At 39.1% G+C, this 57,671-nt stretch carries 49 protein-coding genes (2 of these 49 running past the window's edge); 18 read left to right on the forward strand and 31 right to left on the reverse strand.

From position 1 onward, the window contains the following. From fliH to CW745_RS05875, 7 genes are all read right to left on the reverse strand, one after another. Nucleotides 1-537, reverse strand: the 5' portion of a protein-coding gene (gene fliH / locus CW745_RS05845; RefSeq protein ID WP_101107584.1) for a flagellar assembly protein FliH. The gene continues 399 nt to the left of window position 1, outside the view; only the first 537 of its 936 coding nucleotides appear in the window; its start codon is at nt 535-537; the stop codon falls past the left edge of the window. A 25-nt stretch (nt 538-562) separates the two neighbouring features. Beyond that, entirely contained in the window at nt 563-1,624 is a 1,062-nt protein-coding gene (gene fliG / locus CW745_RS05850; protein WP_101107586.1) for a flagellar motor switch protein FliG, read from the reverse strand. After that, entirely contained in the window at nt 1,614-3,332 is a 1,719-nt protein-coding gene (fliF, locus tag CW745_RS05855; protein WP_101107588.1) for a flagellar basal-body MS-ring/collar protein FliF, read from the reverse strand. Before fliF ends, fliG begins: the two co-directional genes overlap by 11 nt. A gap of 32 nt (nt 3,333-3,364) precedes the next feature. Next, nucleotides 3,365-3,688: a flagellar hook-basal body complex protein FliE gene (fliE, locus tag CW745_RS05860; protein ID WP_101107589.1), complete on the reverse strand. Its 324-nt coding sequence runs from the start codon at nt 3,686-3,688 to the stop codon at nt 3,365-3,367. A gap of 128 nt (nt 3,689-3,816) precedes the next feature. Further along, nucleotides 3,817-4,380 carry an LPP20 family lipoprotein gene (locus tag CW745_RS05865; RefSeq protein WP_101107591.1) on the reverse strand — a complete coding sequence of 188 codons (564 nt, stop codon included), beginning with the start codon at nt 4,378-4,380 and terminating at the stop codon, nt 3,817-3,819. A gap of 195 nt (nt 4,381-4,575) precedes the next feature. Then, nucleotides 4,576-5,793, reverse strand: a complete 1,218-nt coding sequence (locus CW745_RS05870; protein ID WP_101107593.1) for an ammonium transporter — start codon at nt 5,791-5,793, stop codon at nt 4,576-4,578. Between the two features lie 37 nt (nt 5,794-5,830). Further along, entirely contained in the window at nt 5,831-6,169 is a 339-nt protein-coding gene (locus CW745_RS05875; RefSeq protein WP_101107595.1) for a P-II family nitrogen regulator, read from the reverse strand. A 293-nt stretch (nt 6,170-6,462) separates the two neighbouring features. Between CW745_RS05875 and CW745_RS05880 the strand changes: the two genes are divergently transcribed. The 4 genes from CW745_RS05880 to lipA all read left to right on the forward strand — a co-directional run bounded on the left by CW745_RS05880 (nt 6,463) and on the right by lipA (nt 9,586). After that, nucleotides 6,463-7,620 (forward strand): D-alanyl-D-alanine carboxypeptidase family protein, encoded by a 1,158-nt coding sequence (locus tag CW745_RS05880; protein ID WP_101107597.1) that lies wholly within the window; start codon nt 6,463-6,465, stop codon nt 7,618-7,620. A gap of 76 nt (nt 7,621-7,696) precedes the next feature. Continuing rightward, on the forward strand, nt 7,697-7,966 hold the full coding sequence (ybeD, locus tag CW745_RS05885; protein WP_101107599.1) for a DUF493 family protein YbeD: 270 nt from the start codon (nt 7,697-7,699) through the stop codon (nt 7,964-7,966). Between the two features lie 8 nt (nt 7,967-7,974). After that, nucleotides 7,975-8,625 carry a lipoyl(octanoyl) transferase LipB gene (gene lipB / locus CW745_RS05890; protein WP_101107601.1) on the forward strand — a complete coding sequence of 217 codons (651 nt, stop codon included), beginning with the start codon at nt 7,975-7,977 and terminating at the stop codon, nt 8,623-8,625. After that, complete coding sequence (lipA, locus tag CW745_RS05895; RefSeq protein WP_101107603.1) at nt 8,618-9,586, forward strand: lipoyl synthase; 969 nt, start codon at nt 8,618-8,620, stop codon at nt 9,584-9,586. Before lipB ends, lipA begins: the two co-directional genes overlap by 8 nt. 120 nt (nt 9,587-9,706) lie before the next feature. Here lipA and CW745_RS05900 read toward each other — a convergent pair whose 3' ends face one another. The 10 genes from CW745_RS05900 to CW745_RS05945 are packed head-to-tail and all read right to left on the reverse strand — an operon-like array spanning nt 9,707 to nt 21,123. After that, entirely contained in the window at nt 9,707-11,959 is a 2,253-nt protein-coding gene (locus CW745_RS05900; protein WP_238596705.1) for a patatin-like phospholipase family protein, read from the reverse strand. Next, the gene (locus tag CW745_RS05905) at nt 11,952-13,172 is read right to left on the reverse strand and encodes a type II secretion system F family protein (protein ID WP_101107607.1); all 1,221 of its coding nucleotides are present in this window, start codon (nt 13,170-13,172) and stop codon (nt 11,952-11,954) included. Before CW745_RS05905 ends, CW745_RS05900 begins: the two co-directional genes overlap by 8 nt. Further along, on the reverse strand, nt 13,172-14,983 hold the full coding sequence (locus CW745_RS05910; protein WP_101107609.1) for a GspE/PulE family protein: 1,812 nt from the start codon (nt 14,981-14,983) through the stop codon (nt 13,172-13,174). Before CW745_RS05910 ends, CW745_RS05905 begins: the two co-directional genes overlap by 1 nt. Before the next feature lie 9 nt (nt 14,984-14,992). Next, nucleotides 14,993-16,078: a tetratricopeptide repeat protein gene (locus CW745_RS05915; protein ID WP_193755541.1), complete on the reverse strand. Its 1,086-nt coding sequence runs from the start codon at nt 16,076-16,078 to the stop codon at nt 14,993-14,995. After that, nucleotides 16,075-16,980 (reverse strand): AAA family ATPase, encoded by a 906-nt coding sequence (locus CW745_RS05920; RefSeq protein WP_101107613.1) that lies wholly within the window; start codon nt 16,978-16,980, stop codon nt 16,075-16,077. The genes CW745_RS05915 and CW745_RS05920 overlap by 4 nt, the downstream gene beginning before the upstream one ends. Further along, the gene (gene mshL, locus CW745_RS05925; protein WP_101107615.1) at nt 16,977-18,653 is read right to left on the reverse strand and encodes a pilus (MSHA type) biogenesis protein MshL; all 1,677 of its coding nucleotides are present in this window, start codon (nt 18,651-18,653) and stop codon (nt 16,977-16,979) included. The genes CW745_RS05920 and mshL overlap by 4 nt, the downstream gene beginning before the upstream one ends. A 27-nt stretch (nt 18,654-18,680) precedes the next feature. Then, nucleotides 18,681-19,004, reverse strand: a complete 324-nt coding sequence (locus tag CW745_RS05930; protein ID WP_101107617.1) for an MSHA biogenesis protein MshK — start codon at nt 19,002-19,004, stop codon at nt 18,681-18,683. After that, entirely contained in the window at nt 18,997-19,659 is a 663-nt protein-coding gene (locus CW745_RS05935) for a hypothetical protein (protein WP_101107619.1), read from the reverse strand. The genes CW745_RS05930 and CW745_RS05935 overlap by 8 nt, the downstream gene beginning before the upstream one ends. Beyond that, on the reverse strand, nt 19,652-20,251 hold the full coding sequence (locus CW745_RS05940; RefSeq protein WP_101107621.1) for a PilN domain-containing protein: 600 nt from the start codon (nt 20,249-20,251) through the stop codon (nt 19,652-19,654). The genes CW745_RS05935 and CW745_RS05940 overlap by 8 nt, the downstream gene beginning before the upstream one ends. Next, nucleotides 20,251-21,123, reverse strand: coding sequence for a hypothetical protein (locus CW745_RS05945; protein ID WP_101107623.1), 873 nt, complete (start codon nt 21,121-21,123; stop codon nt 20,251-20,253). The genes CW745_RS05940 and CW745_RS05945 overlap by 1 nt, the downstream gene beginning before the upstream one ends. A 118-nt stretch (nt 21,124-21,241) precedes the next feature. On the opposite strand from CW745_RS05945, the gene CW745_RS05950 reads away from it, so the two are divergent. After that, on the forward strand, nt 21,242-22,207 hold the full coding sequence (locus CW745_RS05950) for a pyridoxal-phosphate dependent enzyme (protein WP_101107625.1): 966 nt from the start codon (nt 21,242-21,244) through the stop codon (nt 22,205-22,207). On the opposite strand, the gene CW745_RS05955 is transcribed toward CW745_RS05950, so the two are convergent. Further along, nucleotides 22,200-24,113, reverse strand: a complete 1,914-nt coding sequence (locus CW745_RS05955) for an EAL domain-containing protein (RefSeq protein ID WP_101107626.1) — start codon at nt 24,111-24,113, stop codon at nt 22,200-22,202. The two genes, CW745_RS05950 and CW745_RS05955, sit on opposite strands and share 8 nt — an antisense overlap. Before the next feature lie 103 nt (nt 24,114-24,216). On the opposite strand from CW745_RS05955, the gene rsmC reads away from it, so the two are divergent. From rsmC to CW745_RS05995, 8 genes are all read left to right on the forward strand, one after another. Then, the gene (gene rsmC / locus CW745_RS05960) at nt 24,217-25,263 is read left to right on the forward strand and encodes a 16S rRNA (guanine(1207)-N(2))-methyltransferase RsmC (RefSeq protein ID WP_101107628.1); all 1,047 of its coding nucleotides are present in this window, start codon (nt 24,217-24,219) and stop codon (nt 25,261-25,263) included. A gap of 134 nt (nt 25,264-25,397) precedes the next feature. Beyond that, on the forward strand, nt 25,398-26,621 hold the full coding sequence (gene glgC / locus CW745_RS05965) for a glucose-1-phosphate adenylyltransferase (protein ID WP_101107629.1): 1,224 nt from the start codon (nt 25,398-25,400) through the stop codon (nt 26,619-26,621). A 27-nt stretch (nt 26,622-26,648) separates the two neighbouring features. Then, complete coding sequence (gene glgC, locus CW745_RS05970; protein ID WP_101107631.1) at nt 26,649-27,872, forward strand: glucose-1-phosphate adenylyltransferase; 1,224 nt, start codon at nt 26,649-26,651, stop codon at nt 27,870-27,872. Nucleotides 27,873-28,008: 136 nt separating this feature from the next. Continuing rightward, nucleotides 28,009-29,481, forward strand: a complete 1,473-nt coding sequence (glgA, locus tag CW745_RS05975) for a glycogen synthase GlgA (protein WP_101107633.1) — start codon at nt 28,009-28,011, stop codon at nt 29,479-29,481. Nucleotides 29,482-29,655: 174 nt separating this feature from the next. Beyond that, nucleotides 29,656-31,722, forward strand: a complete 2,067-nt coding sequence (locus CW745_RS05980) for a methyl-accepting chemotaxis protein (protein ID WP_101107635.1) — start codon at nt 29,656-29,658, stop codon at nt 31,720-31,722. 26 nt (nt 31,723-31,748) lie between these two features. Beyond that, nucleotides 31,749-34,211: a transporter substrate-binding domain-containing protein gene (locus CW745_RS05985; RefSeq protein WP_101107637.1), complete on the forward strand. Its 2,463-nt coding sequence runs from the start codon at nt 31,749-31,751 to the stop codon at nt 34,209-34,211. Nucleotides 34,212-34,425: 214 nt separating this feature from the next. Further along, nucleotides 34,426-34,662: a hypothetical protein gene (locus CW745_RS05990; RefSeq protein ID WP_101107639.1), complete on the forward strand. Its 237-nt coding sequence runs from the start codon at nt 34,426-34,428 to the stop codon at nt 34,660-34,662. 439 nt (nt 34,663-35,101) lie between these two features. Beyond that, the gene (locus tag CW745_RS05995; protein ID WP_193755542.1) at nt 35,102-36,469 is read left to right on the forward strand and encodes a DUF4397 domain-containing protein; all 1,368 of its coding nucleotides are present in this window, start codon (nt 35,102-35,104) and stop codon (nt 36,467-36,469) included. A gap of 643 nt (nt 36,470-37,112) precedes the next feature. On the opposite strand, the gene fruA is transcribed toward CW745_RS05995, so the two are convergent. From fruA to fruB, 3 genes are read right to left on the reverse strand one after another with little or no spacing between them, the layout of a single operon-like run. Continuing rightward, nucleotides 37,113-38,864, reverse strand: coding sequence for a PTS fructose transporter subunit IIBC (fruA, locus tag CW745_RS06005; RefSeq protein ID WP_101107645.1), 1,752 nt, complete (start codon nt 38,862-38,864; stop codon nt 37,113-37,115). 31 nt (nt 38,865-38,895) lie between these two features. Further along, complete coding sequence (pfkB, locus tag CW745_RS06010; RefSeq protein ID WP_101107647.1) at nt 38,896-39,879, reverse strand: 1-phosphofructokinase; 984 nt, start codon at nt 39,877-39,879, stop codon at nt 38,896-38,898. A gap of 6 nt (nt 39,880-39,885) precedes the next feature. Then, nucleotides 39,886-41,022, reverse strand: coding sequence for a fused PTS fructose transporter subunit IIA/HPr protein (gene fruB / locus CW745_RS06015; protein ID WP_101107648.1), 1,137 nt, complete (start codon nt 41,020-41,022; stop codon nt 39,886-39,888). Nucleotides 41,023-41,289: 267 nt separating this feature from the next. On the opposite strand from fruB, the gene cra reads away from it, so the two are divergent. Further along, nucleotides 41,290-42,270 carry a catabolite repressor/activator gene (gene cra / locus CW745_RS06020; RefSeq protein WP_101107650.1) on the forward strand — a complete coding sequence of 327 codons (981 nt, stop codon included), beginning with the start codon at nt 41,290-41,292 and terminating at the stop codon, nt 42,268-42,270. Between the two features lie 46 nt (nt 42,271-42,316). On the opposite strand, the gene CW745_RS06025 is transcribed toward cra, so the two are convergent. Next, nucleotides 42,317-43,465, reverse strand: coding sequence for a 5-(carboxyamino)imidazole ribonucleotide synthase (locus tag CW745_RS06025; protein WP_101107652.1), 1,149 nt, complete (start codon nt 43,463-43,465; stop codon nt 42,317-42,319). A gap of 1 nt (nt 43,466) precedes the next feature. After that, entirely contained in the window at nt 43,467-43,949 is a 483-nt protein-coding gene (purE, locus tag CW745_RS06030; protein WP_101107653.1) for a 5-(carboxyamino)imidazole ribonucleotide mutase, read from the reverse strand. Between the two features lie 282 nt (nt 43,950-44,231). Between purE and CW745_RS06035 the strand changes: the two genes are divergently transcribed. Both CW745_RS06035 and CW745_RS06040 read left to right on the forward strand, forming a co-directional pair. Further along, nucleotides 44,232-45,320 carry a hypothetical protein gene (locus CW745_RS06035; protein WP_101107655.1) on the forward strand — a complete coding sequence of 363 codons (1,089 nt, stop codon included), beginning with the start codon at nt 44,232-44,234 and terminating at the stop codon, nt 45,318-45,320. Between the two features lie 316 nt (nt 45,321-45,636). After that, complete coding sequence (locus CW745_RS06040; RefSeq protein ID WP_101107657.1) at nt 45,637-46,602, forward strand: fibronectin type III domain-containing protein; 966 nt, start codon at nt 45,637-45,639, stop codon at nt 46,600-46,602. A gap of 605 nt (nt 46,603-47,207) precedes the next feature. Here the strand turns inward: CW745_RS06040 and CW745_RS06045 are convergent. Beyond that, the gene (locus CW745_RS06045; protein ID WP_101107659.1) at nt 47,208-48,029 is read right to left on the reverse strand and encodes a transporter substrate-binding domain-containing protein; all 822 of its coding nucleotides are present in this window, start codon (nt 48,027-48,029) and stop codon (nt 47,208-47,210) included. Between the two features lie 736 nt (nt 48,030-48,765). Here CW745_RS06045 and CW745_RS06055 point away from each other — a divergent pair. Further along, nucleotides 48,766-49,026, forward strand: a complete 261-nt coding sequence (locus CW745_RS06055; protein ID WP_101107663.1) for a DUF2999 family protein — start codon at nt 48,766-48,768, stop codon at nt 49,024-49,026. Nucleotides 49,027-49,143: 117 nt separating this feature from the next. Here the strand turns inward: CW745_RS06055 and CW745_RS06060 are convergent, their stop codons facing one another. From CW745_RS06060 to ald, 3 genes are all read right to left on the reverse strand, one after another. Beyond that, entirely contained in the window at nt 49,144-49,890 is a 747-nt protein-coding gene (locus CW745_RS06060) for a transporter substrate-binding domain-containing protein (RefSeq protein WP_101107665.1), read from the reverse strand. A 103-nt stretch (nt 49,891-49,993) separates the two neighbouring features. Then, the gene (locus tag CW745_RS06065; protein WP_101107667.1) at nt 49,994-50,794 is read right to left on the reverse strand and encodes an LEA type 2 family protein; all 801 of its coding nucleotides are present in this window, start codon (nt 50,792-50,794) and stop codon (nt 49,994-49,996) included. Between the two features lie 677 nt (nt 50,795-51,471). Then, nucleotides 51,472-52,593 (reverse strand): alanine dehydrogenase, encoded by a 1,122-nt coding sequence (gene ald, locus CW745_RS06070; RefSeq protein ID WP_101107669.1) that lies wholly within the window; start codon nt 52,591-52,593, stop codon nt 51,472-51,474. A 335-nt stretch (nt 52,594-52,928) separates the two neighbouring features. Between ald and lrp the strand changes: the two genes are divergently transcribed. After that, the gene (gene lrp / locus CW745_RS06075) at nt 52,929-53,396 is read left to right on the forward strand and encodes a leucine-responsive transcriptional regulator Lrp (protein ID WP_238596707.1); all 468 of its coding nucleotides are present in this window, start codon (nt 52,929-52,931) and stop codon (nt 53,394-53,396) included. A 67-nt stretch (nt 53,397-53,463) separates the two neighbouring features. Here the strand turns inward: lrp and CW745_RS06080 are convergent, their stop codons facing one another. The 4 genes from CW745_RS06080 to CW745_RS06095 all read right to left on the reverse strand — a co-directional run. Continuing rightward, entirely contained in the window at nt 53,464-53,661 is a 198-nt protein-coding gene (locus CW745_RS06080; RefSeq protein ID WP_202973158.1) for a hypothetical protein, read from the reverse strand. Between the two features lie 189 nt (nt 53,662-53,850). Continuing rightward, the gene (locus CW745_RS06085) at nt 53,851-55,584 is read right to left on the reverse strand and encodes a lysophospholipid acyltransferase family protein (RefSeq protein WP_101107673.1); all 1,734 of its coding nucleotides are present in this window, start codon (nt 55,582-55,584) and stop codon (nt 53,851-53,853) included. Nucleotides 55,585-55,851: 267 nt separating this feature from the next. Further along, the gene (locus tag CW745_RS06090) at nt 55,852-56,895 is read right to left on the reverse strand and encodes a GMP reductase (protein ID WP_101107675.1); all 1,044 of its coding nucleotides are present in this window, start codon (nt 56,893-56,895) and stop codon (nt 55,852-55,854) included. A 217-nt stretch (nt 56,896-57,112) separates the two neighbouring features. After that, nucleotides 57,113-57,671, reverse strand: partial view of an isochorismatase family protein gene (locus tag CW745_RS06095; protein WP_101107677.1) — the end only. 812 nt of this gene lie beyond the right edge of the window; the window shows 559 of its 1,371 coding nt (coding positions 813-1,371); its start codon lies beyond the right edge, outside the window; its stop codon occupies nt 57,113-57,115.

Below are 57,671 nucleotides of genomic sequence, written 5' to 3' on the forward strand. Positions count from 1 at the left end.
TAAGGCATCGATGGCTTGCTTTAACGCTTGTAGAATAATTTGTGGTGATGTTTTCACTTCACAACGAGTTATCTGCTCAGCTAATGAGGTTGCTAATCTAACCAACTGGTATTCAGCATTATCATCTAATTTTTCTAGCGGGTTATGCAAGCGTTCAATAAGAGACTGCCAAATAGCCAATTGTGCTGTAATTTGCTCTGCACCTTGAGCTAACCCTTGCTCAAGGCCTTGTGTTAACCCTTCTTGATGTCCAGCAGCTAAGCCCTCTAACTTACCAGTTTCTAGCCCCTCTAAATGCCCGGCTTGTTTACCTTCATTAAAGCCATCTTCATAGGCCGATTGTCGAATAGCTTCGATATCATCAAGTGTTAAAGGAGTTGGTTCCTCCTCCATTTCAACTTCTTCTGTTGGTTCTTTACGACTGTTATACCACGTTGCTGGTTTGCCAAAAATAGTATTATCTTTATCTACCGTAGCTTCATCTTCGGTTAACTTTGGAATCGACCAATTTTTAAAGTCATCTTTATTTTCTGTCATTAACCCTCAACCCTTCACGAAACGATTATAAGAACTCATCACCACCACCACCGCCAAGCATAATCTCACCAGCATCAGATAGACGACGTGCAATAGTTAGTATCTCTTTCTGGGCAGCTTCCACTTCACTAATACGGATTGGGCCCATCGCTTCTAAATCATCTTCTAGCATTTCTGCTGCACGTTTAGACATGTTTTTCAGTATTTTCTCTTTTAGCTGATCATCAGCACCTTTTAATGCACGCTGAAGTTGTTCACCTGGGACTTCTCGTAAGAGCGCTTGTGTACCACGATCATCAAGGTCAATAAGGTTATCAAAGACAAACATAAGGTCCTGAATTTGCTGGCTCATATCTTCATCTGTTTCACGTAAAGAATCCATTAATGGGCCTTCGATACCAGTATCCAAATAGTTCATAATATCAGCGGCTGCTTTAGTACCACCCATTTTAGCAGCTTGCGCACCAGCTTGACCGGCAAACTGTTTCTCCATGATCTCATTTAATTCTTGTAATGCGGCTGGTTGCACCTCTTCTAAGTCAGCAATACGCATCATTAAGTCTAGGCGTATTTTCTCTGGAAATTGAGTAATGATTTCAGCCGATTGTTCGGGCTCTAGATATGAAAGTACAATAGTTTGTATTTGTGGATGCTCATTTTGAATGATTGATGCAACCTGACGTGCATCCATCCATTTTAATGAATCAAGGCCTTTTGAGCCACTGCCGAGGATAATTTGATCCACCAGATTACCCGCTTTATCTTCACCTAATGCTTCGATTAAAGAAGCGCGTACAAAGTCTTCGCTGTCGAGACCGATGTTACTGTATTTTTGAATATCTTCAATAAAAGCACGATGTACACTAGACACTTTACTCTGTGATGAATCCTTTAACGCGGCCATCTCCATACCTAATTTTTGTACCTGCTTAGGCTCTAAATTACGGAATATTTGGGCAGCGTCTTCAGGTGTTAAACTAAGCATTAATAATGCACACTTTTCTACACCGGTCAGATCACTCACATTAAACTCTTTATCACCACCTGCCTCTTTTTTATCAGCAGATTCGTTTGCATTATCCTTCATCGACAGCTAACCACTCTTTAATTACTTGTGCAGATAAACCAGGCTCGTTGGCAACAAGTGCACGAACCGCTTTAAGAAGATCTTCATCTTTGTGTAAATCAGGGAGTTTAATCACGCCATTACTCATACCAAACTCTACACCCGCTTCTTCATCTTCATTTAATAGTTGTAAATTGTCGCCTCCCATTGAACCAATCGCGCCTCCAAGATCATAATCATCGGCCTGCTCAATGGTTTCAGGATAAAGCAGTTTTTTCATAATCGGACGTACAATTAACAGTAACGTTAACAATATGATGATCATACTGCCACCAAAACGTACGTAACCTTCAAACGCTTCGGTTTTCCAGAATTCCTCTTCTGGGATAGCTTCTAAATCTGGACGGTTAAACTTAACGGAAGCGATCTCTAAAATATCACCACGAGCAGTACTGATGCCTAAGCCCCCCATCAACAAACGACGGATGTTTTCTATCTCTTCATCACTGCGCGGTTCATAAGAAACCTCACCAGCTTCGTTAGTAACTGCTGCATAGTCAAGCGCCACCGAAACTGCTAAACGTTCAACTTTACCTACTTTATGTTTGGTGTGCTTAACGGTGGTATCTACTTCGTAATTTCGCGTTGACTCATTATGTGAATTACCATCACTGCCACCAGCAATGTTATTATTCTCTTGAAGCTCTTCAGGAACAGCACCATTAGCTGGCGGTTGATTAGTCAGGGCCCCAGGAACATTACCAATAGTAGAGCTAGAAGATTTTGTTTCCACTAACATTTCACTTCGTACAGCTTGATTGGCAGGGTTATAACTTTTTGTTGTTTCTTCAACGACTGTGAAGTCCATCGCGAGATCGACCTCTGATGTGTAATTAGCTAACCCCAATACTGGGATTAAAATAGCATCTACTTTAGATTTATATTCCTCTTCCCGCTCTTGTTCTAAGGCAAACTCTTTGCTCGATTGTGCCGATAAACCACTTTTACTACCAGAATGTAATAGGCGACCACGTTGGTCGCTGACAGTCACACTAGTAGGAGATAAGCCTTGCACGGCTGATGCAACAATATCAACAATTGAATCAATTTCTTGTGGAGATAAACTGTATGATCGTGATGATGTAACGACAACAGTTGCACTGGCTTGGCGTTCTTTACGTGCAAAAACGCTCTGTTTAGGGATAGCGAGTAAAACCTGTGCTTTGGTTACATTTTGCATCGCTTGAATAGCGAGGGAGAGTTGACGTTCGCGACTTAACTTTAAACGTTCCTGCTCAACACGCTGACTTACACCAAAGCCCATATCTTGCAGTAAAATATCATCACCATTTTCGGTATTATCATTATCAAGACCGGCACGCGTCATCAATAATTTTATTTTTTGATACTCAGTGGTAACAACAAGAATTGAGTTACCTTCTATTTTATATTGGATTTTTTGTTTATCGAGAAAATCTAGTGTGCTAATCAACTCATCCGTTTTATAGCTACCTAACGGTCGATAATCAGCCTCTTTACCCCAAGACCATAAAATGACCACTATCGCAAGCACAATCAATAAACCAATGATCATGCTAATTTGACGCAATACATCAACATTTGAAAAGAATGAGGCAATTGCACCTTTTTCTGGCTCAGCGCTCGACTCCTCGCCACCAGCAATGCCATTATCTTCAAGTAACATATCTGGATTATTTGATTCAGCCACTATTTCTTCCCTAATTCATCATTACGTATAACCTAAACAGGCATACTCATCACTTCTTTGTACGCTTCAACCATTTTGTTACGTACTTGTACTGTTGCTTCAAAAGCAAGGCTCGATTTATTAGCCGCAATCATCACTTCGCCAAGGCTCACCTGCTCATCGCCCATCTCAAAACGATTACGAAGCTCACCAGTTTCTTTCTGTAAACCATTGACGTTATCAATCGCTTGTTTAAGCATTTGCGAGAAGTCTGGTGCACTAGAGCTGACTGATTGGCCTGTTACTTCACTTAAGCCTTTACTTTGTAAGCCCTGTAAGGGTAGATCATTAAATAAAGCTGATGTATTAAGATTCATAATATTTATCTCTTTTTTGACACATATATTGTAATAAGCATTTTTTATGCCAAAAAAAGCGCCAACTAAGTGGCGCTTTTTTATTTTTTCCAATCTAGAGCTAAAGATAGCGTTTTAATACAAGCCGTTTATTGTAATTTTTCTAGCTCTTTATCTAGCTGCTCTTCAGCACGTTGCGCTTTAAACTCCGCATACAATACATCTTTTTGATCAGCATTCATTGGACGCTCAGCTTGGTCAACTAAAGCGTCAAAAATATCTTTTGTCCCCTGTTGCCCTATTGCGACTAATACACAGAGATTATCTTTGCCTGCGATTTTGGCAATATCTGTTTTAATTGGATTAGTACCGACAAGTGTTTGCTGCGTCACCTGCTTAGAAACACTAGAGAATGTAGAGCCCGACTCAACGCCTGATGCTACTTCCACTTTATCTCGGTAGCTTTTATCCATTGCACTCACACGGGTTTCGATACGCTGTGCAAGTGAAGTGCGCGCATTAGCTAGCGCTTGCTGTTTATCGATGGACATATTACCCGAGAATAAAACACACTCCGAGACTGCGATACCATCTTCAACCTGTGGGTTTAAGATCCAGCTTGGAATATCGCCAACGGATGTTGTTTCAACCGGAGTGGATGAACAAGCGGCAAGAAAAACAACACTTGATAAACTTAATAATTTTAACGACATAACATTCCCTTTCACCTTTACATTATTGAAAATACAGATCATGATTTCTTTTCACATATTATAGCAACCAATAAAGTGATAATAGCAACGATTGCCTTTAAAAGAATAAAAGCTGAGTGATAGAAAAGAAAAAAGGCTCTATCAAATAATTTGATAGAGCCTTTTAAGTACGGGGTTCTTTAAGATTAATCGATATTAATCTTTAAATTCTGGATAAGCTTCGATACCACAGTCATGTAAATCCATTCCTGTTTCTTCTTCTTCAGCAGTAACACGAATACCCATTGTTACTTTGATTATGCTCCAAACAATCCAAGATGTTGCAAACACAAAGCCAAAGATAACTGCTGCACCATATAGCTGCGCACCAATCGTAGCGCCTTCATTTGAAAGAGGAACAACTATCAAACCAAATAAACCACATACACCGTGTACCGATAATGCACCTACTGGATCATCAAGCTTTAATTTATCGAAAGTGATAATACTATAAACAACAATTACACCTGCAACTGCACCAATACCAGCAGCAAATAGCGGTGAAGGAGAAAGAGGATCAGCAGTAATCGCAACTAAACCAGCTAATGCTCCATTTAAAATCATAGTTAAATCAGCTTTACCCCATTTAAGTTTGCTCACAAGTAGTGCTGCAATTGCACCTGTTGCAGCTGAGGCATTTGTATTTACAAAGATAAGAGCAACCGCACTTGCATTTTCTGCGTCAGAGATAAGAAGTTGAGATCCACCGTTAAAGCCAAACCATCCCATCCACAAAATAAATGTACCTAATGTTGCAAGTGGCATGTTTGAACCTGGAATAGGATGCACGCTTCCATCTTTACCATATTTACCTTTACGTGCCCCAAGTAACATAACAGCAGCCAGTGCCGCAGCTGCACCTGCCATATGAACAATACCTGAGCCAGCAAAATCAGAGAAACCAGCTTCACTTAAGAAACCACCGCCCCATGACCAGTAACCTTGCATTGGATAGATAAATGCAGTTAGGAACACAGTGAAGATTAGGAAAGACCATAACTTCATACGTTCAGCAACCGCACCCGATACAATTGACATTGCCGTCGCAACAAATACCACTTGGAAGAAGAAATCTGATTCTAATGCATGATCAGCTCCTGCTGCCTGTGTGCCGATTAATGCACCAAAGCTCGGTAGCCAGCCACCAGCAACATTATCAACATACATAATGTTATAACCAACCCATAAAAACATCGTACAAGCGATAGCATATAGGACGATATTTTTCGTTAAAATTTCAGTGGTATTTTTAGAGCGAACAAGTCCAGCTTCTAGCATCGCAAAACCTGCAGCCATCCACATAACGAGGACACCTGACATTAAAAAGTAGAAGGTATCTAGGGCGAACCTTAATTCTGTTACTGTGTTTTCCATAATATATTCCTTTTTTAAAATTTCTTACTGAAGAGGACTAAAGCGCTTCTTCGTCTAGTTCACCAGTACGGATACGTACTACTTGCTCAAGTGGCTGAATGAAAATTTTACCGTCACCTACTTTGCCCGTGTTTGCAGCTTGCGTGATCGCTTCTACCAAACGATCAACGTCTTCTTCTTTTACTGCAATCTCAAGTTTTACTTTTGGTAAAAAGTCAACTTGATACTCTGCACCACGATAAAGTTCAGTGTGACCCTTTTGACGACCAAAGCCTTTCACTTCAGAAGCAGTGACACCAGCGATGCCTGCATCCATGATTGCTTCACGCACTTCATCTAATTTGAATGGTTTAATTATTGCGGTTAACATTTTCATTAAAACGTCCTTCTTTTATATATTGGGTTGTTATGTAAGCCTTGTAGTAGATATATAACAAGTAGCGTGCCAAAAAAATAAGATCAATTAAAACAACTAGTTAAACTATTCCTTTGTTTTGAAAAACAAAAACAGCACCATATTGGTGCAATTAATAGCAATAAGGTGCACACAAATAGAGCTTAATGAACTTTTATTACTAAGAAGTGACTAAAGAATTTAATTTCCATCGCGCGCCTAGCACGTTATAGTGCGTACTGTTTTTTTATTTCATTAATACAAAGGTAATATAGATGAAAAAAATAGGCCTATTGCTTATCACTTTCGCACTCAGCTTTAACGTTTTCGCAACGCCACGCGTTATCCCTAATGCACCATCAATCGCAGCCAAAGGTTACCTACTTGTTGACTTTGATTCTGGCAAAGTACTTTCAGAAAATAACAGTGAGAAAATGCTTGCACCGGCGAGTCTCACGAAGATGATGACCAGCTATATCATTGGTCAAGAGATCAAACAGGGAAACCTAAACCTTGAAGATAAAGTAAAAATTTCTGAGAAGGCGTGGTCCAAAAACTTCCCTGATTCTTCGAAAATGTTTATTGAAGTGGGTAAAGAGGTGACTGTAGCGGATCTAAATCGTGGCATTATCATTCAATCGGGAAATGATGCCTGTGTTGCGATGGCAGAGCATATCGCAGGCAGTGAAAGCGCCTTTGCAGACTTAATGAATTCATGGGCAGTACAATTAGGTATGAACAATACCCATTTTGTTAATAGCCACGGTTTACACTCTGAAGAACATTATACAACACCAACAGATATGGCAATTTTAGCGAAAGCATTAATTGCAGACGTGCCTGAAGAGTATCGCATTTACAGTGAAAAATCGTTCAAATTTAACGGTATCGTTCAATATAACCGTAATGGCTTATTATGGGATAAAAGCCTAAATGTAGATGGCATTAAAACCGGTCACACAAGTGCTGCCGGCTTTAGCTTAGTATCTTCAGCGACAAAAGATGGTATGCGCTTGATCAGTGTTGTAATGGGCACTAAATCTGATTCTGCACGTAAAGTTGAGAGTAAAAAATTACTTAACTGGGGCTTCCGTTTCTTTGAAACAATGACACCCTATAAAGCAGGTGAGCAGCTAGCCACTGAGCGAATTTGGATGGGCTCTCAAGAGATGATTCGTTTAGGTGTCGCTGTTGATACCCCAATTACTTTACCGCGTGGTCAAGCTAAAAACTTACAAGCGGATTTTGTTATTAACGAAGAGCTACGTGCGCCAATTCAAAAGGGTGATGTTGTTGGTCAAGTGAATTACTCTTTTGCAGATGAAAGCATTGCAAGTTACGATCTCATTGCGCTAGAAACAGTTGAAGAGGGAGGCTTATTTAGTCGTTTAATGGATTACATAAAATTACTGTTTATCGGTTGGTTTGGCTAAATTAATCCCCATATAGTCATAATTGCAAAATGAGGCTTTCGCCTCATTTTTATTTTTTTGTTGTTGGAGTTGCTAAATGGCACTGAATACTCATTTTGATGAACTATTAGAGTTCCCCTGTGTTTTTGCATTTAAAGTGATGGGAGTTGCTGGCCCTGAGTTAATGGCAGAGGTGATAGGTGTTATTCAAAAACACGCGCCAGGTGATTACGCACCTACCGTAAAACCAAGCTCAAAAGGAACCTATCACTCACTTAGTGTGCCGGTTACCGTCAAATCAAAAGCGCATATTGAGACGATTTATACAGAGCTTAATAAACTTGAATCAGTTCGTTATATTCTATAAGACGATCAATGACTGAATTATCCAAACAACTCACACTACGTTATTTAGGAAGCCAGCCCTACCTTGAAACGTGGCAAGCGATGAGTGACTTTACCAACCTTCGTGACGAGCTTAGTCGCGATGAAATATGGGTCGTTGAGCATCCTGCTGTATTTACCCAAGGAAGCGCAGGTAAAGCCGAACACCTATTGCAGCAAAGCGATATCCCCGTAGTCAAAAGTGATAGAGGTGGACAAATCACCTATCATGGCCCCGGACAATTAATTGTTTATCTATTAATTGATATCCGCCGTAAAGCCTTTAATGTGCGAAGCTTAGTAACGATGATTGAACAAAGTATTATTACCCTACTTAATGATCACCAAGTGCAAGCTATTGCAAAACCTGATGCGCCAGGTGTCTATGTTAATGGAAAAAAAATTGCTTCTTTGGGGTTGAAAATACGTCGAGGTTGCTCGTTCCATGGGTTAGCATTAAACGTTGATATGGATCTTTCTCCCTTTTTACAAATTAACCCCTGTGGCTATGCAGGTCTTGAAATGACACAATGCAAACAGGAAGGGATCACCTTAGGCGTCAGCGAGCTTGCCCCATTGTTAATAGAAAAAATGAATCAACAATTACAATATTCACAAATAGAGAGTGTTTTTCATGAGTAATAAACCGAGCCAGCTCACTGCAGGTAAAAAACTACGCGATGCCGATAAACTTTCTCACATCCCGATTAAAGTTATTCCATCCGATAAAAGCACTGTATTAAAAAAGCCAGCATGGATGAAAATAAAATTAAAGTCTGACAACACCCGTGTGACTGAAATTAAACAAGCATTACGAAAAAACAAACTACACTCAGTTTGTGAAGAAGCATCCTGTCCAAATTTAAATGAATGCTTTAACCATGGTACCGCGACATTTATGATTTTAGGCGAAATCTGTACACGCCGTTGCCCATTTTGCGATGTTGGACATGGTAAACCACTAGCGGTTGATACCGAAGAGCCAAAGAAGCTAGCTGAAACCATTAAAGATATGAAGCTTAAGTATGTGGTCATCACCTCGGTTGACAGGGATGATCTGCGCGATGGTGGAGCACAACATTTTGCTGATTGTATTCGTGAAATTAGACTATTAAGTCCGAATATAAAAATTGAAATATTAGTGCCAGATTTCAGAGGACGTATGGATAGAGCGCTAGCATGCTTTGAAAAAGATGTACCAGATGTATTTAACCATAACCTTGAAACGGCTCCTCACTTATACAAGCAAGTGCGTCCAGGTGCTGACTACAAATGGTCTTTACAACTGCTTAAAAAATTCAAAGAGCAACACCCAGAAGTACCGACTAAATCCGGTCTAATGATGGGGCTTGGTGAAACTAATGAACAAATTGAGCAAGTTTTAGTAGATTTACATGCTCATGGCGTAACAATGTTAACACTAGGTCAATATTTACAACCTAGCCTTAACCATTTAGCAGTAGAGCGTTACGTACCACCCGCAGAGTTTGATGAATTAGGACTAAAAGCAAGAGCATTAGGCTTTGAGCATGCGGCATGTGGGCCACTGGTACGCTCTTCATACCATGCCGACTTGCAAGCTTCTGGTAAGGAAGTGAAATAAAAAGTCGATCAGGCAGGAACAGCTATACTTTCCTGCCTTCCTTGTCAGCTTCAAGCATTCAAGCAAACATTACTTCTTTAGCGCCTTGTCTCTTTCTTCCTACCTTGTAGTGATAAATACTTACCAATTTTTACCCAATGAAAAAAACACGCTTATTTCATCTTCATCGTAATAACCAAAACTAGTGGCATAACCGACGCCAATAACTGCAGGGCCAAAGCTAGTATCTGTCCCTAAATAAAGACTAGCAGAGGTAACCACTTCATCTAAACTCACCGACTCTTCTAATTGCCACACATTACCCATTTCCAAGCTACTTCCAAGATAAAGCGGTAAGCCGGTATCTCCCGGAATTTCTCTGCCTAAGTCATACTGATAAACAATCGCACCGAATACTTTATGGGCGCCAAGTAGCGCATCTTTTTGATAGCCAGAGAGGTTTAAAAAACCACCTAATTCAGAAAAATGAATAGAAAACTCATTATCAGTCAAAACACTTGCAAGAGAAGCGATACCGACAAAGGTATGATGCCCAATCCCGAGAGCACCACGCCAATCAAGCTCAACTTGCAACGATAAATTTTCTGGATATGGGTATTGATTATGAAAGTAATCATCTTTACGGAAGTACAAGTCTAGGGTTACTTTATTTCCCTTCGTCGGAAAATTAATACTGTTTAACGTGTCATAACCTAATGTTAAATAAGCACCTAGAGAATCATAGTTCAGGTCATCGTAATCATCATGTTCAAAATGCATCGTACCAGCTTCAGCAACAAACCCGAGCTCAGCAACACCATAATCACTGAAATAAGCACCTAATCCTAATCGCAACTCTGCAAACCTATTACGCAATTCAGGCCTTAAAAACTCTTCATTAAAATTATTTTCTGCGAACTTTTCTTGCTTGAATTGTAATCGATTACGAGAAAAAAAGGTTTGCTGTTGGTTTAACGGTTGATAGAACTCAGTAGCAATTTCACTTTCCCAGCCAATTGAAAGTTCATTTTTCCATTGTCCTCCATTATCAGTAATATCAGTTAACAAGTAAGCTACGTCGATTGAAAACATAGAGATATTAGAAAAATCGCTCTGCCAATCAAAACCAAACTTCAAATAATTAGGCCCCCATGACTTAGCTTTAGTTGTCACGACAATGGTTCGCCCAGCTTGTGAGTCAATTAACTCAGCATTAACATATTCAAAACGATCTAATGCATAAATTCGATTTAGCGCTTCATCGAGAGCCTCTTTAGTGACCACATCACCAATTTTAATTGATAGATGTTTTTTAATGATCGCAAGATCAACTTTAGATTGATTATCAAATTCAATAGCAATAATCGGTTGAAATATAGGTTGAGTCCATTGACTATTTTTCTGTTTTATAGCAAAACGATATTGTTCAAACTCTTTGTCAGTGACAGCAAGTACCTTTAAACGACCAAGGCTTTCACGCGTTGCAATTTCACCTTTTTCTAACGCCACATCTAAAATCGAAAAGTCAGTGGTGCTGAGTTCCTTAATATCCGGACGAATTAAGATATCTTTTGGCTCAAGTAAGGTTTTTTGATTATTTGTCGTAGTGATGGTTAATATATTAGACAGCTGACTCAATACATCAACGGTGCTGTTTATTTGATTTTTATCGAGTAATGGAGAGCCAATATCGACGGCAATAATCACATCGGCGCCCATCGCTCTAGCGACATCAACTGGCATATTATTAACAATTCCGCCATCAACTAATAACTTGCCATCAATCTCAATCGGCTCTAGTGCACCTGGAACCGTTGATGAGGCTTTCATCGCTTGAGTAATACTACCTTTATCAAGTACGACTGCTTTAGAGCTACTAATATCTGTTGCAACAGCGCGGTAGGGAATAGCTAAATCATCAAAGCTTTCAAATAAGCCAACCGAATCTGTGGAAAGTTTTAACAGCTGTAGTGCAGACTGTCCAAGTAATAAACCTGAAGGCATTTTGAGGGTGTTATCGCTGTAGCCCAAACGAAGTGTAATATTATATTTATCGCGTAACTGTTTATCTTCATAGAGTAAGTTTTCACGAGGAATAAAGTCAGAATAGCCTTTATCCCAATTAGTATTGAACATAATAGTTTCAATTTGAGCAGGGCTATAACCTAATGCGTACCATCCACCTATATAGGATCCAATACTGGTTCCGACTATATAATCTATCGGTATATTGTTAGCCTCTAGCACTTTTAAAACGCCAATATGAGCCGCGCCTTTAGCTCCGCCTCCACTAAGTACCAAGCCAACTTTAGGCCTTGCTAAGGCGTTAATTGAAAAAAAGCAGGAAATAATAAAACAGGCCAGTACGGCGCTACGTACCATAATATTAGCCACCTTTCATTGCACCCATCATGTCCCACATCGGAGTAAAGATCCCCAATGCTAAAATAAGCACCATACCGGCAACAAAGGAGATCAAAATCGGTTCAATTTTGGCAGTCATATTCTTAAGCTCATAATCTACTTCACGCTCATAAAAGTCAGCAGCCTCATTAAGTAACTCATCGACTTGCCCCGTCTCTTCACCTACCGCAATCATCTGTAAAACTAACGGTGTAAATAAACCTGCAGCAGATGCAGTTCGTAACAAAGGCTCACCAGATTCAATACCACTTCTCATTGCTAAGATTTTGTTTTGTAAGTAGTTATTATCAACTGCATAGGCAATCAAGTAAAGCGCATTATTCAGCGGTACTCCGGCACTCAACATCATCGAAAAACTACGTGAAAAACGAGCAAGAAGAGATCGTTCGATAACACTCCCCACCACTGGAATTTTTAACTTCCATTTATCCCATAAATAGGCGCCTTTCGAACTGTTAAGCCAAAACTTAACGCCTACTATTGTCATCACTAAGCTACCTAGCATGAAGTGCCAATAATTAACAAAAAAGGAGGATGTCCCAAGTAAAACTTGCGTTGTCCAAGGGAGCTCTGCATGAAATTTAGCAAACATATTGGCAAAGGTTGGAATCACATAAATATTCAAAATGACCATTGCAATAGCGAGCGCTATCAGTACAAATGTTGGATAACGCATCGCGCTTTTCACACGTTTACGAGTTTCTATTTCTTGCTCTAAGTACTCGGCGAGCTGTAAGAAGATACGATCTAATTGCCCCGTATTTTCACCCACTTGTACCAAAGAAACGTATAACTGCGAGAATGCACGCGGGTGAGCAGCCATGGCTACAGAAAGTGAATACCCATTGCGCATCCTTGCTAACACATCCTGTAGAGATTCAGCTAAAAGCTTTGAATGGGTAGACTCTGCTAAGCCATTAATCGCCCTTAAAATGGGAATACCAGCTTTAGTTAAGGAGTATATTTGACGGGTAAATACAATTAAATCAGTCGGTTTAACTTTAGCTGCAAATACAGCGCTGAAATCGAGTCCTTCTCCTCCCGCTTTTTTCTCTTTGACTGAACTGGGCAAAATACCTTTTTGCATTATTTGATCCGCAGCGGTATCCATAGAGTTTGCCTCTATTTCACCTTTTACCGAGCTCCCCTGCGCATCACGCCCAACATATTTATAAATAGCCATTAGTTAGGGTAATCTTTTGTTTGGTCATCACGTGGGGCGAGGGTTAGTTCATTCTCAAAAGGTTCGTTTTTGGGATCATTAGATGCAGAAGAGGCTGAAGTGACTTTTTCGAAGCGATCTACTAGTTTAAACACTTCTTCCAACGACGTTATACCCTGCTTAGCATAATCAAGTGCAGCAATTGCTAAGGGTTGAAAATAGGTTGAGTTTTTAGCTGCAATGGAAAACGCTTCAGTATCATCTAAGCGTAACGCCGAGACCATTGCATTGTCTAATTCAAGTAACTCAAACACGCCGATACGTCCACGATAGCCAGTAAATTGGCATCGCTGACATCCAGGCGCTGAATAGAAAGGCGTTTGAGTTAGTGGTTCACCGGTTAATTGCTCTAATAAAACTTGTTGTTCAAAAGGCGGTTCATGGCTAGTTTTACAGTTTTCACAAAGACGCCTAATAAGGCGTTGTGCGACGACTGCACGTAATGCACTTGCCACTAAATAGCCAGGAGCCCCCATATCCAAGAGACGTAATGTACTACTAATCGCATCATTAGTATGTAAGGTTGATAACACTAAATGCCCAGTTAATGCGCCGCGTAGGCCTATCTCCATGGTTTCATTATCACGCATCTCACCAACTAATAATATATCTGGATCTTGTCGTAATGCAGTACGTAATACAGTCGAAAAATCTAACCCTATTTTACTATTTACTTGCACTTGATTCACACGCGGTAAGCGGTATTCGACAGGGTCTTCTACGGTAATAATTTTGCTACCTGGCGCATTTAGGATATTTAAAGCGGAATAAAGTGTCGTCGTTTTACCACTCCCCGTTGGGCCGGTAACCAAAATCAAGCCATTAGGGCGTTTTAGTTGTAACTCCAAACGCTCTTGTAAATTCTCAGGAATACCTATTTCATCAAAGGAGAGTACACCAGCAGACTGATCAAGCAGACGCATAACCACTGATTCGCCTTCTTGAATTGGCATGGTCGATACACGAATATCGATGCTTTTACCTTTAACATTAATGTTAAAGCGCCCATCTTGTGGCATCCTTTTTTCAGAAATATCTAACTGAGACATTAACTTTAAGCGCAATACTAAGGCACTCGCAATACCACTTTCGGGTAACAAAGTTTCTTGCAACACACCATCAACACGTTGTCGTATTCGTAATACTTTTTCATCAGGCTCTATATGAATATCAGACGCGCCCACTTGCACAGCATCTTCAAACAACGATTGTAATAATTTAACAACCGTTGCATCTGAGCCCTCTCCACCTAAATCTAACCCGCTGACATCAAAAGCAGAAGTTTCGCCATGTTCTTCGCTCAGTTTTACAGCAAAAGAAGCAATCTCTTTAGTACGGCGATAAACTCGATCAAAGGACTCGATTAACTGGTCTTCTCGCGCTAACATCAGCTCAAAAGTACGGCCTTTTAGAAGAGTAGACAGTACATCAAGGCTATGCAGATCAGCGGGATCAGATACCACCAGCGTCACTACTTCGCCATTATCATGAATGGCTAAGGCACGAAGACGTCGTGCATGGACCTCAGGAATCAGTTGTACTGCATTAGGATCAATTTTTACTTTGAGCAAGTCAACAATGTCAATATTAAGCTGGCGAGATAAAAAAGTGAGAATTTGATCTTCACTGATATAGCCTAAGTGAATCAAAGTCGCTCCGAGTTTCAACCCAAGATTTCGCTGCTCTTTTAATGCATTGCCAAGCTGTGCTTCAGTAACCAGTTGCTCCTCGACGAGCAGATCACCTAAGCGTTTTTTAAGTTGTGGCTTCATAGGCTTCCTTTACTGACTTGCTAAATAGGTTAAGCGCTGATTAATATATTGTTTAGCCTTACTAGAGAGATCAATCTGCAATAGTGCTTTTTGGTAATTAGCAATAGCAGCTGTTTGTTTGCCCTGCTTATCTTGCGCTATCGCTAAAGACATGATCCAGCGACCATTATTAGGTCGTTGACTTATAAGCCCTTTATACAAGGTTTCTGCTAGTTCATAATTTTTAAATTTTTGCGCTAAAATTGCATAGCTCACATGGTAATCAAGGTTACCTTGAACCTCAGGAGGCGATTGCTGCAGATACAAAAATGCTTTCTGTTGGTCGCCATTTTTTAGCGCAATTCGCGATAACATAAGGTTAAAATCTGCATGCTCAGGAAACTCGCGAGCGCCTCTTTTTAATAGATTTTTTGCTTGCTCTTGCTCGCCAATACCATAGTAGTAAAGAGCCAATGATTGACGTATATCGTGAAGATTAGGTTGAACATTTAAGGCTTTATGTTTTTCCTGAGCAGCTAATTGCGTATCCCCAACCGAGAGTGCCTTTTCTGCACTTTTTAAGTGGATATCTGCTAACTCTTCTGCTGTTAACTTTGATTTAGTGATTTTCAAGTGTGAACCTGTTTTTACAGAAACAGGGACAATTTCTTGTTGAGGCATTGTCGTGACGACGGGCGTCGGTTGTATTGGGATAGGAGTCGAAGTAACACTGACCTTACTGATTTTTTTAATTGGTATCGCCGTAGCAGTCACTTTAGGCAGAGATTGTTGCACAATGACAGGCTTCATTGCAGGTTGTACCGTAACTTCAATGACCGGTGTTGGGGAAAATGTGATTATAGCTGCGCTTGACGTTTCTGAAACAGCTTGAACATTTGACTCAAGTAACACATTTACTTTTTCTGAGGTTGCTTCAGGATGCTTACTTTTATCATAAACAAGATACGATAGCCCTATCGAAGATGCTAATAATAAGCTTATTAATACAAATAGCAGCACCCTTTTTTTCTGTTTTTTAGGTGGCATTGATAACAGCATGGGTGAAGTATCTTGGTTTTCTTTCAGCCCTTGATGCATTTTATTAATGATGCTCATAACAACCCTTTCCACCATAATAATAGCGCTACATTAAGCACAACAAATAGTCCGACTAAAGCCCACAATATAGTGCTTGATTGCAAAGCATATGCATCTTCTGTATCAGCCACTGCTTCTTTAACTAATTTATTGGTAATTTTATAATGTTGTTGACCATAGCTTAGGATTAAGACTTTATGGGCCAGCACATTAATCAAACGCGGAATCCCACGACTAGCTTGACTTATTTTACGGCAGACGCTGCGATTAAAAAGCCTTGCACCTCGATAACCTGCTTGTTGTAAACGAGTAGCAATATAATGCTCAATCTCATCTTCTGAAAGAGCACGTAACTGATATGAAAAGGTAATACGCTGACGTAACTGCCGTAGTTTGGTGTCTTCAAGGCGTATATCAAGCTCTGGCTGTCCAAATAATACAACCTGTAATAATTTATCACTGTCACTTTCAAGATTAGAAAATAAACGCAAGGCTTCTAAGGTCGCATCCGGTAAAGCTTGCGCTTCATCGACTAAGACCAAAACCTTTATCCCCTGCTCTCGCATCGATAACAATTGTGTTTTAATACGCTCGGTCAGTAGGAATTGTTCATCAGATTCAGATTTTTCAATACCAATTTTATTCGCAATGAGGCAACGTAACTCATGTGCACTTAAATACGCATTATCGATATTACAAATATGATATTCGTCTGCTAACTCCTGCTGTAGCTTATTACACAACAGTGTTTTCCCAGTGCCCACTTCACCCGTTATTTTAAGAATGCTTTCACCAAACGACAGCGCAGTGGTGATCACCTCTAATGCCTCTTTATGAGGAGTGAAATCAATATAAAAATGTGGATCTGCTGTTAATGAAAACGGTGCTTTTTCTAGCCCAAAATGCTGTAAATAGATCATTTAGATGGATACCATTTTTCAATAAGATCCGAAGACTTCTGTATCTCTTGCTTCCAAGTATTTTTCTTAACCACCTGTGGCTTAACCAGAATGACCAATTCTGTTTTGTTATTCACTTTTTGCCTGTTAGTAAAAAACTCGCCTAACCATGGAATATCACCAATAAAGGGCACTTTAGAAACTAAATCTTTTTCAATCGTTTTCATCAATCCACCAATTACGATCACTTCACCCGAGTTCGCTTTCACTACGGTATCAGATTCTCTAACATCGCTTTTAGCAACAGGAATAACAAGATCAGCACTTGCATCAGCTCCAAAACTGATGGTTTTTGTCTGCTCTTCAATATCAATAATGGCAGGGTGAATATGTAATAACACACTATCATCATCATTAATTTTAGGGGTTACATCAACCGATATACCGGAGAAGAAAGGGGTGAGCTCGACACTTGGGTTAACTGAGTCGATACCACTGACCGTCGTAGTAGAAATATCCGTCACAAAGTACTCATCACCGCCGACTTTAATAATTGCTTTTTGATTATTCATTGCCGTTATGCGTGGTTTCGAAAGAACATTGACATCCCCTTGCGTTGATAGCAATGAAACCACTGCACTGAATGAACCATTAGAAATGGTTAATGCTCCACCGCCACCAATGGTATTTTTAATCACATTATCAGCAACTTTAGCTACACTATCAAAAAGTACATCGGTCGTCCCGATCGTATCCCCTGCGTTAGTCCAGCTGACACCCTGTTGATACTCATCACTTAAAACGACTTCAATAAGTTGCATCTCTAAAATAACTTGGCGTGTTAAATGGTCAGTTTCTTTTTCTAAAAAGTCACGCACCGAACGAATTTCATTTGGATATGCACGAATTGTGATCACCCCAGACATAGGGCTAACGATTACATCTCGTCCTTCCTTATTTTCTAATAACGAGTTAATTTTATACTCTAAATAAGCCCAGTAATTGGTACTGGTTATCGTTGTAATTTTAGTTCCGTCTTGAAGGCCGTTAGATGAAAATTGTCCACTAAACTCGTTATCTTTGGCATCATCTGCACGATTGCTACTATTCGAATTGCTTGAGTTGCTTGAACTTGAGCCACTTGAACTATCGTCATCATCGTCATCATCGTCATCATCGTCACTCAAATTACCCGCTAACACCGTGGTGCGGGAGCCCCCCATACGATTCATAAAAAGGTAATCTAAGGTAAAACTCGCAATTCGCATACCTGCAGGATAGATATGGTACACACGCCCTCTGAGTTTAATTTCATAACCATACATATCTTCAATTACACGGATAGCTTCCGCTAACGTTACTTGTTTTAACACCAGCGTGATTTCACCCGTCACATCTGGGTGAATAGCAACACTATAATCTGAGTCATTAATTAGCGAAGCGAAAAAGATGCGTGCATCTGCATCACGAGCAGAGATATCAATACGACGCTCTTCAGGTGCAATTCGTTGCGTTTGCTCATCAAGGTCAGCATAAAGCTCATCTTCAATTTCAGAGGGTAAAATTAGCTCCGATATAAGTTGCTCATCCGGAGTTTGTAGCACCTCTTTTTGTGCTGCAGCATCATTTTTTTTGGTAATTTGACACGCTGTTAACAGTAAAATACAACAGCTAATAGATATAATTTTTTTCATTTTTTATTTTCCATAATGCATCGCGCTTTAATGAGTAAATTGTTCATTAAATGAATATAACGTTAATTTATATGACTTATTTTGGTATTCAAGTAACACTTTTTCGGCATCGATAGCAATAATTTTATACCCTGCAACGTATTGCCCTTTCTGATATAACTTATTATTCATTATTGCTTGTGGGTGTCCCGATTTCACAACTAAGCTTTGTAAACGCGGTAAAGGAGCACGGTAAGCTTTGGTGACTTTCTTTGCTTGAAAGTTCAAAGGTGCAGTCGGATCGACTAAGAGCGCACTTTGCGCAAATAGGTTTGAACTGATTAAAAGACTAAGAAATATAATTTTATCCACTGACTAAGTCCTGTTGGTCGCTTAATGTATAAATTTTAAGTGTCACCTCTGCAAGTGGGTAGTTACTTACTTTATAATTTAGAGAATGCCAATAAAATTTTTCAGGTATAGATTCCACATTCAATAAATATTGATAAATAGCATTGTAGTCACCCTGTAAGGTTATCTGTAATGTATGCTGGTAAAATGGACTTTTATTAACCTCTTCAGTTGCGCCTTTATCTGCATTAAAGACTTTAACAGGTAAAGAGGTTAACGCACTTATCCTGACCCCGGGCGACTTGCTTAACACCTTAGTTAATGCAATTGGCATTTTTTGAGCATGAATAAATTTAACTAATTTCTCGTCAAGCTGTTTGTCAAGCTGTACTAATGTTGCCTGGCTAAAAGCAATCTTATTATTAATCTCTTTAAGCGGATCTTCCTGCAACCGTTTATTAATCATTTCAATTTCATTGTTAATCACTTTCTCAGCTTGCACGCTTTTTTGTAACGTTCTTTGCAATTTAGCCTGTTGTATTGTTGCCGGATCAATGATCCAAAAGTAAGCAATCAAAAAAGTACAGATAATAAGTGCGCTGAACATGGTAAAGCGCTCTCTTAGCGTCATCTGATTAAATAACTTCTCCAGCTTGCTATAACTAAATTTATTCACCTTTTCTTCCTTTTAAATCACTATTACTTAACTGAAAAGAAAAGAATCCTCTGTTCTCTTTTATTGTGATTGCTTTAAAAGCAACACCAGAAAGATCTTTAGTAACTTGCATGTTAGACAGCCAAAGAGGGACAGAGTCACTGTGCTTAGCATCCCCTGAAATATTTAATACTCCTTCAACCATAGAAAACTGATTAATACTTAAATCCGGCATATTGGCATCTGATAACCCACGCATTAAAGCAGAAAAACTGACAATGTCTTCAACATCAATATCAGATAAGGTCGCTAATAAACGCTGCTTAGCAGCCACTTCATTTTGTAATGTACTAAATAGACGTAACTTTTCGTCGGGTGCTCTGCGCTTTTGTAGCTCTATAACTAAGTCAGACAAAACTAATTGCTGATCAGCGATTTTCGATTGCTGTATAACCAGAGAATCATTGAGCGATTTAGTTTGATAAGTACTCATAAAGTAACTGAAGACAGAAAGAGAGACACAGACAATGAAGACAATGACAAATTGTGTAAACGTTGCTTTTTCACGTTTCGGGTAACAGCTTGCCTGATAAAGATTAACCTGTTTTTTCATTATTTTTCGCCCCATGTTAAACCGCCATAGGCGATAATAGAGAGAAAATCATATTGCCCATCTTCACCATAGGGTTGCACATTACGCGCCAAGTAAGCGCCAAGCTTTTCCGAAAGTAGCGCAATATCAGGACAAACCAATGCAAGATAAAGCACACCAATATTATTAATACGTAATTGCGAGCTAATGTAATCTAATACACGCTGAATCTCTAAGCTCAATCCATCTAATAATGCATTTTCAACATCCGCAAGTGGCAGTGCGATTAAGTCATTAAAGCCACGCAAGCGATGAGTGAAATAAAGCTGCCCCTCTTTAACGACGGTTAATACTAATTCGTTATTTTGCTGTGAAAGCAAGATGTTTGCCTCTTCATGGTCACCAAGTAAACGCGTTAAAGCGAGATCTTCAATAGTAATAACGTTGAGCTGACACCCAGTAGCAATGATCATGTCTCGAATCATTAACACGCGTACTTTCGGCACACAAATAACCGTTATTTGCTCTCCTTTACGCTGTTGAAAAGGCATATCAAAGTAATCAACAATCAAATCAAACACACTTTCCGAAACCAGGTCTTTAATACTAAACGGCAAAGAAGCCATTAACTCTGATGCTTCTACTTTCGGTTTTTCGATATCAAAGGTTTGATAAAAATCACGCCCTAATACAACTGAAACAGTACAATCGGACAAATTATGTTCTGTAAATAACGCTGAAACGGCCTCTAACCACTGACCTTCAGAGTTCACTGCTTTTTTGGCGAGCAAAGTAGGCCGACCTTTAAATAGGTGACAAATTGCAATCTGCTTATCACCTAAGTACAGGCTAATCTCTTTTGTTGTTTTTTTACTTAACAATTTTTTAAGCATAATAGCAGTTAAATTCTCTTTGTTTTATTGGTACTTAGTCACAAATAATAGAAGAATAATAAAGGATAAGACGATAAAATCTTATTTTATTTTTTAAATTCATATAGCAACTCTAAAAATGCAACCTAAATCACTTTCGTCTTTGCATGAGCAGTTACAAGCTCTTATCTCTGAATCACCACTTCAGCGAGTCAGTCATCCTCTATTAAGCGCTAGAAATATAAGCTTGAGCATTAAAAGAGATGATCTTTTACACACGCATATTTCAGGCAATAAGTGGCGAAAATTAAAATTTAATTTAATTGAAGCGAGATCACGTGGAGTAAACCATATTCTAAGCTTTGGTGGCGCTTATTCCAACCATATTCATGCACTTGCAGCGGCTGGCTTTCATTTTGGCTTTAAAACAAGCGCAATTATTCGTGGCGAGTCTCATTACGCAAATAATCCGACATTACAACAAGCCCAAAAATGGGGAATGCAATTACATTTTGTCACTCGTAAAGAGTACCAACTTCGAAATGAAGCAGATTACTTAATGCAGCTGCAAAAACGTTTTTCTGATGCGTTTATTCTACCGGAGGGGGGAAGCAATGCATTTGCAATTCCGGGTATTGCCGAAGCTTGCACAGAAATTAACCAGCAGTCAGATAACAGTGTCGACCATATCATTACTGCGACAGGAAGTGGGGGCACATTAGCAGGACTCGTCGCAGGTTGTTCAGCAACTAAAAATAAAATTAAGGTAACCGGCATTGCAGTACTGAAACAGGGTGAATATTTAAATCAACAAATACAGGAATTGTTAAAGCAAACTGAGCACTGCTATGACACACAATGGCAATTACAAACTCAATTTCATGGCGGTGGATATGCGAAGGTTTCACCCGTACTAAAAACTTTTTGCCGCACCTTTGAACAGCAATATGATATTCCCATTGAGCCTATCTACACCGGTAAAATGTTTTATGCGCTTTTTGAACTACTGAAAGAAGGGTATTTTAATGAAGGTGATCATATTGTTGCCCTGCATACTGGTGGTTTGCAAGGGCGACAAGGTTTTCAGCAAAATAAGCTTATATAGGCATCGGCTGTGCCGTTGAAAACAATGTTCCTTGCCCTGCATAGATGCCTAGTTTAAGTAAGCATTTCCACTCTTCATTACTTTCAATGCCCACTGCAATTACCTTGGTTGGGCTATTGATACAACTTGCCATTAAACTCTGCAAAGCCATTTGATTAGTTTTACGTAGGTTGATATCTCGTACTAACCCAGTGTGTAGCTTTAAGTAATCGATAGAAAAGTCGAGAATGTACCCCGTATTAACGATCGACTTTCCAACATTATCAATGGCAATTTTACACCCCACTTTTTGTAATGATATTAATGCATTACGCAGTGGATAATAGCTATCAACTAACAGGTGCTCTGAAACCTCAACAACAAGATTACGTCTAATAGGTTTTGATAGTTGCATTAACTCAAAGATAAACCATTTCATGCGTTCCCTATCCATGAGTATGCCACTGCTAAGGTTAATCGCGATTGGTTTACTCATTTCGCCACGCATCACGAGTAATGCCAGTATTTTTTCTAGCATTAATAGGTCAAAACGCTGTTGTAAGCCACACTTTTCAGCCATTGGTAAAAAGACACCCGCATCGATTACTTCTTCATCATATCCGATAATCCTCGGCCACAGTTCAGAATACAATTCGCTCATGCTATCACGTAGCATCAACTGCTGTCGGTAGAGTAACAAACTGTCTTTTTCTAAGACTCGCTCTAGTAGTGATCGCCACCTCACAGTGCCTTTTATTAAACTAGAGTGCTTAACCTCTTGTTCAGCTAAATACCACCCACTCATAACCTGGTGCTTAGCGACTAATGAAGCACGGTTAAGATCTTCCATAATAACAAGAGGCTTGTCACCATAACTAAAATTAACTACGCCAATATAGAAAAAATCATCAATAGAAAAATCTTCAGGGAGCTGTAATTGCAGTAATAATTTAGTCAGTTGCTTAGCCGCTACCTCTGTTTCTTCATAGGACATTTGCGGCAGTATCAATGCAAACTCTGACTTATCAATACGTCCGTAAAAAGGATCAGTGTAGCGACTCGAAAATTCAATCAACAGTTCCGTTATCTGCAATAACAATGCATTACGTTTATCTTTGCAGTAACTTTCTTCAATGGCATCCAATTCACTAAATTTAATCAACAACAGTGCGCTAGACAAAATAGCGACATCAAAAGAAGTGGCATCTAATTGGTTTTCAAAAGCAAGACGATTACCAATGCCAGTTGTTTCATCTAAAAAAGCTTGACCACGAATATGCGCATCAAAGTAACTTCGCTCTTTTTTACTTTCTTCTAATTTCTGATTAAGCATGTCTAAAGCTTTACTGGCTGACATCGGCCACTCTCCGGGCTCGGCAATACGTGCAGTAGGGTTATTTTGTAAAATATATTTTGCACGCTTTTCTAGTAACTCAGCGCCCCTGAATTGTTTTTTTATCCAACGAATAGCAAAGCCTAATAACAAAAGACTGATTAAAATGGCCGCGCTCACCCCCAATAAAGGTCCAGCGGAAAAGGTTAAGGAGTCATAGGGTCTGCGAGTATGGATAACAAGCGTAACGCTTGGATATCGCGCTAACTTATATTGATACTCTAATAATAAGTGATCAGGAAAAAAATCTCGGCTTTCATAATAATTTTGGAAAAGCACTAAATCATCACGCTGTATTTGTAAACGAACAATACCAGAGGCATCTAAAAGATCAGGTAACCATACATCGAACTGTTTTTTTTGTGCATGCTTATCTAATTGTGCTTCAATTACTTGAACGACACCATCTATTCTATTTTCATGAAATTTAAGGGACAACGATCGAAGGCTAAAAAAGCCCCCAATTAAAACCAGCGCAATACAACTCAATACAACCGTCGTGGTGATAAAGGTAAATTTGTCCGTAAATTTCATTAATCCCTGAGCGCCCTAATAATATAATGCTGAATTTGTAAATAACATTGATGAAAAGTGTACAATATCACGAACTAGAAGAAGTCAAAAACAGGAACAGCGAATGTCAGTCACAAATACAACATATTCAAATCCAAGTCAGCTATTACAGCGTAATGAAGCCCTTTTTGAGGGTAAAAATATTTTAGTTGCCGGTAATATCGATGATAATTACCCGTTGCATTTGCAGTCATTGGCGAGTTCAAGCACTTTTTGTTTTAGTGATTATCGCCATTTTAGCGCGATTGAAGCACAATTAACGCAATCAGAGCGAGTATTTACCGATAATTATCAAAGCAATAGTAAGTTTAATCTACTACTTATCTATATGCCTAAAGCAAAGCAAGAGGTGCAATACTTATTAGCAAACCTATGCCCATATTTAACCCCAAACGCAGCCATTATTTTAGTTGGTGAGAAAAAATGTGGTATTAAAAGCGCAGCGAGCTTACTCAAGCCCTATGCCGATAATATTAATATGCTCGATTCTGCTCGACACTGTTCAATTTTATACTGTGAATTATCACACCCCGTCGCAACTTTTAAACAAAGTGACTGGATTAAAACTTATCCAATTAGCGTCAACGATATTAACCTTGAAGTTTGTTCTTTACCTGGTGTTTTCAGCCATGGAGAGCTCGATAAAGGCAGTGAATTATTACTTCAAAACTTACCTAAAAAACTAACGGGAAATTTGCTTGATTTTGGCTGTGGTGCAGGAGTACTTGGATGTTACCTGCTCAAAAACCACCCAGAACTAGAAATAGATATGGTTGATATAAATGCTTACGCTTTAGCCAGCGCAAAATTAACCATGATAAAAAATAAACTTAATGCTAACATTTTCCCTTCAAATGTATTTTCTGATATTGATAAAAAATACAACACCTTGCTATCTAACCCACCTTTCCATTCTGGGAAGGAAACCAATTATGTTGCCGCAGAAACTTTTATCAATCAATCATCTAAACACCTAAAAACTGCAGGTGCGCTGATCATCGTGGCAAATAAATTTCTGCGTTACGAACCTCTACTATCAACAAGTTACAAAAAAATGGATATTGTCGCCCAAAACAACAAGTTTAAAGTGTTGATGTGCCTCAACAAATAATCAAAAGCTGGCTTGGTGATGCTTTTAATTTTTTATCTTTTTTGTTACTGTTTCCAGACTTCAAGCAGATTAAGTTGAATACGCAATTTATTACAAATTTATGACACCTTTATCCCTTAAAACTGGAGACATTTATGTCTGGCATTCTTGCTATGATTCTTGCGGGTGGTGAAGGCTCACGCCTTTACCCGTTAACCTCCACAAGAACAAAACCTGCAGTACCCTTCGGTGGTAATTACCGACTTGTTGACTTTGCTTTAAACAATTTTGTTAATGCAGATTTAATGAAAATATACGTATTAACGCAGTTCAAATCCCAATCATTAAATATCCATCTCCGTAAAGCTTGGCGTTTATCAGGTTTCTCAAACCGATTCATCGAGGCGATTCCTGCTCAGCAACGTGTTAACAAAAACTGGTACAGTGGTACCGCGGATGCGATATACCAAAATGCACGTTTTATTGAAAAAAGCGAACCTGATCATGTCGCCATTTTCGGCAGTGATCACATCTATAAAATGGATGTGCAGCAAATGGTTGAGTTCCATAAGCAAAAGGAAGGCTCATTAACCGTTGCAGCTATACGCGTTCAAAAATCACAAGCCTATCACTTTGGCATTATCGAAGTGGATGAAGATGGCCGAATGATAGGCTTCGCAGAAAAGCCAAATGTTGAAGATGCCAAAACTATCCCTGGCGATCCAGACCATGTACTGGCATCAATGGGGAACTACATTTTCAAATCTGATGTATTGCTAAAAGAGCTATATATCGACGCTAAAGATGAAAATTCTAGCCATGATTTCGGTAAAGATATTATTGGTAAACTTTATCCTAAAGGTGATGTGTTTATCTATAAGCTAAGTGATAACTACATCGAAGGCGAGCCAGAAACGGCTTACTGGCGTGATGTGGGTACACTAGATTCATACTGGGATGCGCATATGGACTTACTCAGCGATAATGCCCCCTTCTCTTTATATAATAAACATTGGCCGTTACATACCTATCACCCACCGCTTCCTCCGGCGACATTCCGTGATACACAAGACAGTGTCAGCGATGTTTCAAAATCATTAATTGGTGCAGGATCTTATATTAATGGTGCAAAAATTGAGAACTCTGTACTCGGTTTTCGCAGTCATTTATGCAAAGGCGTTGTTATTAAAAACAGTGTCTTTTTGGGTAATGCAAAAATAGGGGCAGGTTGCCGTCTTAACAAAGTGATTCTGGATAAAGGTGTAGAGATAGCTCCCGGCACAGTGATTGGTGAAAACCTTGAAGAAGATCGCAAGCACTTTACTGTTTCTGACAATGGCGTTGTTGTTGTCGCTAAGGGCACTAAAGTTGGTTTCTAACTCCCCACTACGTATATAGGTTTTAATATGGCAAAAGTTTTATCTATGATTTTAGCGGGTGGCGAAGGCTCTCGACTTTATCCTTTAACACAATCACGCACAAAACCGTCTGTGCCCTTTGGTGGTAGTTACCGTTTAGTGGATTGTGTATTAAACAACTTCGTAAATTCGTCGTTACTACGTATTTATGTGTTAACTCAATTTAAGTCTCAATCACTGAACGAGCACCTTAACAAAGCTTGGGCATTAAACAGTATTACCGATACCTTTATTGATGCTATCCCCGCGCAGATGCGAACCGGTAAACATTGGTATAGTGGTACCGCAGATGCTATATACCAAAACTTGCAATTCATAGAATCAGATGAAGCTGATTTAGTGTGTATTTTTGGTAGCGACCATATCTACAAAATGGATATCCGCCAAAAAATTGCATTTCATCAGAAAAAAGAGGCAGTATTAACCGTTTCTGCTATTCGCCTACCTAAAGAGCAGGCATATCACTTCGGTATCATCGAAGTTGATGATGAAGGGCGTATGGTTGGCTTTGCTGAAAAGCCATCCGTTGAAGAGGCAAAAACAATTCCAGGCGATCCTGATCATGTTTTAGCATCTATGGGTAATTATGTATTTGACTCTAAAGAGCTACAAGCAGAGTTAATCCGTGATGCAAACACTGAAGGCTCAAGCCATGATTTTGGGAAAGATATTATTCCAAATCTATACCCGCAGGGTAAAGTATTTGTTTATGACTTCACCAGTAATACCATTGCAGGGGAAAGTGGAGATGCGTACTGGCGTGATGTAGGTACAATTGAGTCATATTGGGAAGCAAACATGGACTTAATTAAGTCTGAGCCTCCAATCTCACTTTATAATCGTAAGTGGCCAATGCATACGCATTATCCGGCACTACCACCAGCAAACTTTCGTGATAGTGAGCAATTTGTATGTACTATTCGTAAATCACTGATTTCAGATGGATGTCATATATCTGGCGCGACTATCAAAAAATCAGTATTAGGCTTCAACTGTTTTATTGGTACCAATACAAATATTTATGAATCGGTATTATTAGGCGATACCAAAGTAGGTAGTAACTGTATTCTGACTAAAGTGATTGTCGATAAAGATGTTAAAATTGCCGATAACATTCAAATTGGTGTCAATTTAGAAGAAGACAGAAAGCGCTTCACGGTTTCCGATGAAGGTATTGTTGTTATTCCTAAAGGCGCTAGAATAGGTTTTTAATTAAACCTATACTCGCTATACATTAAGCCACGGTTCGCTGTGGTTTTTTTATTTTATACCTACACGACATTAACGTTTGAGGCTAGCAAAGCACACATAACAGAGTGTCAACGTCAGGTACCATAAGGAGTTACCTTTGGATAATCGTAAATTAAAGATTCTTTTTGTTTCTTCGGAAGTGGAAGGCTTTTCAAAAACCGGCGGTCTTGCCGATGTAGCCAAAGCACTGCCTATTGAGTTACGAAATTTAGGCCATGAAGTTAAGATCATCACCCCCTTTTACCGCACAATAAATCATCGAGAACATGCACAGCATCGATTTAATTTAACCCTCAATACAGATTGTGCTCGCCCAGATATTCAGTTTCAAGTTCAACAGTTAGACCTTGATGGTATTCCTGTTTTAGCGCTCGATAATGCCCACTACTTTGACCGTGCAGGCCTCTATGGGGAAGACAATCATGCCTATCAAGATAACGGTGAACGTTTCGCATTTTTCTGTTTAGCCGCACTACAAGCCTGCGAAGCAGATGATTTTACACCAGATATTATTCATTGTAATGATTGGCATACAGGCCTTATTCCGTACCTTTTAAAAACACGTTATCACGATCATTACCGTTTTACTCATACCAAAACCGTACTAACGACCCATAATGCTTGTTATCAAGGTATCTTTGATAAATCTCAGCTTAACCTTATTCCAGAAGTAAGTGCTTGCATGGATGAGCGTGTCCTAGAGAACTATAACTATATCAATTATCTTAAAGTAGGCATTACCTACAGTGATAAAATTAATACCGTCAGCCCTAATTATGCCAGTGAGCTATTAACACCACTTGGCTCGCATGGAATGTCACATCACTTCTTATCGCGCATTCATGATTTTGAAGGAATATTAAATGGCTGTGATTATAACGATTGGAATCCAGAGACGGACCAATACATTCCAGCAAACTTTAGTGCAGATGATTTAAGTGGTAAAGCTACCTGTAAAAAAGCATTACAGCAAGAGGTTGGCTTGCCGGTCAATGATCACCCAGTTTTTGGCATGGTATGCCGTTTAACAGATCAAAAAGGTTTTGGCTTAATTATTCCAATGCTAGATAGGCTGTTAAAACATAACTTGCAGTTGGTCATTGTTGGCTCTGGCGATCCTGCCATCACCGGCCAACTCACCGCTATCATGAATCATTACCCAGATAAGTTTAAGTTTATTGATATTTACAGTAACAAGCTTTCACACATGGTTGAGGCTGGCTCTGACTTCTTCATGATGCCCTCTATCTTTGAACCATGTGGTTTAAATCAGCTATACAGTCTCGCTTATGGTACCTTACCTATTGTTCGTGCTGTTGGCGGTTTAAAAGATACCGTGATTGATTACGACCAAGATCCAGATCATGCTAATGGTTTCGTTTTTTATGAAACCAACCCAAATCAATTATTAAATTTACTGCGTCGTGTAGTGCTACTTTATATTGAGCATCCAGAGGAAATGTTGCGCCTAAAACAACAAGCTATGCGCTCACACTTTTACTGGTCTGATGCTGCAAAGCATTATGCTAACTTATATTACAACGCGTTATACCGACAACAAAAATGGTAATTTCCCCCTTTCATTAAAGTAAAAAGCCAATCAAAAATATTGATTGGCTTTTTTATGCGCGTAGTTCACATAATCATAATTTAGTCACCTAAATCCTCTGCAAAGTTCACCTACAAACAGTAAGTCATCCTAATATTTAACAGCACAATTAAATATATCTCGACAGGAGCTTTCATGCGAAATAATCAGCCAGTTACTAGTCAACAAAGAAAATTTAAAGAGGGCTCAAGCCTTATTTCAGTCACAGACTTAAATGGTACGATTGAGTATGTAAATAGCAATTTTATTGAGATAAGTGGCTTTACCGAAAAAGAGTTGATAGGACAAAGTCATAATATAGTGCGTCACCCGGATATGCCAGAAGCAGCCTTTGCTGATTTATGGAAAACAGTAAAGCAGGGGAGGGAGTGGCGAGGTATTGTAAAAAACCGATGTAAAGACGGCAGTTATTATTGGGTTGATGCTTATGTGGTTCCCGTGATGAAAGAGGGCAAAAAATGTGGCTATCAATCTATAAGAAGCGTTCCTTCACAACAGCAGATTACAGAAGCAGAAGCAATATACTCTAAAATGCGCAGTGATAAATCCCTTTCCCTACCTAAAAAGACACGCTGGTCAGATATTAATATGGCCAAAAAGACCACAATAGGCGTTACGGTAGTTGCCCTATTATTGGCTATTTTACTTGGCTTAGTGATCAACGAAGCACAACAAACAGATCATATTATCAATGCACAATTAACCCTTCTCAGTTCCTTACCAGAGCAACAAATACAACAGCAAGCTCTGCAGGTTTACCTCACTGAAATGCATTATGAAAACAACCTTATTTACACTCTGATCGCCAGTATTACTCTAGGCGTTTTTTTTCTTTGGTGGCTGGTCAACAGCACACTAATTATTCCAATGTCCAAGTTAAGAAAACAGTTAAGAAGAATATCAGGTGGAGACTTAACTCAATCTATTGAGGCAAATAGTAACGATGAATTCGGCCGAACGGCAATGGCCGTTAAATTATTACAGGCAAGGTTACGTACCATTTTCGATCAGTTTATCGGTACCACACAACAACTCGTTTCATCCGCTGACGGAGTCTCTAGCAGTAGCCATAATATGCAACATAGTATGCAACGTCAAAGTGATCAAACGAGTCTTATTGCCACGGCAATGAATGAAATGCTTGCATCAGTAGAAGAGGTTTCTAATAGCGCACTCACCGCTTCTCATGAAACAGCAACAGCCGATAGTAATGCCAACAACGGTGCAGAAGTCGTCAACACTGCGCATAATGCAATGACCCAACTCGTTGAAGAAGTACAACAAACAGCACAGGTTATCGACCAATTAGCAGAAGAAAGCACTAAAATTAGCACCATAACTGACACAATCAGCAGCATTGCAGAGCAAACTAATTTATTGGCGTTAAATGCAGCCATTGAAGCAGCCCGGGCAGGAGAGCAAGGTCGAGGCTTTGCAGTAGTTGCAGATGAAGTACGATCTCTTGCTTCGCGCACTCAAGAGGCGACCAATGAGATCCGCACCATGATCAATAATCTACACGGGGGGATTGGTGGCGCCGTGTCAGCAATGGAAGGTAATATACAACAAGTTAGCTTAGCCTTAGCAGAGGTGGAGACCTCAAAAGATAGCTTTAATAGTATTAGTGTTGCTATTAATAGAATTAATGAGATGAACCTTCATATCGCCAGCGCGACCGAACAACAACAACAAGTTTCCGAAGAGATGAATCAAAATATACTTTCTATTAGTGACCAATCACAACTTGCCAATAGTGAAGCAACAGGATTACAAAATAGTGCACTCAAGCTTAATGAGATGGCCCTTAATTTACAGAGCCAGCTAAATACTATCGACCTTGGCGCGACTGCCAGTGAATTCGATTTTGAAGGGGCCAAACAAGCCCATTTAGCCTGGAAGACCAGATTACGTACTTATTTAGATGGCGACCACTCAGTGTTAACCAAAGAGCAAGCCTGCTCACATCGAGACTGTAAACTCGGTTTATGGTATTACAGTGAGGGGCAAAAACGCTACGGAAATAATGCTTCTTTCAAACAGATAGAATCACCACACGAGAAGCTCCACAAGGTAATAAAAAATATTATGGATGTTAATGAAAGCGGTAATAAAACAGAAGCAGAAAATCTTTATAAAGAAATAGAACCACTTTCACAGCAAATTGTAGATTTAATAGATAAAACCAAACACTCCCTTAAATGAGTATAATGAAAGATAACCAACAATAAATGAATGCGTTACGATTAACCAACCTATTACTATTATTGCTGATTATCTTTGCAAGGCCAGCCTATGCCATTAACTCGATTGAATTAACGCTTAAAGAGCAACGGTTTATTGAAGATCATCCAACGATTACATTAGGCAGCGATATAGGCTGGGGCCCTTATGTTATTGAAAATAGTGACGGAATAATTGGCTATGATGCGGATGTACTCGCGAAAATAAATGAAATCAGTGGCGCTAATTTTGTGTTAAAGCTCGACACGTGGCAAAAGGTCACCGAGCAGCAACAAAAAAGAGAGATTGATGGTTTAAGTACAGCAGTCGCCCACCAACGATTTGCTAAACACTCACTATTTTCTACCCCCTATCTGTCCTTAGAAAAAATTATTTTTACACGCACTGACAACCCAAAATCTATCGAAAGTTTGGATGATTTAAAGGGCAAAAAATTTGGTATTTACAAAGCTAACGATATAGCGAGAGAAACTGCAAATCAGATCAAAGATATTCAAATTATTGAGTTTGATGACACACAAAAACTTATTGAGGGGATCACCACAGGAAAAGCTGACTTTATGCTTGGCAATGCGGCGATGTTCTATCTGCTCAATAAATCGGGTAACCCATTTTTAAAACCGGCACTCTTTTTACAAAATGATCCTCTAGATTTGGTTTTTGTTGTTCGTAATGATTTTCCTGAAGCAATCTCCATTATAAATAAGTCACTGCGTGCCCTCGGTGATGAGAAATTATTAGAAATAAAAAATAAATGGTTCTCTTTTTCCCCTCCAGTGCCCTCCTCACAAAAAGTTAAATTCTCAATGCAGGAGTTAGCTTATTTATCAGCAAAAAAACAGTTAAATGTGTGCGTTGACCCAGACTGGATGCCGTTAGAGAAAATAGAAAATGGCCTGCATATTGGTATGAGCGCTGATTACTTTAAACTTTTTCAGGCAAGTATTAATACCCCTTTTAAGTTAATCGAGACAAAGTCTTGGGATGAAACATTGCAATTTTCACAACAAAGAAAATGTGACATTATCTCGCTTGCGATGCCGACCAAAGAGAGAAAAAAATACCTTAATTTCACCACCCCCTTTATTAGAACGCCGGCAGTATTGGCTACAAAACCTCATATCACGTTTATCGATGAACTTAATATTATCAACACTAAAAAAGTGGGTATTATAAAAGGTTATGCTTTTAATGAAATTATTCGAGAGCAGTATCCCAATATAGAAGTGGTTGATGTTAATAGTGCGAAAGAGGGGTTACAGCAGGTTGTCGAGGGTGAGCTATTTGGGTATATCGACACCTTAGCAACCGTCGGGTATATGTTTCAAACACAGTTTGTTGGTGAACTAAAAATTTCTGGAAAATTTGATGACCAATGGAAGATGAGTGTCGCAACCCGCAACGATGAACCATTACTGAACTCGATTATGGATAAGTTAGTCACTCAGTTACCAGATGAAGAGCATCGTAAAATTTTTAATAAGTATATTGCAATTAATTTTAAACAAGGCTTCGATTACCAACTTTTTCAACAAATAATGATTGTATTACTTTTCATCTCTGCACTGTTTTTATTTCGTTATTACACTGTTGCTAGGTATAACCGTCGCATTGAAAGGCAGCTTTTCATTATTGACAATCATGTACTTACCATCACTTCAGATACAGAGGGATATATTATACGTGTCAGTAATGCCCTATGTAAATTAACAGGTTATTGCAAAGAAGAGTTAATTGGAAAGCATCACAGCATTTTTCGTCACCCTAAAACCGATATAGCAATTTATAAGGAGCTTTGGGCAACTATTACTGAAGGTAAAGTCTGGCAAGGTGAGTTGCTTAATTTAAATAAGAATGGTTCATCATATTGGTCACATGCCAAGATAACGCCTTCATATACACGAAAAGGTAAACTCATCGGTTATTCTTCGATATTCGATGATATCACTGACAAGAAAAGATTAGAAAAATTAGCGATCACTGACACCTTAACTCAACTTCCTAATCGCCTTTTTATCAATAATACCTTTGACCATGAATTTGAAAGAAGTAAACGCTACAAAGGACATTTTTCGCTCATCCTTATCGATGCAGATAACTTTAAAACAATAAACGATACCTTTGGGCATAAAATGGGTGATGATGTTCTAATTAATCTGGCGACTATTTTAAAGCAAAACATTAGGCAACTCGATATCGTTGCTCGTTGGGGTGGTGAAGAGTTTTTGATTATTTGTCCAGAAACGAATAAAGAAAAAGCCTTTATCGTTGCAGAAAAAATAAGGGGTATTATTGAACAATTTGAATTTTCTTCCGACTTTAAGTTAACTTGTAGTTTTGGTATCGCACAATCCGAGCCGAATGATCATAAAGAAGCGATATTTCAACGTGTTGATAGCGCACTATATCAAGCTAAAAATGCAGGCAGAAACTGTATACGTAGCAAATAATTTCATCATCTAGTTAATCCTACCTAGCTTAAAAAGGTTAATGAAAAATAAAATAAAATAAATAACTTTTAAAATCATAGACCTCCTTTAATTCGCATAAAATAGTTTAAATAAATATCATTTTTGGGTTGCTTCCCATGGCAGATTCACTATATTTTATTGAGTGAATTTTGACCAAATTTAATGTAGTTATTTAAACAAACTGGAGAAACAAATGAAATTAAGTTACCTATTGTTTACTACCCTGTTATGTCTAACACTTACTTTAGCGATATTCTCATTTGCACTTAATGATCCGTTTCACTTACTCAGCTGTAATGTGGGTTGTGTGTTATTGCTCGGTTTATTATTTGGCGCATCATTATTTGCTTTTGATGACTATTGTAGAGAGAAGCAAGGTAATTTATGTACTATGGCAGCCATGACACGTAAAATTCTCAATTACTTATAACCTAGGTTTTATTAGAATAAAATCGTAATAATCAGTAAAGCTAAAGATGTATAAGAGTGCAGACAAAAAGTGAATATCAAAACCCAACAACCATAGTGTTCACCATGTTATGCACTTTTATACAACAAGATAACAGTTATTTTATTAACCCACCCAAAAGCCCAAGCAAATATATTCCCTTAAACTGCTAAGTAACTTACTTAAGTCATCATTATAAAACCCAGAATTTATTTAATTTTTCAAATAAAAAAGTATTTTTTTAATTTAATTAAAACTCGCCTGTAAACCTCATTTCTATTAGCGTTAATAACTATTTGCAACAACTCAAAAAGCCCCAAAAAGCATTTTTTTTGATGGAATAAAATAAATAATTGATCCATTCATTTTATGCCTGCGTATCTTTCTCGACACTAACAAATGGAGAATGATAATGAGAAACATGAAAAAATTAGCCTTAGCTTCTGTAATTGCAGCAACATTAACAGCTTGTAATAGTAGTGATAATGACGATATGGATATGAGTCAAATTCGTGTATTCCATGCTTCGCCTGATGCCCCTAAAGTGGACGTTTGGCTAGATGGAGAAAAAGCATTATCGGGTGTTGACTACCAACAAACATCAGGACAAATTAGTGTCACATCGGGAACCCATACGGTTCAAATTGAGGCTATCTTACCTAATGGGGAGACGGTCACTGTACTTGATGAAACGACACTTGATTTAATGTCAGGCACCGAATATAACGTGATCGCAACGGGTAAAGCGGCTTTACTTGGTGAAGACAATGCAATGGCTTTTGGACCATTAATCGTAGCCAGAGATGACATCGCTCCTTCAGGCGCCCGTGTTCAAGCGGTTCATAGTGCCCCTGATGCCCCAACAGTTGATGTATTTATTACAGCACCAGGCGCAGACCTCAGTGATGTAACCCCCTTTGCGGACGATCTCGCTTATAAAGCAAGCTCAGATGCTGTAGAAGTACCTGCCGGTGATTACCAAATTCGCATTACCAGTGATACGGACAGTAGCGTAGTTTATTATGACTCTGGCTCAATCAATGTACCAGCGGGCTCTGATTGGGTTGCACTCGCAACAAATAATACAGCAGGTGGTGATGCTCCTGTTTCGTTAGTGGTTGATACAGGAAGTGACACCGTACTTGTCCACGACATGGACACAGGTAGTGATATTCGTGTTGCACACACTATTTCTGACGCTCCTGGTGTGGATGTATGGGTGAACTCAACGGCACCAGCAATGGATAGCCCACTGTATAACTTAACATATCCAAACCATACCGATTACTTAACAGTACCAGCAGGTGAATATACTTTTAATGTTGCTGTGAATGGCACATCACCAGCACAAGTTGTTGATGCACTCACTTTAATGCCAACTTTAGAGAACGCTAAAATTTATACCGCACTTGCGATTGGAAACCTAGGTGATAGCATCGAAAATGATGAATTATTTGTTGTTGCTGATGATAAACGCAGAGTTGCAACGGCAGCCAAACTACGTGCAATACACGCGTCAACACTAGCAGGAAATGTTGATATTTACGTAAGTGATGATGCCAGCCCAAGTGAAGATGATACCATTTTAAAAAATGTAGCTTACAAAGGTGACTCAACAATCCTCGATGTGATGCCAGGAGAAGCCTACATCATGATCACACCTACAGGCGATGCAAATAATATTGCTGTCGGCCCCGCTCTACTGCCACTTAAAGCAGGTACTTTAACTACCTTAGTTGCTGTTGATACTAAAGCAGGCGGTGTTGATGTGATTAGCTTAGACGATTAATCCATACGCTATAAAACAGCCCGTAAGGGCTGTTTATCTACAAGCATCACTTAAACCATTCCTTCCCTCTCTTTAATAACTGCAAAATTGGATTAAAACAGCTATTCACAATATAATTTTCAGTGCAGACTAAAATCTTTAGTATCAACAAAAGAGAGCACTCTTCGATGAGATTCAATGAACATGGTATTTTTGAAGTAAAAATAAAAGCAACTTGTTAATAATCGATGCAACGGGTCCTTTTAATGAAGAGTTAATTTTGCACTGCCAACACTCATTAATGGCATGTATCAAAGTACTTGAGGTTAAGCCGTGGAAACAAGTTGTGATACTACATAAAATGAGCCTATTTACACCAGAAGCCGAGTTAGCGCTGACTCGCAAGTTTAATTGAACAAAAATGACGCAGGTTATACAAATGTGCTGTCGTCACTGGCGATTTAGAGTGTAAAAAAGTCGTAACGAAACAAATGAACCGTTGCTATCAATCAGCTGGAGTCACCCATCAATACTTTAATACTTTAATACTCTTGAGCAAGCTAAACATTGGTTAGAGCTAACAACATAATTCATCCAATAAAAAATAGGGGCTAACAGCTCTCACTATTACCCCCTGTTTATTTAATCAAAATGATTAAGCGCTTTAAGCGGCTACCGCTAATTTCTCATCAGCTCTTTTTTTCAAGAACGCATAACCAAAGCCAGTCACTGCGGTACCGGCGGCAATCGCTAGCAAATACATCAACACAGGAGAAATCGCATTTGGAATCAGCAGAACAAATAGCCCACCATGAGGCGCTAATAATTCAGCACCAAATAGCATTGATAAACCGCCAGTTAGTGCGCCACCAGCCATACAAGCAGGGATAACACGCATTGGGTCTTTAGCTGCAAATGGAATCGCACCTTCAGAAATAAAGCACAAACCTAATACAAAAGAGGCTTTACCCGCTTCACGTTCACTCGCTTCAAACTTGTTTTTAGTAAGGAATGTCGCTAAGCCCATGCCTAATGCAGGCACCATACCAGCTGCCATAATAGCAGCCATCGGGCCGTAAGATTGAGAAGCTAATAGACCAACACCAAAGGTATAAGCAGCTTTATTTACCGGTCCACCTAAATCGAAACACATCATACAACCAAGTAAGATACCTAACATTACCGCATTCGCTGAGCCCATATTAGTTAAAAATTCAGTTAACCCAGTCATAATAGCAGCAACCGGGCCACCAACAACATAGATCATCACTAAGCCGGTAAATAAACTTGCCACAAAAGGAATAATCAAAATCGGTTTCAGTGCTTCCATCGATTGTGGTAAAGACACTTTATCAGCAATAAATTTCGCAGCGTAACCGGCAATAAAGCCAGCCACGATACCACCTAGGAAACCAGCGCCAAGTTGGCTTGCCAACATACCACCAATTAAACCAGGCGCTAAACCAGGGCGATCCGCAATCGAAAAGGCAATAAAGCCTGCCAATACAGGAATCATGAGTGCAAAAGCGGCACCACCACCAATATCCATCAACGTAGCGGCAATGCTACCTTCCTCTTTAAAGGCTTCGATACCAAAAACAAAAGATAGTGCAATCAATAAACCACCCGCAATAACTACAGGTAACATGTGCGAAACACCTGTCATCAAGTGTTTATAAACGCCTTTTTTCTCTTCTGTTTTAGCATTACTTGCATTACCTAATGCTTGAAAAATAGTTGCCTCAGCAAAGCCTTTATTCATTTCTTGTTCGGTTTTCTTAAGCGCCAAGCCGGTGCTCGTTTTATAGAGTCGCTTGCCATTGAAACGATCTAATGGCACTTCAATATCAGCGGCAATAATCACTAAATCGGCTTCACTAATATCTTCATCGGTTAACTGATTTTTTGCGCCAACCGAACCGCGTGTTTCAACCTTAATAATATGTCCTTGGCGTTTCGCTTCACCTTCTAGGGCTTCAGCCGCCATAAACGTATGTGCAACCCCTGTTGGACAAGCAGTAATGGCAACAATTTTCTTAATGCCTGCACTTTCAGTGTTAAGGATTGTTGCATCGGCAACGACGCCTAATGCTTGGGATTCGTTTAATGTTTGTGCACTTGCAAGTGCGTTTTCTAACCATGCTTGGGGATCAGAAGTACAAGCGGAAATTTCGCTTTGATATACTTTTTTACCAATAAATCGGGTTGTATCGATAACACAATTTGTGGCAATGATAATGGCATCAGCGGCATCAATATCTGAACTGTTTAGCAGTTCAACAGGCAAAACGCTTGATTGACACTCAATCGTTGCATTTAAGTTTAATGCCTCGCTTGCTTGCTTTAACAAGCCCGCTGCAATAATGCTGTTCGCTACGCCACTTGGGCAAGCTGTTACAATAGCTATATTTTTCATGTTCAGTCCTTAAGTTATATTTTGAACGCGATTAAGCGTGGCTAGAAATAGGATTATTAAAAGTAACTTGTTTTTGTAATTCAGTGACAGCTTCAATGTCTGTCACACCCACACCAACTTGTGATACAGCCAGAGCGGAAAGCGCAGTAGCAAATGATAAGGTTTGCTCTGCTTGCCATTGGTTGAGATGCCCCCAGCACATCCCTGCTACTAAGGTATCGCCAGCACCCACTGTGCTAACAACATTCATTTTCGGGGGTTGTGAATAACGCCATATTGGTTGATGCAACGTATCTTTACCTAACCACATCACCCCTTTTGAGCCCAATGAAACAACGATGTTTTCAATGCCTTTAGCGGCAAGATCTTGTGCTGCTTGTTGACACGCTTGAGGTGTTTGTAACGCACGACCCACAAATTCAGAAAGCTCTTCATCATTAGGCTTAATCAACCAAGGATGTGCATCTAACCCAGCGGCAAGCGCAGCACGGCTACTATCAAAGATCACTTTTTTACCCATTTGATGTAGTTTTTCAATCCAACCTGCGCACAACTCAGGCGAAATACCTTTTGGTAAACTCCCCGCCAATACAAAAAAATGATGGGTTTTAGCCAGATCAAATAAACACTGTTCAAATTCACTGATTGCTTGTGCTGAGATTTCACAGCCGGGGAAATTAATATCGCTAACTTGGCCATTTTTTTCGACTAATTTAACGTTAATGCGTGTTGCACCGTTAACACGAATAAATTCATCATTAGCATTCATTTGTTTAAACAATTGGCAAAAAGCTTGTTCGTTATCGCGACCTAAAAAACCTGTTACCGTCACTTCTGCGCCTAAATCAGCAAGCACTTTTGCAACGTTAACGCCTTTACCAGCAGCATGAAGTGAGCCTTGGTTCGCTAAGTTCACTGACCCTAGCGCAAGAGAATCTAAACTTCCGGTTAAATCTAATGCTGGATTTAAGGTGATAGTGACTACTTTTTTAGTCGCTAAATCGTTATTATTCATCTTTAATTACCCCTCGCTCAAGCCAGAACCAATCGCTTCACCAATGCCCGCTAACGCTTCTTTAGCATCAGGGCCGTCAGCGGTAAATTGCAATGTGTGACCATGTGATACGCCTAAACCAATCACTTTCATTAAACTTTTGGCATCCACCGATTTTCCATCGCCGTCGAGATTGATAACGCTCACATTTGATTGGTATTGCTTAACCGCAGCGACCAACATGGCACTTGGGCGAGCATGTAAGCCATGGGCATTGTTTATTTTGAATTGTGCAACATTATCCGCACTGACTTCAGCCTCAGGCGCTTGTTCAGCATTAGCAAAAAATTCAACAATTTGCTCTGCCGTTGCAGCCAGCAACAACGCCTGTTGTTGTTCAAAAACAACCCGAGTGATAGTAGATAAAAACGTGCAATGAGAAGCGTTGCAAGCAGCAATCGCAATCAAACCTTTAACAGGCAAGCCTTTAAACTGACATGATTCTGAAGTGGTTAATAATGACATTGCAGAACGTTTAACACCTTGATTGCTACTGATTAGCCATAACCCGCCCCCAAGGTGTGTCGGCTCTTTAGAAACCAACTCAGCAACAAATTTGCTTTCAACCTGACCATTATTCTTTAATAATCCGCCAGCCACTGCACTCATTTGCATCATCTCTGTTGCAGGGAAGTTTAATTGAATAAGCGCACTATTAAAGTCAGCCTCAAACTGCACATCACCATTGAGTAAAGCAATAATATCCTCTGCACTTTTAGCTTGTTTAAGTTTCTCTTCAACACCGTCATTTGAAAGCACTTTCGTTAATTGCTTGAGAATACCAAGGTGTTCATCGGATTTAGCCGCGATACCAATTGCAACATAAGCGATGTTGCCATCTCCCCAATTCACCCCTTCAGGAAAGTGATGCACGACCACGCCAGTTTTATTCACTAAATCACGGGTATCGGTCGTACCATGAGGAATGGCTATACCATTTCCTAAAAAGGTTGAGTTTTGTTGCTCACGATTAAGCATACCGTCCACATAGCCATTGGCGACCAGGCCACTCTCGGTCAACTGCTGTGCGATTGCCTTAATCGCCGTCAGCTTGTCGTCTGCTGCTCGTTGTAAAGTTATATCATTGTTGGTTAATTTCAGCATGGGTCATCGCCTCTCGCTTGGTTTATAAAATCGCTAATAAAAAATAGTTTACTGAACAAGGCTGAAACGATTCAGCAAATAAGTCAAAAAAATTCAGCAAATTGCTTTTTACTGTTTTAATAATAAAAATAGCATGAATTTCATACTTTTCAATTTTGCTGAAACCTTTCAGCTTTTATACTGAATCGATTCAGCGTATAATGCAAGTATTATATTATCAAGATCGAATTTTTTATGATCTTGTCGACAAAAATAAGGATCTTACCCATGACATTAGATCAAATTGCCAAACTTGCTGGCGTTTCAAAAACCACAGCCAGTTATGTCATTAATGGTAAAGCACAGAAGTACCGTATTAGTGAAAAAACCCAATTAAAGGTCATGGCGATCGTCAATGAACACAACTATCAGCCAGATCACGCAGCTTCTTCTTTGCGTGCCGGAAGTAGCCGATCTTTTGGTTTGATCATTCCCGATCTCGAAAACAGTAGTTATGCAAAATTAGCCAAGCTACTAGAGTCAAATTCGCGCAAAGCAGGCTATCAAATCTTAATCGCTTGTTCTGACGACGACCCAGAAATTGAAAAAAACGTGGTTCAAGCGTTATTAAGTCGTCGTGTTGATGCTCTATTTGTCGCTAGCGCACTGCCTAATGGCAGTGACTATTATTTAAAGATCCAACAACAAGGCACGCCGATCATCGCACTAGATCGAGCCTTAGATGATGAGTTCTTTGGTTGCGTTATCAGTGAAGATTTCGATGGTGCTTATGAATTGACTGAATCAGTGATCAGCCCACAGGTAAAATCAATCGGTCTTATTGGCGCGCTTGCTGAACTTAATATTTCGCGTCAGCGTCATGCGGGTTTTCAGGCACAAGCAAAACTAAAAGGGATAAAAACGATCAGTGGTTACGGAGATCATTTTAATAGCGAAGCAGGTAAAACTATTTTTCAACAATGGATAAAAAATGACTGCGTTCCCGATGCCATTATTACCACCTCCTATATTTTATTAGAAGGAGTACTAGATGTGATTATCGAACACCCTGAATTGATGTCAAAGGTCAAACTCGGCACCTTTGGTGATAATCGTTTACTAGACTTTTTACCCTTTAAAATTAATTCGTTATCACAACAGTTTGAACTGATTGCAGAGAGCGCCTTAGGCTTAGGCTTAAATGCATCCGCTAAGCGTTATCAAGCCGGCATAGAATTAATTCCTCGAAAACTTATTCTGCGCCAATAAAAAACCGAGTTAAACTCGGTTTTTAAGGTAAGAGAGACTACTGATATTAACTCTTTATCAAGCGTTGCCCTGTCGCTAATACGCCGGGGTAATCTGCCTCAGGCAGAAGCGCTGCAAGTTGCAATAATTTTTGTCCAAGCTCAACATTAGTTGGCGCAGAAACATTGATATGTCCCATTTTACGCCCTGCTCTTTGCGCTTTACCATACCAATGACTTTTCACATCACTGATTTCAAGTACCTTTGAACTAATACTTGCTTGGCCTAATACATTAATCATCACACTTGGCTTTTGTAGTTGTGTATCACCTAATGGTAGACCTGCAACAGCGCGTAAGTGATTCTCAAACTGGCTACAAGCAGTCCCCTGTTGGCTCCAATGTCCTGAGTTGTGTACACGAGGTGCAATCTCATTGACCATTAGCTGACCATCAACATCAAAGAACTCAATCGCTAATACACCAACATAATCCATGCTTGTTGCTAGTTTATGGAAGGCATCGATCGCTTGTTGTTGCACATTAGCATCTATTTCCGCAGCCAATGACAGAGTTAACACGCCATCAGTATGCTGATTTTCAGTAACCGGGTAGATATGCACATTACCCGCTTTATCACGCGCACCAATTACTGAAACTTCACGATCAAAAGGGATCATCTTTTCAGCAATAATAGTGTGCGGGAAGTCATCACTACCACTGGCAATAAATCCAGCCATTTCAGCCCAGATTTCATCAACCTGCTCGAGTGACTTAAGACGCCATTGGCCTTTTCCATCATACCCTGCTTGACAAGTTTTGATTACCAAAGGCAAGCCTAATAACGATACGGCTTCAATAAGATGTTCACGCTCAGTAATTAATTTAAAGGGTGCTGAGGGTACGCCACTCTTTTCCAATAAGTTTTTTTCGATACTACGATCGCCACCTGTTTTAATGGCGGCCTTACCAGGGAAGAACTTCCCACTTTGACAACATAACTCAAGCACATCGTCAGGAATATGTTCGAATTCGCAGGTGATCACATCAACCATTGCTATCGCTTCAACTAACGTTTGCTCAAAAGAATGAAAAGTCAGAGGGTGAATTATTTGCTCTGACCCCACATCGTAAGCGCGCACATGCAAATTAAGCGGAGCGCCTTCTAAGCTCATCATGCGTGCAAGTTGCCCTGCACCTAAAACTAATATATTCATATTAAATCGCAGGATCTGGGTTAGCTAATACAGAATCAGTTTGCTGTGCACGAAACTCATCGATTTTCGCAAGTAATTCAGGTTGCTGACAACCTAAAATTTGTGCGGCTAATAAACCCGCATTAGCAGCCCCGGCTTCACCAATAGCTAACGTACCAACTGCAACGCCTTTTGGCATCTGACAAATTGAAAGCAAAGAATCTATTCCTTTCAGGGCTTTTGACTGAACCGGAACACCTAACACAGGCAAGCTTGTAAAAGCGGCAGCCATACCAGGCAAGTGCGCAGCACCACCAGCACCAGCAATAATCACTTTAATGCCACGCTCAGCTGCACTTGATGCATAATCTGCTAATAATTGTGGGGTTCTATGTGCTGAAACAACACGTGTTTCATATGCAATTCCAAATGATTCTAACATATTCGCCGCGTGTTCCATGGTCGGCCAGTCAGACTTTGAGCCCATAATAATACCAACTTTCATACATACTCCTGCATAGGTTTTGGGGTGTTAACAATTACGATTTGTGCGTGATTATACACATAGCGAGTAGTTAATAGAACCAGTCAGAAGATACAAAATAGTGGAAAATTATCTTTGCTAGATAGATTTAACGGTGCGCTTGATAGAATGATCTACTTTTATTTTCTTATTAAGAGTTACTTTTATAGGGCCAGCAATAGTGACATGAATGACAGAAATTAATTAATTGACTTAACGCATTGATTTATTGATAATATTGACTTTTATTTGACAAGGAAGATCATGAAACTGCAACAAATTTACTTAGCACTAATGGCGACAGGACTAATCACCGCCTGTGCAAACACCGCTGTTGATAATACGCCACAACATCCCACATCAGTACTAACAGCAAAATATACCTTAAATGGCCTATATATTCCCGATCACCAAGGCGTCCAGACTGTATATACACAAGCGGATAAACGCACTATCCATGAAAAAGCAGAATTTGATAGCTTTTATATGGCGTGGGCAAATTATGATACAAGTGTCGTTTTTCGTATTGATCAAAACCTATTACTCAACATTGATCACGAAGATGAATCTTATCTCGAGTGTCCTCTCGCAGGTTGTAAGAACCCACTTGAAGAATATATGGCAAAGGTCGAAGAGAGCCCAGAGGAGGAGGAGGAATACGAAAGCTATGAAGATAAAAGTTGTCAGGTATCAGTCGTTGAAAACAACTATGAAGTCAATAAAACAGGCCAGCAGAGAAGCATTTCCGGCCTACCGACTGAAGAGTATACGCTCACCTGGACACTGAGCTTTGAAGATGAAAAAGGTAAGAAAGATACTAATTTAATTCAATTTATATTTTGGACGACAACGCCAAACGCTGAAATTAAAAAAGCGTGGAAGGTACATCAAACAGCAACAGATAATTACCTAGATGCAGTAGGCGACAATAATGCTATTGTGCGCTTATTAGGCAAAGAGGGTTATAAAGCAATCAGTTCATTTACAGGTGATATTGAGAAAACAGATAGTGAAGCACTCAGTGAGTTTGTAGCAGAGCTTAATAAAATTCAAGGTTATCCTCTCTCTATAAAGTTTGAATGGTTTCAAGACAACAAAGCCTGTGCTGAAGTAAAGCCCAAAAAAGAAAGCGCGAAACTAGATTTAAATGCAGATTTAGCCGATACCGCAACTAATTTCTTAGGTGGGCTATTAAAAGATGAAGCAGAAAAAAACGCAGATAAAGTAATAGCAGAATGGATGAAAGATGCACGCGTACGTTATATTTATGATGTTACTTCGGTATCAGAGAAAATGATTAACGACAGTAAATTTGAAGTTCCAGCTAATTACAAGTTAATAGATAGGCAGTAATTATACGCTAAGCCAATACCATTCATTGATGTGTTGGCTTTTTTAAGCTCACTCTCCGCCTTTACCATTCATTATAACCCTGACATTTCCTTATAAGCTATTAATAAACAAGCACTCATTTTTTTCTTTCTCTTCACAACAAAAATAAACAACATTTTATAGCAAATATAAATAAAAAAAACACAGTGAATTGAATGGTAAAAATACCAACTGGATACTATTGTTGCTATAACAAACGGTAGTAAGTACTGCATATGTACGCGCGTATTTTGACATTTGTAGCACTTCTCATCGACTAGGGAAAAGGGAGTTGGTCATGTCTACAATGCAACAAAAATCAATCCTAAGATTGATCTCATCACCACAGAATATCGCTTTATTAACCGTACTAGCAGCACTACTTTCATTTGTTAGTTATAGGGCTTGGCAAGAATACCTTATTTATCAAGTGAATGAGCTTACTGAATTATTTCCTACCGCAGCAGGAGGAGCTTCGGAAGTTGTCATTTCATGGGATGATTATGCAACCAATGAAGATGGTTATCAGGTCGTGCGTCGAGCAGAAGAGGAACAGGGGTATGACTTAATTGCTTCACTGCCATTAAACTCGACAGATTATACTGACTCAGAAATTTTACCTGAAGGAGAATATTGCTACCGTATCGCTGCCTATAATCAAGCAGGAAAAAGCTATTCTGACGATGCTTGTGTTTGGGTAGACGATCCCGCGGCAGCTACAGATCCAACAACCACAACAACAATTACATCACAATTCAGTGGCCGTCCAGGCAGGATTAAACTTGATGGCCGTGAGTTTTATAGCTTCAAAAGTAATTACCCATACAACAGTGATTACACAATGGAAGAGGTTACCGACCTTAACTTTGATATTAATGCAGGACTATTAAAGTTTAAGGATTCTGGCGCATACAGGTTTAAAGAGCAAGGGGAGGAGCTTGACAGAGGTTTTGCTAAATTTAAATTTAACGATAAAAATAACGTGACCTTTAGTTTACAAGGGTATGGAAAAAGACAAGTCGCTACATTATACCTATCGCTCGGAGTATGGGGCTTGGAAGGTGGTGACGCCGCACTGCATATTCAAGCAGGAGAGATGTCTCACTTAATTACCTTACCTACTCTCGATACATGGCATTATGCAACCGTTGATATCTCCTTTGATGAGTATACGCCCGTGACAATAACTCCGCTTGGAAGACATAAAGGAAAAAGCGCAATTAGAGTTGCAGGGATAATATTTACCGAGGCAAATACAGAGTAGCGATGCTTTAAAAATTATGTACTAAAAGTACTTTTCAAAGGCGACCATTCTTAATAATGCAGTCGCCTTTTTCATAACTGTTTATTTTCAGTCCCAAATTGCGCCCTATATAACCTCAGTTCTAGATAAGTAAATCCACACTGCTATTTCGGCCAACGTCTGCGTTAAGTTATCTAATACCAATCTAAATAAATAGCGGTTCTATTTTACAGGTTACAACAACTTATTTCTTGGTTATAAGTTTCACCAAAGGAACAGCCATTTATCTCAACTTATGCATTGAATTAAGCTATTTTTCCTACGAAAATTTAGACCATATACTTAACTCAGTTTGGTATTACAATCTCCTATTATCACGACGGTAATTCGCCTGAATTACGCAAGTTGAACAGCACTGTATATTAAAAATCACTACTCCCTAATTCAAAATACTATAACGCTTTCATTAACCAAATTAAGATTAATAGGCAAAGAAAATAGTAAGTAAACGCTTTTTAGGTAAATTCGGCATAGCGTGGTGGCTCATCAAAGTTACTGCGTCAAATGAAGCCTTAAAAGAGCAAGCAGTATTTCGCATTAAAAAACAAGTTTTGCCTTTATTAACATTATCGAAAAGTTATATCCGTTAAATGATTGGTGTAATGTTTATAAATCCGTTGAATTTTCTCCTCCTGTTTTATAAGTGCCCTTACCTCCTTATTAAAAGCATCACGAGTTACTTCATCCCTAAACAAAAAAGCACAATAGTTACGTCCCAATATCGGTGCATAATCGACGCGGGCATAAGTATCTATTTTACCTTCTTGTGCTAATTTATGACGTAGATAATGAAATATTTGAGTATCTAACTGTATGACATCGGTACGCTTTTTAAACAACATTTCAACTTGAGATTGCTGATTAAAAGTCTCTTTATAGAAAGGGTTAGACAATGCCATTAAAGCATATTCAGTACCTAATGTTTCAATCGCCCCTTGCCAAGCTAATATTCTCAGCGAGCTTATATCTTTTAAACTGTTTATTTTAAAGCTTTTTTCACTTAACGAAATGACAACATTCTCATAATAATAAAAACGATCAGAGAGGTACCCTATCAACTTCTCTTCAACCACTACCTGTGGCGTAATATCGGTAACAACATCGACATGACCACTCTTATAAGCTTTAATTCTGCGGGCGTAAGGATAATAAACCGGTAACATTTGATAAGGACTCTTATCAAATGAGGCGCGAGCAAGATCCACCAAAATACCGCGATCTTGATCCGGCATAACCCAAGGCAATAATGAATTTCCAAAAGCGACTTTTACTTGATTTTTCGCAAATAGAGGAGAGCACGTACTAAAAGTTATAAATAAGATAACAGTTATACAACACTTAAAAAAAAGCAGGGAAGAACAGGCACTTCTTCTCAATTTATTGTCCATCTTAATCCTTAATTTAATAACCCTTTATTTCAAAGTCATAAAAGATACTTAACCTCAATTCTGGTGAATGGAAGCGTTATGATGTTTAAAATCATGATGTTGCTACTTTTATAATACCGTACTGCTAGTTTTGCGTAGTTCAAGGCAAATTATCGTCGCAATAACGGGTTATTGGTAGATGATTTAACGCCGAAATTCACGCAAATAGCGGTATTGTATCGCTTTGCTTATCCAGAACTGAAGTTACTTAATAACGATAGTTCTTTAATCACATAACCGCGATATTAATTGAAAATTTATGACAACATGAAGAGGAGTCTGAGATCTAGATAACGACATATTCGGATATGTATATAACCTAGGGTCTGTTGATCTTTGCCGTTTAAATTTTGTTCAACACAACGCGTTTTGAGCAAGGCAGACGGGATGTGGCTTAGTCATTCTAAGCGAATTTCGTCTAACACAGGGCAAAGCGTGTTGTGTTGAACCCGAAGGGCAACATTTGTTGACCATTTTTACTGCGTTTTCGCCTATTGATGTGGAATAACCACACGGCATAGGCTCAGCCTTGTATAAATAGCCAACAAATTGTTGCAAAAATAAACTTGAAAGATCAACAGACCCTAGTAATTTGTAAAACAAATAGTATGCTTACCAAAATATTTAAGCGTGGGTGGTTTTACATTTTATAATTATCAGGTAGATTGCATTACATTTGATCTAAAGGAGATTATTAATGAATCCAATCATACAAACACTTAAAGAGCATAATGTTAGTGATGAAAAAATCGCAGAGGTTTTTCAAACATTAACCGAGAATCCACTCGGAGCAATGACGATTATTCAAAGCCTCGGCATTCCATCCGAAAAGTTACAACCACTAATGATGTTAGTCATGAGCCAGCCTGATTTAATTAAACAAGCAGTGGAAGAACTAGGATTAGACTTTGCCAAAGTTGAAGCGGCCAAAGAAAAACTTCAACAGCAGCAACAATAAACCTATTAGCAACATTACATAAGCTTCGGCTTTTCTATATCGCTCTATGGTGCCTTATAAGACAGTTCCTTGAAGGCACCAACATATTTTAAATACTGGTTCAATTTGCATTAACAGCTAATCGAAGTGATAGGCTTCAAGTATTTCTTGATACTGCGTTTGAAGTTTCAAATTATCTAAAGCCATTTGCCAACGCTTAATTTCTTGTACTGGGATATTTTTAGAAAAAGCTAGATAAAGATCCGTCGAAAAAAGCCTAATGCCAGTACGTTTAAAGTCTTTCGCTTGAAAGCCACTATTAACGACCAAATCATGCATGACAGCAGACCCTGCGGCCATTAATGGTACCCTTCCAGTCATTAACATTTTAACCGACTGCTTGGGATTATTGGTTAATACTAAATTTGAAAAACCTAAATCTTCTAAGAAGACTTGCTCAGGAAAATCACGTGTAACTGCAATAAAATCAACTTGCTTTGCCTGCGATGTTAGTTGATAAAAAGTATCATGCTCAGCACGTTGAAATAGATAAATACTATCAGCTAATATGGGCCCAACCCATTGGTATTTATCCTCTCTATCAGCAGTTCTTGCCATGGCAAATAAAAGGTGATTAGGTTTATGTTCAATATTTTTTACAGCTCTTGCCCAAGGAAGAACTTGAATATTATCAGGGTGTCCGACTTCTTTGAGTAATAATCGAGTAATTTCAACGGCCACCCCAGTAAATTCTCCATCGTCGTTATAATAGCCAAAGGGGTGAAACTCTTCAGTCATTACCTTATAAACCGATCCAGCATGCAATACGCCAGAAAAACATAAGGAAATGAGGATAAAAAAACGATATTTATTCGTATAGCGCATAACATAACCCGATCAATTAATTAATAGATCTTTATTTTAGATTGGAAGATACTTTCTGCCCAACTCTCTTACTTAAAAATAAAGTAAATAGCTTTTTTTATGGTTATTGATTAGACATAAACAAAGATAGGTCAATACGTTGCTGAAAACTTTTGCTATAAAAAGGGGTCTCAATTTCAATACTTAGTGGTAGCTGAGGATCTAACAACAATGAAAAAATATTACTAAAAAGATCGCTAGGTTTTATGCTTAGTGGGACTTCAATACTGTTTTTCCCATGCGAAATTTTTTGATTACTAAGCCCACCAGTAAATAACTCTTTACCCGCAGATGACACTCCATAACGAACAGAATCAAGTGGGATTGAAAAATCATTAAGGTTTTCAATTTCAAGATTAAGTAATAGCGTTACCTCCTCGAAAGTGGCACTTTTAACCTGTAAGTCACCTATTTTAAGCTCAGGAAGAAATAGCACAGCGGATTTTTCAAAGGGAATAGTCATACCCAGCGTATTCACTGTTCCTTCAATTTGATAGGCGATCTTCTTTTCGTTTAACAATATATTTTTTAATGATGAAAGTGACTCCTGCGTCAACTTAATAGATAAATTCAGCTCTTTATCTGCATTTGCAGGTAAAGTACCAATAGCGTCAGTTTCTCCTTCTAATAGCGTTTTATTGTTTAAGGAAAGCTGATAATCAATACTATTAACCGGTATAGAAAAATCATTTGTATTAATAATTTTAAACCTCGGTAATAGCTCAATTTCACTTGTTGAAACTTCTCCAAGGGCAATGGATTGATAACTGACTTTGGGCTGTTTGACATAACTTTTTAGCTCATTTTGTAATGTAGAACAGCCAGTAAGTGTTACTAGCAACAAAGTAATCAGAATTTTTTTCATGAAAGGGCCTATGATTTCAGCAAAGTTATGGAACGTATTAATTGATTCTAGAGCTTATCGCACTTTTCCGTTTAAAGTTTTCAGCACAACCTCCATGTTAAGCGATTTTCAATCGGCCAATAAGTAAAAGCTATTTTAGTTTTGCATTGCGCACTGTTTAACCCAGTCACATATTGCAAAGGCAAAGCCTATTATATCGAATTCAAAGGAGAAACACTTGTTGCCTACTTTACTACGATTTTGTTTACTGGAGGGAAATACTACACCTTATAGACTCTGTCTTTTATAAATAGACAAATAGAGCAAAGGCAAAGTGGGATGTTTACAACCCGTAGGGCAACCCTTGTTGTGTTGAACCCGAATGGCAACATTTGTTGTAAAAATAAACTCGAAAGATCAACAGCCCTCTAGTAGCCTCTTCATGCTATACAGTTATTACGTTAAAGTCGGGAGAACCTGATTATAAAAACGACTTTGAGCAATAGTTATACCAAACGAAATAAATAACAGATCTATTTTACTGGTTAAAGTAACTTATCGCTTCGTTGAAATTTTCAAAAAAAGAAACAAACATTTAGGTAAATTTTCGCCTTGAGTTAAGTCTCTTTCCTGAGCAAATTTAAATCGAATGCTTAATTTGATTGGTATTAACTGCACAAAGTCACGTAATAATGGTTTTACTTAATCATTGCCTCAGCAGGTACATAATATGACTGCATCTGATGTGCCTCAGCAACACTTTCACAAGTCAGTTTACCATTCATCACATTAAGCCCGTTCAATAACCCTTTATCGCTTTTAAGAGCGGCGTTGTATCCCATATTGGCAATCTTAATAATATAGGGCAGGGTCGCGTTATTAAGCGCAAAAGTTGAAGTGCGTGCAACTGCACCTGGCATATTAGCTACGCAATAATGTACAACTTCATCAACAATATAGGTGGGATCTTGATGTGTCGTAGCATGAGATGTTTCAAAGCACCCACCTTGGTCAATGGCAACATCAACAATTGCGGCCCCCGCTTTCATATGAGCTATATGTTCACGAGTAATCAACTTCGGTGCAGCAGCCCCCGGGATCAACACCGCGCCAATCACTAAATCGGCAGCTAACACCTCTTTTTCTAATGCGTCAGCAGTGGAATAAATTACTTTTGCTGTATTGCCGAACTGAATATTTAAATTACGTAACGTCTCTATATTACGATCCAATATGGTGACATCTGCACCTAGGCCTACCGCCATTTGCGCAGCATTATTGCCCACCATACCACCACCGACGATCACCACTTTGGCCGGAGCAACGCCGGGTACACCTCCGAGAAGTAACCCACAACCTTGATTAGATTTCTCTAAGGTTTGTGCGCCAGCTTGAATCGCCATACGCCCTGCAACCTCAGACATCGGCGCGAGAAGAGGTAACCCTCCGCGAGCATCGGTCACGGTTTCATAGGCGATACAAATAGCTTGAGAATCTATTAAGTCTTTGGTTTGTGCTAAATCAGGCGCGAGGTGTAAGTAGGTAAATAAAATCTGTCCCTCTCGTAACATTGCACGCTCAACAGTAAGGGGCTCTTTTACCTTAACAACCATTTCTGCTTTAGCAAAAATATCAGTTGCGAATGGGTAAACGAGCGCTCCGGCATCAATATAATCTTGGTCGCTAAATCCAACACCAATACCTGCATCTTGTTGCACAATCACTTCATGGCCATTGTGCACTAATTCACGCACACTAGCGGGGACCATACCAACACGATATTCATGATTTTTTATCTCTTTAGGCACACCAATAAGCATAATATTCCCCTCTTGACTGATTAATACCTATCTACATAAGTATCTGATCTAGCTTGTTGGTTTAATGACAGGTAAGTGCGCAATAGCAGCGATTACATAATCATACGCCTTGCTCTCTATCATTTTTCTCAACACACTTTGACCGCCATATTATGCGCAATGGTATAATTGAAATTGTTATCAATTTGTTAACGTTAACAGTGGTGCGTTTATTATAAGCAGCTTCTACTAGTTTTATTTACTCTATTCCTGCGTTTATCGACTAGTATTTAGTTGATATAACTACCAAGCGTACCATTTAAAGTTATTTAGTCTGCAAGCAGGAGGTGTTTAGGTTGATATCACTAGACAGAATAGATCGCCATATTTTACGAGCATTACAGAAAGAGGGGAGAATTTCTAATGTCGCTTTGTCCAAAAAAGTAGGCTTGAGCCCAACCCCTTGTTTAGAGCGAGTGAAACGTTTAGAAAAACAAGGCGTAATAAAATCGTACACCGCACTGCTCGATCCTAAACATTTAAATGCATCACTATTAGTATTTATCGAACTGACACTAAAACGCTCTAGCCCTGATGTATTTGAACGCTTCAATCAAGCAGCAAAAGAACTCGACTCTATTTTGGAGTGTCACCTTGTATCAGGCGACTTTGATTACCTATTAAAAACACGCGTTACAGATATGTCAGCCTATCGTAAAGTACTCAGCGAAACCTTAATTGCATTGCCTGATATAAAAAGCTCACGTACTTATGTGGTAATGGAAGAAGTGAAAGATTTGACTGCAATTAATATTGCCCATTAGGCGCATTAATGATGATTCAATAGTGGTTGAAATGATTTTACAATCAACCACATAATATTGATTTATTTTAAAAGTTTATCTCCGATGCATGCACGCGCTTTTCGTCCAGTGTATTTTCATAATGACTCGATTCTTTAATATATGACCATGAGTAAATACTGGTCTTATGTTGTTCTGCTAACTGCCAAATAACCGCATCAATATCTTTACCTGTAACGTCTTTAGTTGAAGTTAATAACTCTTTAATCATCGATACCATTTTCATTTCTCTTTGTTAATAAACATTAATATTTGAACCCGTAAACAGATCTGCGATTTATCTCGTTTACTATTACTTTCCTATGAAAAGTAAATCAGATAATCGGCAATTCAATTACTATGCTGACCTTAACTTTCACAGTTCCATATAAATTATTTTTCTACTTTTAATCGACACGCCTCTCGATAGCATCAATTATTCTTTTTCAAGCGTTCTCTGATGAACATCGATATAACGTGCTCGTTTTTTTGCTTTTAGATACTTAACATCCACGATAACCAGACCATCAATGCAATTGCTAAAATCCGGATCAATATTGAAATCAACAAATTGCACGCCACCATGTTCACAAAGCTCGGTGTATTGCTTATAAAGCGTTGGCACACTTACTCCCATATTGGCGAGCATTGTTTTAAGTTTTGCAAAATCCTTAGCGTAATCATCTGCGCTAAAAAAGCGCCATAGCTCATCCTCTAACTCTTCAGAAAGCTGATAACTGTCACGCCCGTAAGCGAGATCGCCTTGAGCAGGAAAATATAACTGATAGAAATACACTAAAAAGGCCTGCGCACGTTGAGGTAAAGCAGCGCTTAGGGTCACAGGACCAAGTAAGTAGCGGTACTGAGGGTTTTGCGCTAAAAATGCGCCAATACCTTGCCATAAATAATCTAAACTCCTTTTTCCCCAATACCGCGGTTGCACAAAGCTACGCCCAAGCTCAATCCCTTTTTCAAAATAAGGCAACATCTCATCTTGGTAATTAAAAAGTTTATCGGTATATAAACCACTGCTATCAGAACCTTTCATTAGCCTTTGTATTGGGCTAAAACGATAAGCGCCGACTATTTCTAAATCTTCCGGATCCCATAAAATCAGATGCATATATTGGTGATCAAAGGGATCTAAATCGCGCTTATTGCCCGTACCTTCACCGACAGAGCGAAAAGTGAATTCACGCAATCGCCCTAGTTCCTTTAAAATAATGCTAGGTTGCTCTGACTGATATAGGTAGATCTGTTTACCATCATTAGTAGTGCCGAGTTGCTCACAATGCTCAATGCTTTTCTTTAGCTCTACACGGTTAACCGGATGAGCAATTGCAGACTCGGTTTTAAATAAGCTCTCTTTCCTCTTCGCAACACGATATAACTGCTTCTGTAATAGTTTTATTTTTAATGTATTAGCTATTTTCGAATCACCATAACTTGTATAGGGAATAGACTTTCCAATACTAAGTTTTATGCAGGTATGATTGTGCTTAAACATCTCTTTAACTAATAACAGGCTAGCAAGCGGCTTATAAAACAAAGAGGTAGCATAAAAAGTGAGAGAGTTACGCGCTTGAATATGAATTGGTAAAATGGGAGCTTTAGCTCGTTCGGCAAAGGTTAAAAAACCCTTTTCCCAAGCCCTATCACGAATACCTTGCGGGGTTACCCTTGAAACCTCGCCAGCAGGAAAAATAATAAGTGCCCCTTCATCATCTAAAAATTGATGAATATTTTTCAGGTCACGCTTTAAGGTATTACCCGTTAAATTATTTACTGGTAATAAAATATCTTGTAAAGGTGGCACTGACATTAGCAGTTCGTTTGCCACTACTTTTACATCTGGGCGTAATTTACGAATGGTATGTAATAACGCAAAGGCATCCAATGAACCTATTGGGTGATTGGCGATAATCACCACACGACCAGTTACTGGAATATGTTCGATTTCACTATCAGTTGTAGCGATTTTAAATTCAAAATACTCTAATGCTTTCTCGACAAAATCAAAACCAGAAAGCAAAGGGTAGCGCTGTGCAAAGTCGATAAACTCTTTTTCATGCAGTAAACGTTTAAAGACAAATTTAAGTAACTTATGTCTTTTGCTTGCAATCGGCAATGCCGGAAACTGCTTTAATAAAAATTGCTCAGTAGAAATCATAATCGCCTCAATCTCTCGCCCTGTTGTATTTGATGCCAAGAGAGTAAGAAAGACAGATGACAGAGGAATGACAGAAATATGTAGAATTAAATATTATTCAATAACAGCGAACAAGATAGAGAGAAAAGCTATTTTTCTGATTAAATAATGGCAAGGTGTCAGTCTAAAAACCACCAAATAGGCTTACTTGGTGGTTTGGGAGCAATAATGCCGCTATTTTATAGTAGCAAATGTAGCGCGCCGACTTAATTCGATCGCGATAACCGCTTACTCTTTTCCGTAAACGTTGTTTTCTTGCTCTAAAACACGAATAAAAGTCGTACGTTTAGTAAGCTCTTTTAACTTTGAAGCTCCGACATATGTACAGGTTGAGCGAACGCCCCCCATAATATCCTGAATAGTGTCAGCAACCGTACCTCGATAAGGTAATAATACTGTTTTTCCTTCAGCTGCTCGATAATTAGCAACGCCTCCTGAATGTTTTTCCATAGCACTTTTTGAAGACATGCCATAAAACTTCATGAATTTTTTCCCCTCTTTTTCAATAATGTCACCGCCACTTTCAGTGTGCCCTGCTAACATACCGCCAAGCATCACAAAATCAGCGCCACCACCAAATGCTTTCGCAACATCACCCGCACAACTACAACCGCCATCGCCTATAATGTGCCCACCAAGACCATGGGCAGCATCTGCACATTCAATAATTGCAGAAAGTTGCGGGTAACCAACACCAGTTTTAACGCGAGTAGTGCACACAGAACCGGGGCCAATGCCCACTTTAACAATGTCGGCGCCCGCGAGAATCAGTTCTTCCACCATATCGCCAGTGACAACGTTACCTGCAGTGATCACCTTATCAGGGAAGGCTTCTCTAATTTTAATAACATAATCAACAAGATGTTCAGAATAGCCATTAGCGATATCAACACAGATAAAAGCAATTTCATCCGATAACGCCATAATATCTTTGGTTTTTTGAAAATCGTTATCAGAGGTCCCCGTTGAAACCATGACATTTTGGATAACAGCACTGTCCGCTGATGCCACAAAACCAGCCCAATCAGCAACGGTATAGTGTTTATGAATAGCAGTTAATGCGCCATGTTGAGCCAATGTAGTTGCCATCGCAAAGCTTCCCACTGAATCCATATTAGCAGCGACAACCGGTACACCACTCCACTTGTGGCCACTATGCTTGAACGTATACTCTCGCGCTAGCTCTACCTGTGAGCGACTCTTAAGCGTTGAGCGTTTTGGACGGAAGAGGACATCTTTAAAACCTAACTTTATATCTTGTTCAATGCGCATGACTGTTTCCTATGTTTATTTAAAAAATATCAACAAGCTGGCTTTTATTGACTGATAAAACAACAGGCAAAAAAAAACCGAAACACTTTTACAAGTGCCCCGGTTGAAAACAGTATAGTGACAAAAATCAGTTAAACAAGCATACGAGCGTCAATCTATTAACATCAAAAAATAAAAGAAAGTCCCTGAGAACGCCAATACTCTAAGATATTGCTTGTTACCTTAATGCAGGCATCAATTCAATTAATGTTTGCGTGTCTGAATTGTTATGCATATTAATAACGCTATTAATTTCATCTTCTGATAGGTCGATAAACTCAATCGCCTGAGTCATTTCATACCCGGTAGTTTTGAAAGTACTCGGAATGGCACCCAAGCTATATACGGTATCTAAAAAGTGAATTGGATCCATTTTTTTACCCATCAAATTATCCTCTAAAATAACCGGCACAATCCCCGCTTCTATAAGCTTTATGGTCGCATTAATCAACTCTTTTTCCGAAACGACTCCCGAAATAATCGCTTGATTCTTGCCAGCTTGTTGCATGCCTTTTACCACTTGATTGATATTACTCACCGATTGTAAATTAGCAGGTTTACTTAATGCTGCGGTATAACTTTTACCCTCTGCAGAAATATTAAAAGTCGCCATACCTGAACCTGGCACAAAGGAGTAAGTTACGTAATTACTCCATTGTCTCGCACGGTAAGCGATAGCTTCCTTATTATCATGTTCCGCTAATTTAATATTATTAGCATCAAGATTAAAGGTAACT

The sequence above is a fragment of the Psychromonas sp. psych-6C06 genome, assembly GCF_002835465.1.
Classification (GTDB): domain Bacteria; phylum Pseudomonadota; class Gammaproteobacteria; order Enterobacterales; family Psychromonadaceae; genus Psychromonas.

Excerpts from the sequence above, each read along its gene's own strand:
- fliG (WP_101107586.1), bottom strand. The coding sequence starts at position 1,624 with ATGAAGGATAATGCAAACGAATCTGCTGATAAAAAAGAGGCAGGTGGT.
- fliE (WP_101107589.1), bottom strand. The coding sequence starts at position 3,688 with ATGAATCTTAATACATCAGCTTTATTTAATGATCTACCCTTACAGGGC.
- CW745_RS05865 (WP_101107591.1), bottom strand. The coding sequence starts at position 4,380 with ATGTCGTTAAAATTATTAAGTTTATCAAGTGTTGTTTTTCTTGCCGCT.
- CW745_RS05870 (WP_101107593.1), bottom strand. The coding sequence starts at position 5,793 with ATGGAAAACACAGTAACAGAATTAAGGTTCGCCCTAGATACCTTCTAC.
- CW745_RS05875 (WP_101107595.1), bottom strand. The coding sequence starts at position 6,169 with ATGAAAATGTTAACCGCAATAATTAAACCATTCAAATTAGATGAAGTG.
- CW745_RS05880 (WP_101107597.1), top strand. The coding sequence starts at position 6,463 with ATGAAAAAAATAGGCCTATTGCTTATCACTTTCGCACTCAGCTTTAAC.
- ybeD (WP_101107599.1), top strand. The coding sequence starts at position 7,697 with ATGGCACTGAATACTCATTTTGATGAACTATTAGAGTTCCCCTGTGTT.
- lipB (WP_101107601.1), top strand. The coding sequence starts at position 7,975 with ATGACTGAATTATCCAAACAACTCACACTACGTTATTTAGGAAGCCAG.
- lipA (WP_101107603.1), top strand. The coding sequence starts at position 8,618 with ATGAGTAATAAACCGAGCCAGCTCACTGCAGGTAAAAAACTACGCGAT.
- CW745_RS05905 (WP_101107607.1), bottom strand. The coding sequence starts at position 13,172 with ATGGCTATTTATAAATATGTTGGGCGTGATGCGCAGGGGAGCTCGGTA.
- CW745_RS05910 (WP_101107609.1), bottom strand. The coding sequence starts at position 14,983 with ATGAAGCCACAACTTAAAAAACGCTTAGGTGATCTGCTCGTCGAGGAG.
- CW745_RS05915 (WP_193755541.1), bottom strand. The coding sequence starts at position 16,078 with ATGAGCATCATTAATAAAATGCATCAAGGGCTGAAAGAAAACCAAGAT.
- CW745_RS05920 (WP_101107613.1), bottom strand. The coding sequence starts at position 16,980 with ATGATCTATTTACAGCATTTTGGGCTAGAAAAAGCACCGTTTTCATTA.
- mshL (WP_101107615.1), bottom strand. The coding sequence starts at position 18,653 with ATGAAAAAAATTATATCTATTAGCTGTTGTATTTTACTGTTAACAGCG.
- CW745_RS05940 (WP_101107621.1), bottom strand. The coding sequence starts at position 20,251 with ATGAAAAAACAGGTTAATCTTTATCAGGCAAGCTGTTACCCGAAACGT.
- CW745_RS05945 (WP_101107623.1), bottom strand. The coding sequence starts at position 21,123 with ATGCTTAAAAAATTGTTAAGTAAAAAAACAACAAAAGAGATTAGCCTG.
- CW745_RS05950 (WP_101107625.1), top strand. The coding sequence starts at position 21,242 with ATGCAACCTAAATCACTTTCGTCTTTGCATGAGCAGTTACAAGCTCTT.
- CW745_RS05955 (WP_101107626.1), bottom strand. The coding sequence starts at position 24,113 with ATGAAATTTACGGACAAATTTACCTTTATCACCACGACGGTTGTATTG.
- rsmC (WP_101107628.1), top strand. The coding sequence starts at position 24,217 with ATGTCAGTCACAAATACAACATATTCAAATCCAAGTCAGCTATTACAG.
- glgC (WP_101107629.1), top strand. The coding sequence starts at position 25,398 with ATGTCTGGCATTCTTGCTATGATTCTTGCGGGTGGTGAAGGCTCACGC.
- glgC (WP_101107631.1), top strand. The coding sequence starts at position 26,649 with ATGGCAAAAGTTTTATCTATGATTTTAGCGGGTGGCGAAGGCTCTCGA.
- CW745_RS05980 (WP_101107635.1), top strand. The coding sequence starts at position 29,656 with ATGCGAAATAATCAGCCAGTTACTAGTCAACAAAGAAAATTTAAAGAG.
- CW745_RS05985 (WP_101107637.1), top strand. The coding sequence starts at position 31,749 with ATGAATGCGTTACGATTAACCAACCTATTACTATTATTGCTGATTATC.
- CW745_RS05990 (WP_101107639.1), top strand. The coding sequence starts at position 34,426 with ATGAAATTAAGTTACCTATTGTTTACTACCCTGTTATGTCTAACACTT.
- CW745_RS05995 (WP_193755542.1), top strand. The coding sequence starts at position 35,102 with ATGAAAAAATTAGCCTTAGCTTCTGTAATTGCAGCAACATTAACAGCT.
- fruA (WP_101107645.1), bottom strand. The coding sequence starts at position 38,864 with ATGAAAAATATAGCTATTGTAACAGCTTGCCCAAGTGGCGTAGCGAAC.
- pfkB (WP_101107647.1), bottom strand. The coding sequence starts at position 39,879 with ATGAATAATAACGATTTAGCGACTAAAAAAGTAGTCACTATCACCTTA.
- fruB (WP_101107648.1), bottom strand. The coding sequence starts at position 41,022 with ATGCTGAAATTAACCAACAATGATATAACTTTACAACGAGCAGCAGAC.
- cra (WP_101107650.1), top strand. The coding sequence starts at position 41,290 with ATGACATTAGATCAAATTGCCAAACTTGCTGGCGTTTCAAAAACCACA.
- CW745_RS06025 (WP_101107652.1), bottom strand. The coding sequence starts at position 43,465 with ATGAATATATTAGTTTTAGGTGCAGGGCAACTTGCACGCATGATGAGC.
- purE (WP_101107653.1), bottom strand. The coding sequence starts at position 43,949 with ATGAAAGTTGGTATTATTATGGGCTCAAAGTCTGACTGGCCGACCATG.
- CW745_RS06035 (WP_101107655.1), top strand. The coding sequence starts at position 44,232 with ATGAAACTGCAACAAATTTACTTAGCACTAATGGCGACAGGACTAATC.
- CW745_RS06040 (WP_101107657.1), top strand. The coding sequence starts at position 45,637 with ATGTCTACAATGCAACAAAAATCAATCCTAAGATTGATCTCATCACCA.
- CW745_RS06045 (WP_101107659.1), bottom strand. The coding sequence starts at position 48,029 with ATGGACAATAAATTGAGAAGAAGTGCCTGTTCTTCCCTGCTTTTTTTT.
- CW745_RS06055 (WP_101107663.1), top strand. The coding sequence starts at position 48,766 with ATGAATCCAATCATACAAACACTTAAAGAGCATAATGTTAGTGATGAA.
- CW745_RS06060 (WP_101107665.1), bottom strand. The coding sequence starts at position 49,890 with ATGCGCTATACGAATAAATATCGTTTTTTTATCCTCATTTCCTTATGT.
- CW745_RS06065 (WP_101107667.1), bottom strand. The coding sequence starts at position 50,794 with ATGAAAAAAATTCTGATTACTTTGTTGCTAGTAACACTTACTGGCTGT.
- ald (WP_101107669.1), bottom strand. The coding sequence starts at position 52,593 with ATGCTTATTGGTGTGCCTAAAGAGATAAAAAATCATGAATATCGTGTT.
- CW745_RS06080 (WP_202973158.1), bottom strand. The coding sequence starts at position 53,661 with ATGAAAATGGTATCGATGATTAAAGAGTTATTAACTTCAACTAAAGAC.
- CW745_RS06085 (WP_101107673.1), bottom strand. The coding sequence starts at position 55,584 with ATGATTTCTACTGAGCAATTTTTATTAAAGCAGTTTCCGGCATTGCCG.
- CW745_RS06090 (WP_101107675.1), bottom strand. The coding sequence starts at position 56,895 with ATGCGCATTGAACAAGATATAAAGTTAGGTTTTAAAGATGTCCTCTTC.